Genomic DNA, 57,671 nt, shown 5'->3' with positions numbered 1-57,671 from the left:
GTTTACCCAAACATTGTAATATTTCAGCTTCACTATTAAACAACCTACGAGCAACTTGCAAAAATCGTGTATCTTGACGGGCTGGCATTAACTTTTTAACTACACAAATCGGATTACCTGGGCGTTGAGTATCCTGTGCTAAATAAGTGCGGCCAAATCCACCAGCACCGAGAACTTGAGAGATTTTGTAGCGTCCACCCAAAAGCAAATCACCTGATTTTATCTCTGGTGAATCAACTGGGGGAGGAAAATCAAGATAAGAGTCGGGAAGTGCTGTTTTATCTTCTAAGAGTACATTTAATTGCGCGATCGCTTCTTGTTGTTTTTCAACTTGCAGAATAATCACCTGAGTTTGTCGCTGATTTTGGTAGCTAGTATAAGCAATCACACAGATGCTACTAATCACCAAAGCGAGGGCAGAGGGAACTAATGGTATCCATCCAGCTTGCAAAAACAAAGCAACGCAGATTACTACTAACCCAAGTAGAGTTGTCCCTGCCACCACTAGCAACAGCAACGGATTTTGCCACCGCCATGCTATAATTCCACCTAAGAGCGACCAGCCCCAAATCCAAATAAGTTCCGCCCAGTCTGGCCAATACCAAATTATAGGTTGCCCATCCAACACTGTACTGATGAGTTGACTTGCTATCTGTGCATGAATAACCAGAGCAGGCATTCTGGGTGGTTGATCTGGCAAAGCGCTGTAGGGTGTATAAAAGCTACTTTGAGGTAAATTAGCGGCAGTAGCGCCAATAATTACAAGGCGGTCTTTGACTAAATTGGGTTTGACTTGTCCACTGAGGACTTGTGTGAGGGTTACTTCGTCGGCGAGGCTGTTGGGGTGATGGTAATTTAATAATATTTGATAGCCATCTGCATCTAGATGTTGGTAGCTACCGGAATTTGGTTGTAAACGCGGGAACAAGGTTTTACCTAACTGAAAATCTCCTTTATTAGTAAAGTCATATTCAATGCCTTGTTTTTCCAGATAATTAATTGCTATTAACGCACCAAATGCAAATGATGTTGTACATTTTTTGTATGGAGAGTGAACAAATAACAAACTGCGGCGAAGAATTTGGTCGTTTTCATTGTCAGCAACCACATTGCCAAACCCAACATTATCTATAGGTAAATTTGGCGGTGGTGGGATTTCATCTCTACCCAAGCTGCTGAAAAAACAGGTGCTGACGATGTTATCTTTATTTTGCAAATTAGCTGCCAAATAGTTGTTTTCTGGTTGGAAAAGATATAAACCAACAATTCGCGGTTGATAAGTCTCTATTTTCTTTAAGAGCTGATTTATTGTATGATCTGATGGAGTCCCTTTCTCTCGTTTGAGATCCTCGTCAGTGATTTTTACCAGCAAAATCCGCTTATCAGGTGCTTCTGCTGGACGCGATCGCAACATCTGATCATAAACTCTCAACTCCCAAGGCTGTAACCATTTGAGTTCCCGAACTCCCCAGATAAAGGCGGTGACTCCTACACTGGTAACTAAAATCATTTGCAACCAGCTTTTGCTCTTGGAAGTTTCACGGGAATCCTGAACTTTGACAAAGGGGACACGGAGTTTTTCTAATAGTCCACTAATCACGGCGTTGCGGCGGTAGCCTGAATTGGGTAGATTTTGCAGGCGCAGAAGTTAATTTTCTGACTCTAGGTTAATTAGCTTTTAACCTGAGCTTCTATATTAATGTAACAATTTACTTGCTGCTTAGAGACTAGACAAGCGATTGGGTTATGCAGCTAATCATCCGTTTGAGATGTTTGAGCATCTTTAACAGCACTGGCAATTGGGAAAGAAATAGGATTAGTAGATGGGGTTAGTGAATCTAGCTCGGATTGTTCGAGTGATGCCTCAATGCTTGAATCAGCAAAATAGGAGTCAAATATTTTATCATAGTTAGAAGCAACAGCTAAAAAAGCGCCACCCAAAATATAGATAGGTAATGGCAAATTAAATTCTTGTAACCAGTCAAACAGTTCCGCCAAAGCAAACAGCACAAAAAAGCAGGCAAGCCAAACCCTCATATTTTCATTCCCTAGATTGAAACAACTCTATTAATAGCTTAAATAGGTTGCCTAATAGTTGATGTAGTACATAATCACCAACTTACAACAGACCTCTTGCAAAAGTCCTAGATGTGTGGCACAAGTTGGGTAGCATTGATGACGTTGGAAAAAAGAGAGAGAGAGTACCTTAGGGACTTCCAAGAAATAAATTATCCAAATAAACGAACCACAGAGACGCAGAGAACACAGAGGAATAAGGAGGAGAGAGTTTTTTGAGTATTTTTTTATTTGGAAGTCCCTTACCTACTTCCAAACAAGCAAATGCTGTCGCTCAACAAGCAAATGCTGTCGCTCAACAAGCAAATGCTGTCGCTCAACAAGCAAATGCTGTTGCTCAACAAGCAAATGCTGTCGCTCAACAAGCAAATGCTGTCGCTCAACAAGCAAATGCTGTTGCTCAACAAGTAAATGCTGTCGCTCAACAAGCAAATGCTGTTGCTCAACAAGTAAATGCTGTCGCTCAACAAGTAAATGCTGTTGCTCAACAAGCAAATGCTGTTGCTCAACAAGTAAATGCTGTCGCTCAACAAGCAAATGCTGTCGCTCAACCTGACTTTTGACGGGATGTGGAAAAGGGGATAGACTTTTGCAAGAGGTCTAACCTCTAGCTACCAGGTATCATCACCAATGACCCAGTAATCTTGCATGGATTGCTATCAAAGATTAAATATGTTCGCTTGGTACGTCGTATTCTCAATCAAAAAACCTACTGGTTCGTTCAATTGGTTTGTGAGGGTGATCCGTATCAAAAACCTAAAAACATTATCGGTGATGGTACTGTTGGTATTGATTTGGGCGTTTCAACCGTTGCGATTGTTGGGGATTCCGAAACAATTTGGACTCCATTCACAGTGGAATTAACCTCAAAACAAAAAATTGTTAGAAAACTGCAACGCAAAATGGATAGGCAGCGCCGCGCTAATAATCCTAACAATTTTAATTCTAATGGCACAGTAAATCCGGGTAAAAAGCGTTGGAATAATTCAAATCGCTATAAAAGAACTGCTTCTTTAAAACGTGAGATAGAACGTAAACAAGCGGCTCATCGTAAATCTTTGCATGGTAGATTAGTCAACCAAACTTTAGCCCTCGGTAAGAATATTAAAACTGAGAAAGTATCAGTTAAAGCTTGGCAGAAAAATTATAGTAAATCCATAGGGTTTAAATCACCCGCATCTTTTCAATCTGAACTGAAGCGCAAAGCTGAAAATGCTGGTGGTACAGATAAGAATGTTTTCGACTTCACTTACTGCACTTTCTCAAGGAATAGTTTGTGCGTAAATAAACAGAAAAAGTCATTATCTCAACGAGTGCATAACTGCTCTAAATGCAGTTTGACAATGCAACGTGATATTTTATCTGCTTACTTGAGTCGTTACATTGACCCCAAAACAGAAACTCTGTCAATCCAGTTAGCTAGAAATGGCTGGCGAGGGATGGAACAATCCTTGCTGGACGGTTGGCGAGTCGGGTCAAATCAATCAGCGAGAACCCAGGCGTGTCCAAAGTCTCCTACCAATGGTCTAAGCTACTCCAAACCAAAAAACTTGATGAAAAGACAATCCCTCAAGCGCTGAAGACTATTGAGCGAAATGCTAGGTTACAAGCTCAACTGATTGAAGACTTGCTGGATATCTCCCGGATTTTACAAGGTAAACTCAGCTTAAATATCTACCCAGTTGATCTGGCATCTGTGATTTCGGCAGCAATGGAAACAGTGCGGTTATCGGCAGAAGCTAAGTCAATTGAGATGCACATCAGCCTGGAACCAAATTTGGGGCAAGTTTTGGGTGATTCTGGCCGATTGCAGCAAGTCGTCTGGAACTTGCTCTCAAACGCAGTTAAGTTTACACCTGCGGGAGGACGGGTTGATATTCGATTGGAAAGGGTAAAGGGTATAGGGGACAGGGTACAGGGTACAGAAAACAATCCTGTATTTTATGCTCAGATCACAGTCAGCGATACTGGCAAGGGCATCGATCCCAATTTTCTGCCTTACGTATTTGAATATTTTCGCCAAGAGAACAGCAGCACAACCAGAAAGTTTGGTGGACTGGGATTAGGGTTAGCGATTGTCCGTCACTTAGTCGAACTGCATGGCGGCACAGTGCAGGTAGAAAGCAGAGGCGAAGATCAGGGGGCAACTTTTACCGTGAGACTCCCACTGCTGCAAAATCAATCAGAGATTAAACAGGAGAGTAATGACTCAGAGACATCTCAAATTTAAATGGTGTCAATATTTTAGTAGTGGATGATGATGCAGATACGCGAGAATTTATTGCCTTCTTGCTAGAGCAGTATGGGGCAAATGTGACAGCAGTGGCATCAGCAAATGAAGCACTAGCCGCTTTAAGCCAATCCTTGCCAGATATACTTTTAAGCGACATTGGAATGCCAGAAGTGGATGGATGTATGTTTATGCGACAGTTGAGAACACTACCAGCAGCAGAACAAGGAGGGCAAATTCGAGCGATGCCTACGGCGGTAAACTACGCACTTACTGCCTATGCTGGAGAAATCAACGCCAAACAAGTACTTGCAGCCGGATTTGACAAGCATCTTGCCAAACCAGTAGAGCCAGCCGAATTAGTAGATGCGATCGCTAACTTAATAGCTGAATAAACCTATCTCTAGCTGTTTAAGTTACTTGAGACGAACAGGCGTAATAGCTACATCAAGTTGAGTTGGAAGGATCGCATCTCTAATATCTATTTTACGGGGAATGATTTTTTCTTGGAAATAAAAGTCAGCAACGCGCTGTTGTTCGGCAATAATGGCAGGTGTTAGTCTTCTCAACCTAAAAGTACGTCGGCGTGCCACCTTTTCTAAAACTGATACCTCTAATTTCAGTTCGGGAGCAAAAGCTTTGGCAACTTCAGTTGGGTTTTTTTCAGCCCATTCTCCTACCTTGTCTGCTTCCTCTAAAAATACTCGCACCAATTCGGGATTTTGGGTGACAAATTTACGCCTACCAAGATAAAAGCCGCCGAGAGTGTTAATTCTTGCTGCATTTCTCAGATTCCGAATCGGTATAATTTTTTCCACAAGAGCCAAAAAAGGGTCACTACCTACCCAAACTTCAACTTTGTCTTGAATAAAAGCGTCACGGGCTTCAGATGGAGTCAAACCAACAATTTTAACATCCTTAATTTTTAACCCCACCTCTTGCAAGGCTTTTGCTAATAAATAGTGTGCATTCGATCCCCTCTGAAAAGCAATTTTCTTACCTTTAAGATCCGCTATCTTCTTAATTGGAGAATTAGCTCTGACTACAATACCTTGGTTTGCACCCTTGCTGGGTGTGCGTCCGGCAATATAGATAACTTCTGTGATACCTGCGGCTTGGGAAAATATTGGCGGTGTCTCTCCCACATTGCCGATATCCACCTTACCTGCATTCATCGCTTCTATTAGTTGCGGCCCGGCTGGGAATGGCCCAACCCATTTTACAGTCACACCCAATGCTTTGAAACGTGGCTCAACAACTTTTTTGACTTTGACAATATCTCCAGAAGTTTGATATGCCAAGTTGATGACTTTAGCACTAAAACCAGCTTTTTTTTGTGCTTGAGCGTTATTTATTAAGCTACCTATTAAGGGAGTTGATAGAGTAAACAATCCCAATACAGAAAGTTGGACAATGCGTTTTAAAACTGTGCGGCGTTGTGGAATAAATGGTATTTTCATCACTGGAATATTTTAGTTATAACTAATCATCAGTCCCAAATCACATCTCTAAAGAGGTTTGCGATCGCTTGTTCCTGACTCGGTTTTTGCTAATCCACCTACCATCCATCTCAATTAACCAGACAATAGGCTTAACAAGTTAGTTGAGCAACTTGTTAAGCCCGTTGTTAAAGCTAGGCAAACTTCCGCTACAGTGTACTAGCTGCTTTCATGATGATTTCACAAGCATCTTGCCAAACCAATAGAGCCAGCCGAGTTAATAGCTGAATAAACCTGCCTCTACCTGTTTACTCTTACTTGATATTATCAGGGATGATCGCTTGATATACTAGAGGAGCAAGAATCCCTTCTTTGATATCTATCTTACGCGAGATGATTTTTTCTTGAAAATAAAAATCAGCAACGCCTTGCTGTTCGGCAATGATAGCAGGTGTCAGTCTTCTCAATCTATAAGTACGACGGCGTGCCACCTTTTCTGCAACTGATGGATCTAATTTCTGTTCATCAACTAAAATTTTGGCATAAATGCTTGGGTTTTTTTCAGCCTCTTCTCCTACCTTCTGTGCTTCCTCTAAAAACACTCGCACCAATTGCGGATTTTGGGTGACAAATCCACGCCTGCCAATATAAAACCCGCCGAGAGTGTTAATTCCTGCTGCATTTCTCAGAACCCGAATCGGGGTAGTATTTTCCACTTCAGCTAAAAGGGGATCGCCACCCACCCAGGCATCAGCCTTGTCTTGAATAAAGGCGTCGCGGGCTTGAGATGGAGTCAAACCAACGATTTGAATATCGCTAATTTTTAACCCTACCTCTTGCAAAGCTTTTGCTAGTAACAACTGTGCATTCGACCCTACCTGAAAAGTAATTTTCTTACCTTTAAGATCCGCTACTTTCTTAATGGGAGAATTAGCTTTCACTACAATACCTTGGTTTTGACCAGTGCTGGGCGTGCGTCCAGCAAGATAGACAACTTCAGGGATGAGGCCTGGGCGTGCAGCTTGGTCAAATATTGGAGGTGTCTCTCCAACACTACCGATATCCACCTTACCTTCATTCAGCGCTTCTATCAATTGTGGCCCTGCTGCGAATGGCCCAACCCAATTCACGGTTACACCCAATGCTTGGAAACGTGGCTCAACAACTTTTCTGGCCTTGACAATATCACCAGAACTTTGATATGCCAAGTTAATTACTTTGGCTGTCTGCGCTTGGGTGCTTTGCACAAGGCTACCCACCAAGGAAGATGATAAAGTAAACAGTCCCAGTACTGAATATTGGACAATACGCTTTAAAACTGTACGGCGTTGTGGTTGAAATGGCTTGATCATGAGTTGTGATTTTCCTTGTAAGTTTTAGCTTTTACGTTGTCAGTCTTACTTTCTTTCAGCAAGTAAGATAATAGGAAGTTGCTATTTAAACCTCCTAGAACACCAATTTATGATTACAAATTGAGATTGTGCTAATTCAGCAAATCTTCTTTTGCATTTAGTAAATTGGTATTCTAGTTTGTTTTAAAAAGCAGACTTCATATCTGATTATTCTCTACTTTTCACTAATCAGTGTTGGTGGAGTAATAGCTGCATATTCTTTGGGTGTAAGCAATGCTTCCTGAACATCAATTTTTTTTGGTAAGATTTTTTCGTTATAAAATAAATCTGCAACACTTTGTTGAGCTTTCATCAACTCTGGAGTAATTCCTTTTAGTCGATAATTAGCGCGTCCAGAAATTATTTCTTGAATGGGTAGATCAATCTTAAGTATCGGTGCTATGAGTTTGGCCACTTCTTGACGATTTGCTTCTGCCCATTGACCATTTTTATCAATCTCTTCCAAGATAATCCGAAGTAATTCTGGATTTTCTCTAGCAAACTCGCGTGTTCCTACATAATATCCGCCTGGGGTTCCAATATTTCTCGCATCTCGCAGTACACGCGCACCGTGGAGTTTTTCTACCAAAGCTAAGTGAGGATCACCAGTTACCCAAACTGGAATAGTGCCCTGAATAAATGCACCACGGGCTTCCACATTGGGCATACTCAAAACTTTAATATCACTATATTTTAAACCCACTTATTTTAAGGCTTGGATGATAAAATAGTGAGAAGCAGAACCTTTTTGAAATACTACTTTTTGACCTTTGATATCAGCTAAAGTTTTAATTGGAGAACCTTTAGGAACTGCGATGCCTACGGCGGGCTACGCCTACGCACTCCCTTTACCGGAAGTAGGAGTAATTCTTCTCCCAGCAAGATAGACGATTCTGGCACCAGCCGCTTGGGCAAAAATCGGAGGAGTTTCTCCAACTGAACCAACATCAATTTTACCGACATTCATCGCTTCCATGAGTTGCGGCCCTTGGGCAAATTGCGCCCACTCAACTTTTACACCCAAGGGTTCCAAACGTTTTTCTAAAACTCCTGTCACTCTAACTAAATCACCAGAGCTTTGGTAACCCATTCGCAGCACTTTGGTTTTGAAAGTAATAGTTTTTGTTGCTGCTGTCTCTGCTTTAGCGTCAGTTGCATTATTTGTATTATTACTGGGTGAAGTACAACTTATTAAAGTGGTAGATAAAGCTAAAAAACCAGGCATTACAAATAATGCAATTTTACTGATTAGTGTTGACTTATTTTTTACAGCATTGCTAAACATTTTTTAAACTCCAGGCTTAACCAATTTTTTATGAAAAGGAAAATCATCAAATTTTCAAGTAATTTGATTTCCGCTTTTTAAGCTATTTGCAAATAGTTTTAATTATTAAGTCTCGTCTATATATTATCTAGTTATTTGATCTAAATAGAGTATTTATAAACACTATTTTTAGTAAAAACATATAAAATTTTATAGGTTTTTTTCGGAAACCAATAACAAATATATTTATACTTTTTTAATAAAATAAATATATTATTTACCATAGTTATTTTAAAACAATTCAACCCAATACGCTTGGGCTAAGGATTTTTGGTATTGATTTTAGGTATGTAGAGACTAGCAATTGCAACGTCTCTTGCATTGGATTTGGGGCTTAACCCAAGCGGATTGCAATTCAACTTAGTTATTCAAGCTTTTTGTCTTGTCTTATTTAGAAATTATGGCAGATAAATTTTGCCTATAATTCTAGCTTTTTAGAGACGCAATTTCTTGCATCTCTACTTCAGATATAGAGGTTAAAATGGACGACTACCTGCAAGGCTAACCCGCTTCAAGACCCTTCGCTCATTCGGAGCAAATGCTTGACGGTAGTGCAAAGTAGCTTGATTATCCCAGTAGACAATATCACCTATAGACCATTTATGTTGGTAGTAGAACTCCATCACATTCTCCTGTGTTTTAGTTTATTCTTGGGATAACTACTTATTCGCTAACACCTCTGAGGGAGTAATTTTGGCATACTCTTCAGGCGTTAAAAACCCATCTCTAACATTCACTTTTTTGGGGATAAGTCCTAAGCTGTACCACTTATCTGCAACTTCTTGTTGCTTGGTAATAGTTTGATCAGTGATTGGTAGCAACCCATAGTCATATTTATTATGCATTATTTCTAGAGTTGGTGGATCTAGCTGAGTTACAGGAGCAAGCAGTTGTGCAACTTCTTTGGGATGATCCTTAGTCCAGATTTCTGCCTTTTCTAACTCCTCTAGAAACACTTTGATAACATCAGGATGAGCCTGATAAAACTGGCGTGAGGTTGAGTAAAAGTTGCCAGTATCCCGCAACTTACCACCATCTGCTAAAACACGAGCTATTTTCTTTTGTACATTTCTGGTAGCGAATGGCTCCCAAATATACCAAGCATCCACCTTGCTCTGACTAAATGCCGCATTTGCATCTGGCGGCGCTAAAAAAACTGATTGGACATCGCTCAGTTTCAGTCCGACATCTTCTAACGCTTTAACTAATAAGTAGTGGCCGATAGAAGCTTTCTGAAAAGCCACTTTTTTACCCTTCAAATCAGTAACACTTTTAATCGGAGAGTTTACAGGAACTAAAAGTGAAATTGCTTTACCACTGGGACGTGTAGTAGCTAAATAAACAAGAGGCGCTCCTGCTGCTTGTGAAAATACAGGAGGCGATTCGGCTGTAGATGCGATATCCAGTCCATTGGCATTCAGGGCTTCTAGCTGTTGTGGCCCAGCCGCAAACTCAGGCCACTGTACTTTAAAACCCAGAGGCTCTAATCGCTTTTCTAAGGAACCCTGTTTTTCTAAAACTGCTAAAGCGGTAAGTTGTTTTGAACGTACAATCCGCACTACTTGCTTTTCAGTTGACTTCTCTGTAGTGCTAGATGAAGCAGCCGATTCAGGCGAAGCTACTGACTGCTGAGTGTTATTTTTGGCTTCACCACAACTCGATAAGACCGTCGATAGCATTAAGCAGTAGCCCAGAGTAAACAACAAGGAACGGCGTGTTACTCTCTGGTTTTTCTTGAATTCAAACTTTCCTTTTAAGGCTGGCATGGGTTGTTTTATTTATTCCTCGATCGGTGATTAAAACGATTATGATTAATTACGAATTAAATAATCCAAAGAACTTTTCCTTTCCCCTAAGACCTCTCAGAAGAAGAGAGGGGAGCTTGGTTACTCCTGAATTCTGAATTCTCTTTTAATAAATCAACTTTTAGGTTTCCATACTGCATCTTTGATTTGAAAAGTTTTAGGAATCAGCTTTTGACTGTAGAAAAGTTCAACTACCTGCTGTTGTTCAGCGACAAATTCATCAGTTATATCAAATACCCCTAAGATAGGTCGCCTTTCTAAAGCCCATTTCCAGACTCCTGGTTCTTGTCTAGTTTGCGCTGCCAACAAATTAGCAACTTCATTGGGGTTAGCTTTAGCCCATTCTTCTACTTTCCTTTGTTCTTCCAAAATCACCTTCACTAAGTCGGGGTGATTTTCAGCAAAATTGCGTGTAGCGATATAGTAGGCTCTTTGGGGAGCGACATCAGAACCTTTGGCTAGAACTCGTATTTCATTTGCTCGCTCTTTCCGAGCGTAAAACGGATCGCTAGTAGGTAAAACATCAACCCTGGCACTTTCAAAAGCAACCTGACTTTCTGGAATAGTCAGGTAAGCAGGTTGAATATCATTGAGAGTTAATCCAGCACTTGCTATAGCTTTCAAAAGCAAATATTGCAGAGCAGTTCCTTTTTGGATCGCAACTTTCTTACCCTTGAGTTCCGCAAGAGTTTTGATTGGTGAATCCTTACGGACAATAACTGCTTGAGCGCCTGCGTTGGAACCAGTTGCAGCAACATAAACAATGGGATTATCACCAGCTTGAGCAAAAATTGGTGGTAGATTCCCAACGTTGCCAATATCAACACTGTTTGCGGCCATTGCTTCCATCATTGGTGGGCCGCCCCGAAATTCTATCCACTTGATAGCAATGCCATCAGCAGCAAAGCGCTTTTCCAAATAGCCCTGAGCTTTGAGTAGATTCAAACCTGGTGTACCACTCTGATGACCAATGTTGATAACCTCTAGTTTTTTTGAGCTTGCAGTAGTTGGCTCAACTTGGAGACTCTTGCTTTGAGTGCTTGGAGAGCTACAGCCTGTAACTAACAGAAAAGTCGTAAACGCCAGCAAAAAATAACGAGCTATATTCGCAGGCAACCATGACTTTCTGTAGCTTATGAACATGATTAAATGTAATTTCTTGAGGTAAGTGGATATTTTGAGTTTTTATTTTGTTAGACTGAACTTCTTGGGAATTCAAATTGGAAAACTGGTTATGTATTAATACGCTTCAGTAAGGTTTATTGGTGTAGATGATTGGTTTTTTAAGACGCGATAAATCGCGTCTCTACAAGGGTTTTGGACTTATCTAAACTGTATGATTTATAGATACTTTGACCTCTTTTATAAAACCATTTTTATCATATTTAGGCATCATGGAGAACATTTTTTTAATAAATAAAAATAATTTTTGGGAATGTGTAAAATAGAAAAGAGAGTGGGTATTACCCACCCTATAACGACTCGAGGAACTGAGAATTTAAGAGTTGAGAGGGAAAAATTTAAGAAGTGGAGTGAGAAGGGCCCACTCCAGGGTCGTGCTAGTGGAAGATTGAAATTTGTGGCGTCTTGATTCTGACCAAAGGCGGAGTGTCTCCGGTTCAGCTTCTGTTAGCGGTAGCGGGGCGTTTAGCCCATTCTGACTTCTAAATTCTTCTTCAATCATGTTCAATTTTGCTAGTGCTTCCAAGCGACTAAAATTGTAGCTTTGAGTTCTTCTGTAAAGTGTCCAGACGGCTCAACTGCTAGTAGCGCTTCTCTGAGATCCTTTTCAAATGCTGGAGCGTTATCACCATAGAAAATTTTCAGAGAGAAGGCTGTAGTGTATAAGTAGCCGAGATAGCTATCGACAGTCCAAGATTTTTCAAATGGCACTTCATAGCTTTCTTGACGAGCAAAAGCCGAATTGGCAATTACGACTTCATGGGGAGGATCGACTGGCTTACGAGTGCCTTGTCCTCGGTGTCCAGTCCGCCGCTCTTCACCTAACCATTTTTTGACTACTCCAACAGCAGCTTGTTTCCAAGGTAGATTGCTTTCCCAAGGGTTATCCCCAGTCTGAAGCAGTGCTAATCCACCATCATCAGTTAGCAATTCATAAAGGCGCTCAAGCACTAATTCGCGTTCCATCCAGTGGAAGGCTCTACCAATAGTAGTTAACTTAAATTTCCCTAAACTAGAGTCGATTAACTCTGCTCCTTGTTCTAACCAAGTAATATTATTTGCTCCGACTGCTGCTGCTTGCCGTTTGGCTTCTGCAATCATTTCTGGATCGGGATCGATCGCCACAACTTCCTCAAATCTAGTTCGTAGAGGAATTGAAATCAATCCTGGGCCAGTACCCAAATCAAGGAGTCGTCCTTGACCATTGAGATTAAATATTTCCGCTAGTTTGTCGAATACAATCGGTGGGTATTTGGTTCTATATTGAGCATAGCCCTCTGCGGCTCCCTCAAATAAACTTGGGTCGTATGTAGGAAGTGTTTTTAGTTGAGTCATAAGTAGATAATTCGTAATTCGTAATTCGTAATTCGTAATTAAGAAAGTCAGATTTTTCTAGATTCTAGGTAAGTAAGGTAGATATTATCCAATGTCTATCCTACGGGATAGTGAGTAGACAGCTTGAATATTTTTTGACAGTTGACTATTAACAATTCCTAAGAATATTGAGTGATGGTTGGTAGCTGATTGTTGAGTACCCAATCGCCGATCGCTCGCAATTTGTAGTCCACAGGATCGTGAAGGGTAAAGGTTCGTAAATCTCGCCAGTAACGGTCAAATCCATATTTAGTTGCAGTAGCGCGAGTTCCCGTCACTTCAAAAATGCGGTTGGTAATATCTATACCTACACGGGTAGCTAATGCCTTGGACGCGGAAACTGCGTTAGCGAAGCTCGCCGCAGGCATCGCTACTTCTCCCCTCTCTTGATATTTAGGAGAAATGTAGAGTGGGCAAGGCCCACGCTACAAGTGAACAGAGGAAATGGAACATGGAACGTTGTAAAAAATTGTCCTTTGTCATTAGTCATTTGGACTTTGGTAATGACCAATACTTTGACTACGCTCAGTACAAGTGACTAATGACAGTTATTTCTTAGCCGCTAAATATTCGTTTGCGGCTTTCTCAACACCTGTACCCTTGAAGAAGTCTTGATTGAGACTGGTATACAACTCCAAAGGATGGATTGAGAGGAAGTAGCGGAGGTCTTCTTCGGTAATGATTTCGTGTTCTGCCATTGAGTAAGCGTTGGCAGTAACGGCGGTGATATCAGGCACATCCCAGTGACCGGAATCTGAACCTAAGAAGGCTTTAACGCGATCGCCAAAGGGATTAGCTGCACGATTAAAGGCTTGAGATACACGGGTATCGTCTGATTCTGTACCGAAGTAGAAGTGATTCAAAAAGCGATCGCGCACATCTTCTGGCTTCTCTATTCCCGCTAGTTCAAATTCGTCGAGTTCGCCTGGATTTTCTGGAGCCAATAGTTGATGGTGGAATCCTAAACCATCCCCAATTTGATCTAAGCGTCCATGCACAAGTTCGCCACCGTAGCGGGTGTACAGTTCTACTAGTGCTTCCTTATCGATAATGGCAGGATTGTTATTTGACAACAAATGTTGTTTGTTGCGGGTTTCCCAATGCCAAATAATATCAGCGTATAAACTAGCACCCCAAGCTGAACCACCTTCTAAGAAGGCAAACTTTAATTGCGGGAAGCGGCGGGTAACTCCACCAAAGAACAGCGATTTGCATAATGCCTCCGCCGCAAAGGCAAAGTGATTAATGTGATTATACTGGGCGTTGGTGACAGAACGCTGAGTTGTCCAACCTTGGCTGGAAGCGTGAGTTGTCGGTACAACTTTCAGTTCTACGCACTTAGCCCAGAATGGATCGTAATCATACTCGCTATCTAAGCCAAAGTTATCAATCCAAACCACTTCGTTAGCCACTTCTTTGCCATACTTTTCAAAGGCAGGAATTGGACGACGAACGTAACCGGGGATTTGAATTGCTTTGAGTCCTAGAACATTCACTGCATATTGCAACTCTTCAATCCCTTCTTCGGGAGTGTGCAGGGGAATGGCGGCGATGGGTGTTAAGCGATCGCTATAAGGACGGAAAATGTCAGCATGGTAGGTGTTAACTGCGCGACAAACAGCCCCCCGCATTTCTTCGTTACCGATATTCGGAGCCATAGTCGCCAAGTTGGGGTACACAACGGCAAAGTCTGTACCTGCTTCTTGCAAGCGTTCGTGCAGCAACTTGGGCAAGCTAATAGTAGCTAAATTCAAAGTATTTTTTGTAGGACGACCCCACCAGTTAGGGCGATTGGTGCGATAAGCAAAACGTTCTTCCCAAGTTTGTTTGTACCACTTAAAGCGGGAAGATCCTGGTAAATTCTCTTTGAAACGTTCGACAAGTGCAGTTCCACCAATTTGCTCTAAATAATCCAAGACTGCTGGTTCAAATTCCTGGGTATGTACATCAGTATCAATGATCGGATAACCAAGTTTTTCCCGAATTTGAGCAGACTTGGTTTTTTGTGGGCGGTCTAGAGCGATCGTCATGATAGTTTACCCTAAATTATTCAAAAGATTTGTGTATCTTTAGATCCCCCCTAGCCCCCGTTTTTAAGGCGGGAATTGATCCATTTTTTACCCCCCTTTTTAAGGGGGGTTGGGGGGATCATCAAGATTGAGTGACATAACGAGAAGATGGAATTAACGTCCGGCGCTAGCCAAAAATTCATCTGCGGTTTTCTCGACAGCCGTACCTTTGAAGAAGTCACGATTCAGGCTGGTGTACAACTCCAAGGGATGAATTGACAGGAAATATTGTAAATCTTCTTCGCTGATAATCTTGCGTTCTACCATTGAATAAGTATTAGCAGCGATCGCAGTAATATCAGGTACATCCCAATGACCAGAATCGGAACCTAAAAATGCTTTAACCCGATCGCCATAAGGATTAGCTTTACGGTTAAAAGCTTGAGCTACACGGGTATCATCTGATTCTGTCCCGAAGTAAAAATGATTCAAAAAGCGATCGCGGATATCCTCTGGCTTGGTAACTCCTGCTACGGCGAATTCATCCAAATCGCCTGGTTCTAAGGGAGATACTAAGTCAGCGTGGAAACCTAAACCACTGCCTAGTTGATCCAAACGACCATGTACTAATTCACCACCATAGCGGGTATAGAATTCTAGCAGTTCTTCATAATTAACATTGGCGGGATTGTTATTTTCTACCAAATGGTCTTTATTGCGGGTATCCCAATGCCAAATCAAATCGGTGTACAAACTAGCACCCCAAGCTGAACCTCCTTCTAAAAAGGCAAACTTGAGTGTGGGGAAGCGGTGAGTTACACCACCAAAGAATAAAGATTTACACAGTGCTTCCCCAGCCGAAGCAAAGTGACCAATATGGTTGTATTGGTAATTGCTAATGGAACGCCGATTGATCCAGCCCATACCGGAAGAGTGGGTGGTGGGTACAACTTTCAGTTCTACGCACTTCGCCCAGAAGGGATCGTAATCATACTTACTATCCAAGCCAAAGGTGTCAATCCAGATGGCTTCGTTAGCTACTTCTTCGCCATACTTCTCGAAGGCGGGAATCGGGCGGCGGATATGTCCGGGGATTTGAATGGCTTTGAGTCCCAAAACCTTCACCGCATATTCCAATTCTGCGATCGCCTCTTCGGGCGTATTCATGGGAATAGCAGCAATGGGTGTTAAGCGATCGCTATAAGGACGGAAAATATCAGCGTGGTAGGTGTTAGCTGCACGGCACACAGCCCGCCGCATTTCTTCATTACCAATGTGTGGCGCCATCGTTGCCAAGTTGGGGTACACAACTGCAAAGTCTGTACCAGCTTCTTGCAAGCGTTCATGCAGTAACTTTGGCAAACTAACGGTAGCTAAATTTAGGGGATCGTTAGTAGGACGAGTCCAGAAAGGAGGGCGGGCGGTGCGGTAAGTGCGGCGTTCATCCCAAGATTGCTTAAACCATTTAGAGCGAGATGCACCGGGTAAGTGTTCTTGGAAACGTTCTGCGATCGCAGTTCCACCAACTTGCTCTAAATATTCCAAAAATGCTGGGGGAAACTCTTGGGTATGTACATCAGTATCAATGATCGGATAACCCAATTTTTCCCGAATTTGAGCAGACTTGGTTTTCTTGGGACGGTCTAGTGCAATAGTCATAGCATTTTACCTGAATTTTCAAAAGGATTAGGGACTTCCAAATAAAAAAATACTCAAAAAACTGGCGAAAAAACTCTCTCCTCCTTATTCCTCTGTGTTCTCTGTGCCTCTGTGGTTCGTTTATTTGGATAATTTATTTCTTGGAAGTCCCTTAAACAATTTTAGATTTTAGATTTTCGATTGATTCCACAGATACTTGCTCTGTAGCATCAAGGAATTATTAGTTAGGAGGGAAGTAGGAAGCCTTTGAGCCTGAGAGTTGAGCCTTTGAGCCTGAGAGTTGAGCCTTTGAGCCTGGAAGTTGAGCCTTTGAGCCTGAAAGTTGAGCCTTTGAGCCTGAAAGTTGAGCCTTTAACCCTGAAAGTTGAGCCTTTGAGCCTGGGAGTTGAGCCTTTGAGCTTGGAAGTTGAGCCTTTGAGCTTGAAAGTTGAGCCTTTGAGCCTGGGAGTTGAGCCTTTGAGCCTGGAAGTTGCACCTTTGAGCCTGGAAGTTGCAACTTTGAGCCTGAAGATTGCGCTTTTGAAAGACTTAATTACAAAAATTTGTTTCTCTTGCTCAAAAAAGTTACTGATTTCTGCCTCCTCATCTCCCTCATCTCCCTCATCTCCCCCACTCCCTATTTTTCTTCAGCAACCCAATCGGTTAATTTAAAGTCCGACTTCGCCAAACCCTGCGAAACTAAAAACTTCTTTGTCCCCTCTACAAGTTTCACACCCTCGGCTGGTAATGGTTCTTCTGATACTTGTTTGAGCGGATACGATACTTTGATGATATCGAGGGGATATTTAGTAGTTTGGGCGTGATACTGATAATATTCTTCAGAATTAGCTTTTAAATCTTTGGCTGCTTCTGTGAGAATTGCATTAAATTTCTGGGGAAAATCAGGTTGTTTAGCCAGAAAGTTTTCGGTTGCTACAACTAATGATGTTCCAGATAAACCCTTATGATTCGCAGAAGAATCAATCACTGGAAACCCTTGTGATTTCAGAAAAGGCCCCAGATCACTTGAAGTTGCATAAGCAGCTATATCACCACGTTCTAAAGCAGCTTTTGCCTCAGTAGTCATCAAATGAACAACTTTTACATCCTTGGCAATTTTAGCTTCAGCTAACAGACCCAGCAGGTATCGATGCATATAAGAACCTTTTTGGGTAGCTATTTTTTCACCTTTGAGTTCAGCAAGCGATCGCGCCCCATTCTTTTTCGCTACTAACCAGGCGGTTGTATTAAATTGAGTAATCCGCAATAATCGGGTTTCCTGACCCCTCGCTCTCAAAACTATGGCTGGTGTATCCCCTAAAGAGCCAACATCTAATTGTCCGGCGACAAGCGCCTCATTTAGATCCGGCCCGTTAGGAAACCTTGCAAAAGTAATGTTTTTAAATCCCGCTTTTTGCAACTCACTATCTAATATTCCTTTTTTCTTTGCCCAACCAAGTGGCCCTGTAGGTTCTGAACTACCTACATAACCTATACGTAGGGTAGAAATGTTGTTAGATGCAGCTACAGCACTATTGGCCTTAATAGCCTCAATAGATTGAGCAGATTTTGTTTCCCCTTGGCTACATCCTGTAGTTAGTAGCAGTAGGATACAAGCCATTGAGGTTGATAATCTCGTACTAGACATAAGGTATATAGGGCGTGTTTTCAAACCTCTCGTTAAGCAACCTAGTCTTTGAAGATCCCCCCAACCCCCCTTAAAAAGGGGGGCTTTAAGAATTTCTTTTCCCCCTTCTTTAAGAAGGGGTTTTAGAATTTCTTTTCCCCCCTTTTTAAGGGGGGTTAGGGGATCTTCGAGTTTTAAAACAGTCACTAGACTCAAAATCCCTAACTTTTCTAGGACTACGTTCTGCTTCCTGCTTCTTGCCTCCTGCCTTCTTTAATGCCAGCATGACTCTTTTCTTTGCCGTACTATTTCATCTGCTTCAGAATTTGGAATGTTTGATCGGCTTTTGCTGTTGAGGTGCGTTTATGTCCCCAACCGATGTTTTCACGGTAACTACCCAGTAGCCCAACTTCTACCAATTCTGCCTCATTGACTGAAGTCTTCATATCGCTTTCTGGTGCAACATAAAGAGCGTCAACTGGACAATACAATTCGCACATATAACAGGTTTGGCAGTCACTCTGTCGGGCAATAGTTGGCGGCGCATCGGGTACTCTGTCAAATACGTTGGTTGGACAAATGTTCACGCAGATATTACATTCTATGCACCGCGACTCGCTGACCAACTCAATCACACTAATGCTCCTATTTTGGGTTGTGACTTTTCTGTACTATGTAAAGGTTGAGTTTTCACCCAGACTTGATCTAATCCACCGCTAATCAGGTGATGTTGCTGGTTAACATCAAGTTCTGGATAATCTAGATGTTTGTGCATACCACGAGTTTCTTTACGTTCAATGGCACTGCTGTACATCCACCTCGCTGTGGCTACCATCGCCGCCGCTTCTCGCGCCCGAATTAGCTCTTTATCTGATGTTACCTGGCTACTGCGGAGTTCTTGCCAAAGATGATTTAGCCTACCCAAAGACTCGCTTAAGCCTTGTTCTGTACGGAAATAGTTCTTTTCGTAAGGAAATACTTCAGCTTGGACTGCCTGAATTACTTCATCAGTTGCTAAGGTTTGAGAGCGATCGCTTTGTAATACTACCTCTCCAACACCCAAAACTAGTCGTTGAGTTTTGTGTTCTCCCAAACTGCGGCTATATTCAGCAGCCGATTTCCCCGACCAATAGCCAGAAGATATTGCCCAAGCTGCATTGTGGCTACCACCACCAGTAAATCCACCACAAATCAGTTCGCGTGTGGCGGCATCTCCTGCTGCATAAAGTCCCCGCACAGAACTGGCACAACTCTCATCTACAATCCGAATTCCTCCCGTACCGCGCACTGTTCCTTCTAGGCGCAGAGTCACAGGAAAACGTTGAGTAAATGGATCAATACCTGCACGGTCAAAGGGTAAAAAGAAGTTGGGTTGCGCTAAACGCATAGATGCCCGCATCGATTCAGCCGCTTTGTCTATGATGGCGTAAACTGGCTGTTGCAACAATGTCTGGGCAATTACTGAACGTCTATGAGAACTTGCACCCGGAATCACACTACCATCTTCGTAGGTGAAGGTTGCCCAATTATAAAACAGGGTTTTGGTGACTGAAGAAAAGGCGGGAGAGATGCCATAAGCATTAGAAAATTCCATACCCGACATCTCGGCTCCTGCTTCTGCCGCCATCAGATAACCATCCCCTGTCAGGACGTTGCATCCTAACGCTTTACTGAGAAACGCACAGCCACCTGTTGCGATAATTGTGGACTGCGATCGCACTACCCATTTACTACCAGTTTGACGGTTCACACCTGTTGCACCAGCAACAGCACCATCGTCATCTACCAGTAATTCTAAGGCGGGGCTGTTGTCTAAAATCTTGACTCCTGCCCGTTGAATTTGCCGCCGCATTAAGCGCATATACTCAGGCCCTTGCAGCGATCGCCGATAGGGTTTACCTTCATCGTCGGTAGGAAAGGGATAACCCCACTCTGCTAACTGATTGACGTTTACGTAGGTCTGATTCAATACCCGATCCATCCAGTTGCGATCGGATAAAAACCCACCCAACGATTCCCGACTTGCTTTTGCTGTTTCTCGTGCTTCTGGGTCAGGTGGCACATACCACACACCATTACCAGATGCAGCAGCGCATCCAGTCGTACCACAATATCCTTTGTCTACCAGGACAACTTTAGCTCCACTTGATGCAGCACTCCAAGCCGCCCAAGTGCCAGCCGGCCCACCCCCAATTACCAACACATCTGCTTGGAGGTCAAGTTCAAAATCGGTTGTTAACGTTTTCAGCATTTAAAATATCTTCCCCCACCGATAAAGTCTTAAGCATCAAGTCTTCAACCCATCGATGCTGCACACTATCCGAAATCTGTTTGCTTACCTACTTGATACCTTACTAGTACCGCAAGGCGGAATTCAAAATTCAAACAGGTATACAGCATAAGCGTTTCATTGATTTAGAATGGGTGGTTTATTTACGCCATGCTGTACTAGTAGGCTCATTGCGGCTCCTGAAAGCAGGTTACTAGCAGATTATTATAGCTTAAACTACTTTAATCTGATCGATTAACCGTAGTTTATTGATATAACAAAGCTTTTCACAGTTTCTAACAAAAAGCAAGCACTTTTACAAACAAATTAAAACGTAAAGTTCTGTAAAATAAATTTTCTATCCCTCAAAGGACACTTGCTTTTTACTGTGTTTTGTGCAAATATCCAAAGTTAGTTCGTAAACCACTAAATTTCGATAGACTTACTGTGGTTTACTGAGTTTCTCTAAACAAGTGCAAGGAGTGCGATTCTTGCTTGATGATTGGATTGTTAAAAGGCTTGAAACAATAATAGTTTTACTGAGCAACCTATAGCAATCTTTAGATAATCTGCTCCTGAATTCTGCTGTATATCCGGATGTTCGCTCTTCCACAAGTTCTTGTAGCTAATAAAAAAGATTAACCAACGAAATTAAGTTGATATTGTGTGAGGAACAAACAACCCATGTTTAAAATTTTGTGGAATTATTTGCTAGTGATTCCAGCCTTGTTAGGTGGACTCATAGTTTTATCTTCAGCAGCAAGTGCATCTGAAGTAGAAAAGACGACACAGCAATTAATACCAATTGACAAGAATATTGCTCAAAGAACTCCATCACTCTTGGATAACACAGTAAAAGTGCAAGTTTTAGGTGTTCCTAGCGATCGCTTAAAGCAAGTTACATCTGTATCACAACTGTCGGATGTAAACCCTACAGATTGGGCCTTTCAAGCGTTGCAGTCTCTAGTTGAGCGCTATGGCGTGATTACGGGATATCCAGATGGCACATTTAAAGGTAATCGGGCGCTAACTCGTTATGAATTTGCCGCAGGCTTGAATGCAGCCCTCGATCGCCTCAACGAATTGATTGCGACTAGCACGGGAGAGTTGGTACGAAAGGAAGACTTAGCTACTCTGCAAAAACTGCAAGAACAATTTGCATCTGAACTCGCCACACTGCGCGGACGGGTAGATGCTTTAGAGACGCGTCAAGCTAAGATAGAAGCCAATCAGTTTTCTACAACTACCAAACTGATTGGTGATGCAACATTCCTGGTAGCAGATACATTTGGCGATCGCGCCAATAATACTCCTGCTGATGATACAAATGATGGAACTCAAACCTTTTTTGCTTATCGTGCCAGACTTAACTTTCAAACGAGCTTTACAGGTAGAGATCAACTAACCACTCTTTTAACAGCAGGAAATAACATTCCTAACTTAGGGACGACTACGGGAACCCAGATGACCCGTTTTACCATTGATGGTGACGGGAGAGCTGATACCTATCTGAGTCAGTTAACATATCGTTTCCCGTTAGGCTCAAAAGCTACTGTATGGGTAGGGCCTAGAGCGCTTCAACCAGCTGTGTTTACTCCCACCTTAAATGGTGCGGTTGCTGGGCTAAACGGTGCTGTTTCTCGGTTTGCCACATTCAACCATACCATTTATCGACCAGGTTTTGATGGTGCGGGTTTAGCTTTTGGGTATAAGTTTAGCGATCAATTGCAATTAAGCTTAGGTTACATAGCAGATAATAATCAGGCTCCTAACCCTACCCGTGGACTTTTCAATGGTACTAATTTGGCACTTGCTCAGTTAACCATATCACCCACGCGCCAGTTAGATATTGGTCTGACCTACACCCGCAAATATTATACTGATAACACTAGTGGTGATGACCCTAATTTTAACGTCACTGGTGGTACAGGTAGCGCTTTCGCCAGAAATCCTTTTGAACAAAATTCCACTACAACCGATAACTTCGGATTTCAATTTAACTGGAGAACCAGTCGGAGCTTAATTTTAGGTGGTTGGTTCGGCTATACACGCGCCAATCAAAATAGAGGTGGTGATAGTGATGCGACGATTATTAATACTGCGCTGACAGTTGCTTTACCAGACTTGTTTAAGAAAGGCAACGTGGGTGGCATTATCGTTGGGATACCGCCTAAAGTCACGAGTAGTGATTACAGAAATAGCGCTGGGCTGCTTCGAGAAGATCCAAGTACTTCTTTACACCTAGAGGCTTTCTACACCTACCGGGTGAATGACAACATCACTGTTACTCCAGATTTTTATGTGATTACCAAACCAGAACATAACGATAACAACGACGCGATTTGGGTAGGTGCGCTCCGCACTACTTTTTCTTTCTAGCTCACAGAATTTTTCTTTAGCTATGAATTATTCGGTCAATACTTGTCTAGATTTTGAGTAGCATCCTGAAAATTATCTAGTTTGTCAGAATTGTTCGTTGAGTTGGAATTGTCATAGAAACCACCTACCTCTGCCAAAGTATAGAGGGGCCTGGCTTTAACTTCTTCATAGATGCGCCCTATATATTCGCCTAAGATGCCAACACTGACTAACTGCACAGATCCGAGAAAGAAGATTGCCATCAAAATAATCGTAAACCCAGTTAAAGGCGAATGGGGAACAAAAAGCCGCCAATACAAGATTAATAAAGCCATCAAGATAGCCGCCGCCGCCGCTACTAACCCTAAGTAGGTTGATAACCGCAGTGGTACTATTGAAAAGGACACTAGACCATTGATAGCAAGCGCCAAGGATTTGCTGAAAGTGTATTTAACTTCCCCAGCAAAGCGGGGGTTGCGCTCGAACCGAATTGCTGTTTGCTCAAAGCCAACCCAAGAACGCAGACCACGAATGTAGCGGGTGCGTTCTGGCATAGAATTGAGAATATCTACGATCTGCCGATCCATTAAACAAAAATCACCAGTATCAGTAGGAATCTCTACATCTGCAAGCTTCTTGAGGACGCGATAAAAGGAGTAGGCAGTAAAACGCTTAAACCATCCTTCCTTAAGGCGTTGAGTGCGTTGAGCGTAGACGACTTGATAGCCCTGTCGCCATTTTTCAATCATGTCGGGGATTAGTTCTGGTGGATCTTGTAAGTCAGCATCAAGGATGATGATAACTTGACCCCGGACAAAATTCAGACCAGCCGTAACTGCAATCTGGTGACCAAAGTTACGAGCAAAGCTCAGATAGCAAATACGCGGGTCTTTTTGATGGAGTTCTCGTAGTAGTTGTAGGGAGCGATCGCGGCTACCATCATTGATTAAAATTAATTCGGCAAGACCATCCAGCCGATTCATTACTGCACTCAGTCTGCGGTATAGTTCAGGAATAATTTCTTCTTCGTTATAAATTGGAACAATCAATGAATACTTTGGTAGCATCTAAAAATCTTGTTTAATTTTTGAACACCCAAGTTGACAGACTGCTTGTAATCATCAAGGTTTTGTTCTCAGTATACTTAGCAATAGTCAAGTCAGATTGCTATAGTTTATTTATTCTTCGGGTTGATGTCATCTGAAGGATTTGATTCTTTAAGACTTTCTACAGCTTTTTTGGGAAAACTCCGGCGATGGCGATACCAAGTAGACCCTGCTACCAGGGTTCCAGTTAAGGCCAAGGCGAGTACTAGCGGCAAGAAATCGCCTGTTTTGACTGCCTTAAGACCAGAACTACCCAGTAGTACAAAAGGTAATACACTAGGAACAGTACCAAGTGTTGTACCTAGAACATAATCTTTAAAGCTGATCGAAGTCAGTCCAGCAACAAAGTTGACCAAACCATAGGGCATGATTGGTACTAATCGGATAGCAAACATATAAAAAAGCCCTCCACGGCGCACCTCAGCATCCATCGCTTGCCAGCGTCCTGCTAGTCGTTTTGCAACTGTTTGCCGTCCAATAGTCCGAGTAAAAATAAAGGCAATTATTGCCGCAATGATTGCTCCAACACTAGTCCAGAAAGTACCCAGCCAAGGGCCAAAAATTGCACCTCCAGTCAAATTTAGCACTGTTGAGGGCAAAACTAACATAGTTGCTACAACGTACAAAGCAACATAAATAACAGGTGCCCAGATACCAGAAGATTTTAGCAAAGCTTGAATTTGTGCTGGTTCAATGCCGCCAAGAAGATATACTGCTATACCAGTCGCAATTATACAACTCAGTGTAAGTACTAAAATACCAGCTTTCAAGTTCCACACTAAAATACTCCTGCTTTTTTTGTAAAACAACCCATATTTGGCAAATTTCCCGATTAATTCTTGAAAACCTTGGTTTTGGAAAGTAAAGGAAATAATGACTGAGAGAATCAATGATTAGAGAGTCTAGCCATCAGTAATCATAACCTTTATCCAAGTACTGACTTTACTGAGCAGACTCCAAGGTTAACAATTCAAAATTCAAACATTTTAGACATTTTCAGTCGGGGTTTAAATCCCAATACTGCTCGGTTAAGAGTCGATCCCCCCAACCCCCCTTTTTAAGGGGGGCTAAAAATGCCTTATTTTCCCCCTTTTTAAGGGGGACTAAGGGGGATCTCTAATGACTATGCACCAAAACCCGAGCAGTATTGGTTTAAATCCCCGTCTGAAACTGATCGGAGGCGGAGTGGCTCCGACTCCGCGCTACATGTAATGGTTGGGGTCTTAAACCTTTTTATTTACGGTAAAGCTTGTTCGACAAAATAAGCTTTCGACAAAACTTGTATTCTTCACGACAGCGATCTTTGCTCCAAAAGTGTAATGATTACCAGGATTATCTGCAAAAAAGTAAATTTTGTCGGTAGTTATTCTTTATGAATCTACACTGGTTTTTTAAATAATTTCCTGTAAAATGCTGATCATAAACTACGGTAACTTTGTCAAATTAACGTAGTTTTTTATCCCTCATACCCTGACAAACATGCAAATTCTGTGGTTTATTCCGACTGGATCTCATGACGGACGCTATTTAGGCACAGATATTGGCTCTCGTGTTGCCACACCTGATTATTTGCAGCAAATTGCCCAAGCTGTGGATAATTTAGGCTACACGGGCGCATTGTTACCTACAGGGACTTCTTGTGAAGATGCTTGGATAACTGCCGCCGCTTTCATCTCTGTCACTAAGCAGATGAAATTTCTTGTAGCAATTCGTCCAGGAATTACTTCCCCAGGTGCTGCTGCCCGGATGGCAGCAACATTTGATCGGATTTCTAAAGGAAGATTGTTAATTAATGTGGTGACAGGTGGAGATCCGGTGCAACTTGCTGGGGATGGCTTGCATCTTAGTCATGACGATCGCTATGATTTAACCGATGAATTTCTTACAGTTTGGCGGGGTATCGTCAGTGGGGAAACAGTTGATTTTAAAGGAAACTACCTGGATATCAAAGGTGGTAAACTCCTATTTCCACCAGTTCAAAAACCCTATCCACCCTTGTGGTTTGGTGGTTCATCTGCTGCTGCCAAGCGGGTTGCTGCTAAACATATAGATGTTTACCTAACTTGGGGCGAACCTCCACAACAAGTAGCCCAAAAGATTGCTGAAGTTCGGCGACTGGCGGCTGAACAAGGTAGAACAGTCCGTTTTGGGATTCGCTTGCATGTAATTGTGCGAGAAACCGAATCTGCGGCTTGGGATGCTGCCAATGAGCTAATTAAGTATGTGGATGAAGATGCGATCGCAAAAGCTCAGAAAGACTTGGCTAGTTCTGATTCTGAAGGACAGCGGCGCATGAGTCAACTACATAGTGGTAGTCGAAAAACTTTAGAGATTAGCCCCAACCTCTGGACAGGAATTGGATTGGTGCGAGGTGGTGCTGGTACAGCCCTAGTTGGAGATCCCGACACCGTTGCCGCTAGGATGCTGGAATATCGCAATTTGGGCATAGAAACTTTCGTGTTTTCTGGATATCCCCATTTAGAAGAAGCATATCGCACTGCTGAATTATTATTTCCACGCCTACCTTTGCAGAGTGAACCTGCACCTTTAACGCCACCAGTCTTGAGTACTGTTAGCGAAATCATTACCAATGAAAAATTTGCTAAACAACTAACGAGTGCTTCATGACAATGCCAATTTTAGATTTTGGACTTCGACTTACCTCGGCTTCGGTTCCATAAGTCGCTCAGTCGAACGATTTGGGATTAAGCAAAAACACCAAATGTAAAGTCTAAAATCAAAAGCTTGATGCTTCTAAACTCATCTTTGTGAACAATCTAAAATCTAAAATCCCAAATCCACAATTTCATGACTATTACCTTTAAACACACCAAACGCAACAATAATATATCCCTGAGCGAGGTGTTAAACAACCCGCAAATCGAAAAAATAGTTCCTTGGATTGTACCTGTTCTAGTACTAGTACTTTGGGAACTTTCTTCCAGAACTGGTTTACTCTCAACCAGAATTTTACCAGCCCCTAGTGGCGTAATCGCTACAGCGATTAAACTAGCCTCCACCGGAGAACTTTTTCAACATATAGGAATTAGTGCTGGGCGGGCGATATCTGGTTTTATAGTTGGTGGCAGTATTGGCTTCGGTTTGGGATTACTCAATGGCTTTTCCCGTATAGCAGAAAAGTTATTTGATAGTTCTCTGCAAATGCTCCGCACTATCCCCAATTTGGCATTAATTCCGCTAGTGATTCTCTGGTTTGGGATTGGCGATCAAGCTAGATTATTTCTAGTGTCTATGGGAGTATTTTTCCCGTTATATCTCAATACATTTCATGGTATCCGCAGTGTTGACCCTGGACTGATTGAAATGGGAAAAGTCTATGGGTTAAAAACACCACAACTTCTGTGGCAAATCATTTTTCCAGGAGCTTTGTCTTCGATTCTCATTGGTGTCCGTTTTTCCTTGGGGATTATGTGGCTGACACTAATTGTGGCAGAAACGATCGCAGCAGATTCTGGACTGGGTTATATGGCAATGAATGCCCGTGAGTTTATGCAAACCGATGTTGTAGTCTTGAGTATTGTGATCTATGCATTGCTGGGTAAATTAGCAGATGCTGTTGCCAGAGGATTAGAAACCAAATTCTTGGCTTGGAACCCCAATTATCAAAAGTCATAAATGCCAAATTCACCAGAGTCAAAGTTTTAAAACTATTGATTTTAAATTTTGACTTCTAATTATTTTGAGTGTGATTTACAAATTCAACGTTTCATCAAACAATTAAATTCCGATTTTTCTAAAAAAGGAGATTTTGCAAGTGAGTTCTAATGTACAAGGTACACAGCTAAGTATTTTGGAGTTGACGAAGGCTTTCGGCAAAAAAACTGTTTTAAACTCGCTGAATTTAGAAGTTAAAGCAGGTGAGTTTGTCGCTATTGTTGGACGTAGTGGTTGTGGTAAAAGTACTTTATTGCGTCTTGTGTCAGGATTAGATAAAGCAACTGCCGGCGGAATACTACTGGATGGAGAACCACTGCATAGACTCAGCCGCTCCGTAACGGTAATGTTTCAAGACCCCCGCTTGCTGCCGTGGAAGCACGTTGTTCACAACGTGGGGTTGGGCTTGGAAGGTAATTGGCGTGAAAAAGCTTTGTGGGCACTCGATAAAGTTGGACTCAAAGATAGGGCTGATGAGTGGCCGTATGTCTTATCTGGTGGACAACGGCAACGGGTATCATTAGCAAGAGCGTTAGTCAGTCAGCCCCGTTTGTTGTTGCTAGATGAACCTTTGGGAGCATTGGATGCTCTAACTCGCCAAGAGATGCAGAATTTGATTGAGAACTTGTGGCAAGAGCGCAGATTTACTGCGTTTTTGGTTACTCATGATGTAGAAGAGGCTGTGGCGTTGGCAGACCGAGTGATAGTGATTGAACAAGGACAGATTTCTCTGGATTTACCTGTGAGACTTTCACGCCCGCGAGATAGAAGTAGCGAAGTGTTTGTCAATATCAGAGAAGCAATTCTCAAGCGAGTAATGAGCCATGAAGGTACTCAGCCAAATAACCAATTGTTGCAGTTGAGTAGTTGAGATTTAGCTTTCGTTAGTTGATTAATATAATGCTTGAGGTAGCTGCGGTAAAAGAGGCTACTTCGAGATTAAAACTTCCTCTTAAAAAGCAGCTATAGCAATCGAAAATTTTTTATGAACACTCAAAATACCTCTCAAGTCTTCTCTCTGCGGCTCTGGATGATTTTTTCTATATTCACGACCTAGATAAACTAGAAAATAAGAATTATTAATTTATATCGCTTTATTGAAAATAAACAATAAATATCTATTAATTATATTTAATTTAATGATAATTAGAAAATTAACAAAGTATGATGCAGAAGATTATAGACAGATCAGATTAGAAGCTTTATATAAAAATCCAGATTCATTTGGCACAACGTATCATGAAGAAGCAATTAAGACGATAGAACAATTTCGGGATAGAATACTAGTAGATAACAATAACTTTATTTTGGGCTGCTTTGAGGATAAAGAGTTAATTGGAATAGTCGCATTTCACCAAGAATCAAGAATAAAACTCAGGCATAAAGCATATATTAGTAGTATGTATGTTCAACAAGAATATCGAGGAAAAGGTATAGGTAAATTATTACTAAATGAATTAATTGAAAGAGCAAAAGCTATTAACGAGGTAGAAATATTATTACTTGATATTGTTAAAATTAATTTTTTAGCAAAAAAACTTTATTTATCATTAGGCTTTCAAATATATGGAATAGAGAAAATGGCCTATAAATTTAATAATCAATATTTTGATCTGGAGTTTATGTGTTTACAGATTAAATAAAAATATCTGAGTTCTTATTAAATATATTAATTTATGCCAAGAAAAAATGGCACTTAATTTTTTGATCAAACAGAGACAATTTCCCAAAATAGCCCTGTAAAGAAAGAAGAGGTAATCTACAATGAAGCTGATTTTGCCGCTTGATCTCGTTGCTGACATTGAACCTCATCTACCACCTGATACAGAGGTTGTCAGGGTAGATGTTGAAGGGAATTTAGATGGGGATGCTAGCGATGCTGAAGTTTATTTCAGTTGGTTTTTATCGAGAAGTCCGACGCTGCATAAAATACTAGAAGCAGCACCTGCACTGCGTTGGCATCATGCACCAAATGCAGGGGTGAATCACATCCTGACACCAACTTATTTGGAAAGAGATATTATCCTCACAAATGGGGCCGGAGTGCATGGGATTCCGATCGCAGAATTTGTAATCACTTATATACTGGCTCATGCCAAGCATCTACAGGAATTATATGCTTTACAAGCAGAACGTCACTGGAAAAGAGGCTTTGCCATCCAAGAGTTGACAGATGCGACCTTGCTAATTATTGGCGCTGGTGGTATAGGTCAAGAAATCGCCGCCCGTGCTAAACCCTTTGGCTTGAAAATTATTGGCAGTCGCCGTCATCCCCAAGAGCTACCAAATTTTGATAAAGTAGTCGGTGCTGATGAATGGCGATCGCTCCTACCAGGAGTTGATTATGTAGTTATTGCGACACCACTAACTCTAGAAACCAAAGAATTTATTGATGAATCTGTATTGCGATCGCTCCCAAAACATGCATACCTAATTAATATTGCTCGCGGTGGCGTAGTCGATGAATCGGCATTAATAAAAGCGCTCACAGAAGGTTGGATTGCAGGTGCAGCATTAGACACAGTTAACTCAGAACCACTACCACCAGAAAGTCCTTTGTGGTTACTCCCTAACATCTTTATCACACCTCATACTTCCGATCATTCCCCAAAAAGTAAACAGCGTTCAATAGCGCTATTTATCGACAATCTGAAGCGTTACCAAGCTGGTCAGCCGTTACGAAATATAGTAGACAAAGAAGCAGGATACTAAGTAATTCGTAATTCGTAATTCATAATTAACAGGTGCTGCGGCTTAGGTTGCACAATCCAAAATCCAAGTTGCGCTGGAAGCGCACCTTTGGTGCGATCCAAAATCCAAAATGAAATGAGGGAGTAGCAAATGGTGAAACTAATTTTACCCGATCATCTCATTGCTGATATTGAGCCACACCTACCATCTGATATAGATGTTGTGGAGGTGGATAGTGAAGGTAATCTTGATGGTGATGCTAGTGATGCAGAAATTTATGTTAACGGATTTTACCTAAAGACTTCTACCCTTAACAAAGTACTGACAGCAGCACCCGCGCTGCGTTGGCAACAGTCACCGAGTGCTGGGGTGAATCACATCCTCACACCAACTTTTTTGCAAAAGGATATTATCCTCACTAATGGCGCAGGAGTTCATGCGATTCCAATTTCGGAATTTGTACTAGCATTCATGCTCCATCACGCCAAGAATCTGCGGAAATTGCAAACTTTGCAGGATGAACACACTTGGGTAAGAGGAGTATTTCTCGAAGAGTTGGCAGACGCGACTTTATTAATTCTCGGCACTGGTAATATTGGTCAAGCGATCGCATCTCGTGCCAAAGCCTTTGGAGTCACAGTTTGGGGTAGTCGCCGCCATCCCGAACCCCTACCAAATTTTGACAAGATTGTGGATGCCAATCAGTGGCGATCGCTCCTGCCAGCAGCAGACTATGTAGTTATTGCTACACCATTAACTCCAGACACTAAAGGCTTGATCGATGAAGCTGCATTGCGCTCTATGCGTCAGTCTGCTTACTTAATTAACATTGCTCGTGGTGCGATCGTAGATGAAGCCGCATTACTCACCGCACTACGTGAGGGATGGATTGCCGGTGCTGGATTAGATACAGTAGCTACAGAACCTCTGCCGCCGGAAAGTCCCTTGTGGTCGTTGCCAAACGCCTTTATCACACCCCATTGTTCAGCCCTTTCGCCACGCCTCAGAGAGCGAATAGCACAACTATTTATTGACAATCTCAAACGCTATCAAACTGGTCAGCCCTTGCGGAATGTGGTAGACAAGCAAGCAGGATACTAAAATATAGGCAGAGGGGCAGGGGGCAGGGAGCAGGGGGAATGGAAAAAGAACCAATTAAAAGTCATGAAGACTTGGAAGTATACAAAATGGCATTTAATTAAGAGGCAGGGGGCAGGGGGAAAGGTACAAACCTCGCCCGACGTTAAGCGAAAGCACCCCTGCTCCAAATCTGCCGAGGGTTGAAGCCCCACCCCTTGTGGGTGGTTTTTCTCCCCAGCTAAGAGCTCCCTGCTCCCTGCTCCCCTGCTTTTTCACACAGCCATGAAAATATTTGAAACATCCAAGAAGTTTCCTGTAGAAGAGAGATATTCGTTAACTGACCAAATTCGTAGATCGTCACGTTCTGTATGTGCAAATCTGGCGGAAGCATGGAGAAAACGTCGATATGAAGCTGCTTTTGTAGCTAAGTTAAATGATTCGGATTCAGTTGCAGCAGAGACTCAGACTTGGTTGAAATTTGCTGTCAAGTGCAGTTATTTAGATGTTGATACAGGTCGAGAACTTTATGGAAATTATAACCGAGTATTAGGCATTCTAGTAACCATAATCAACAATCCATCCCCTTGGCTCATAAAACGCTAATTATCCCCCTGCCCCCTGCCCCCTGCCCCCTGCCCCCTGCCTCCCACTCCCCACGTTTGTATAAATAAGACTAATCCCTCTAAAGAAGTAAGCAATTTTGGTGATGGAAAAGTTGCCAAGCTGAAACAAAATAATATTAGGAATTTAACGTCATCCTCAAAGAGAAGGACTACAATCAAAACGGACAAATGTTTCATGCTCCAACAAGAGAGGATTACAAAGCTATGTCCGACTTAAATCGCGGAATTATGAAATTTGAGGGTGCAGATTCCCCAAAAGTAGTCACTATCTCTACCGTGTTGCTTCTGGGATCGATCGCTGCTCTCATAATCTGGGCGCTGCAAGCTGCCTATGCGCTAAACTAAAACCATTAGTAGCTTAGAAGGACACTGGCAAAAACGGTTGCCGTCGTAGCCAAGTGTCCATTCAGCAACTAGTAATTGAATAAGAATCTAGAATCCAGAATCCAGAATCCAGAATGCTTTTCCTTTAGGGATTCAAACCAACACCTAATTGTAGACCTCTAAATCTATAATTTGGAGCGCTGGAAACCCCTGTGTTCATCCCCTACTGATACTCCAATCCATTCTGAATTCTGACGACTGGCGTCTGAATTCTTTTTGATAAAAACGCCCTAATTACTACTATCAAAAATTTTAGAAAAACTTTAGATTTTAGATTTAAGGTTTTAGATGGAAAATTTAAATCTAAAGTCCAAAATTCAGAATGTTTGAACCTTGGGGTGTCTTAGTTATTTTAATTGTCTGCCCCCTCTTGGGCGGATTACCCCTGATTGCATGGATTACTTACGCGCTAACGCGCAAGCAATTATCACAAGTTGGTACAAAAAACATTAGTGTATCAGCTGCCTTTTATCACGGCGGTAACTTTGTCGGAATTCTGGCAGTCTTGTCAGAAGCTTTGAAAGGAGTTGCAGCAGTCTTACTCACCCGCGTTTTCTTCCCGGAGGGATCGTCTTGGGAATTGATCGCCCTGATTGCTCTGGTAATAGGTAGATACTGGATAGGCAGGGGGGCAGGTACAACAAATGTCGTCTGGGGATTTGTCGTACATGATCCACTGGTGGCAATATTTGTATCGTTCTTTGCAGGAATTAGCTTTACAATTCTGCAATCAAGAAAGGTAGTCAAATTTGGGGTTTTGCTTCTCTTTCCTCTGTTTGTGATCATTCTCCACATTAGCGATTTCCCCAGAATGCTTGCTGCTATCGCCTTAGCTGGTTTAATGGGCTGGATTTATACTAAAATTCCTGATGATATGAATCTGCCAGCCCAAGAGGCACAAACAGAATCTCTTGCGATGTTGGAATTTTTACGCGGTGATCGCGCTATGGTTTCTCTAGAGGAAGAGTTGGATGCTGCTATTGTCGGAGAAAAGGCGGCTACGTTATCTCAAATTAAGCGCTGGGGTTATCCAGTCCCTAAGGGATGGGTACTCGCCCCAATTGATGATCCCGAACTGTTGACAGAATTTCTCCAGCCATCAGAGTTATCTCCCTTGGTGGTACGTTCTTCTGCCATTGGAGAAGACTCAGAACACTCTTCTGCTGCTGGGCAGTATGAAACAGTTTTAAATGTTACCACCTCAGAGGCATTACAAGAAGCGATCGCTCAAGTTCAAGCTTCCTACAATCATCCATCTGCCGTCCAATATCGGCGCGATCGCGGCTTAAATGATACAGCAATGGCTGTGTTGATTCAACAACAAGTCCAAAGTGTATATTCTGGTGTAGCTTTCAGCCGCGATCCCATTACTGGGCAAGGTGATGCAATCATCATTGAAGCCCTTCCAGGCAGCCCGACGCAAGTCGTTTCGGGAAAAGTCACACCAGAACAATATCGCGCTTTTGTCATTGAAACAGAAAGTTCTTCCTCTGTGCAATTAGAGGGTCAAGGACGAATCCCCCAAGCATTAATTAAGCAAGTTGCATACTTAGCCTATCGACTAGAAAAACGTTATCATGGCACTCCTCAAGATATCGAATGGAGTTACGACGGTCAAACACTTTGGGTGTTGCAATCTCGACCGATCACCACTCTACTACCAATCTGGACACGCAAAATCGCCGCCGAAGTGATTCCCGGAGTAATTCACCCCTTAACATGGTCGATTAATCGTCCCTTAACTTGTGGAGTTTGGGGAGAATTTTTTACTCTAGTTTTGGGCAATCGCGCTTTAGGGTTAGATTTCACTGAAACAGCAACTCTGCATTATTCTAGAGCCTACTTTAATGCATCCCTCTTAGGAGATATTTTTATCCGCATGGGATTGCCGCCGGAAAGTTTGGAATTTTTAACTAGAGGAGCTAAATTAAGTAAACCGTCCTTGCAGTCAACCTGGGAGAATTTACCAGGACTAGGAAAGTTGCTGAGGCGGGAATTAAGTTTAGAAAAAGACTTCAAGGAAGATTATCACAAACGGTTCATTCCTGGTTTGTCGCAGTTGGCACAAGAAGATATAGATAACTTGGAACCAGCCAAGCTGCTAATCAGAATCGACTTTATTTTAGAGTTGCTACGTCATGGGACATATTACAGTATTTTAGCTCCCTTAAGTGCTGCTGTGCGGCAAGCGATTTTTCGGGTGAAGGATGGGCAAATTGATAATAGCGTTACTCCAGAGGTAGCGGCATTGCGATCGCTGAGTGCAATAGCAACAGATGCCAAACAAGTATTGCTTGAGTTTGAGCCACAGCGAGTATTTGAGCAATTAAAGCAAACCCCAGAGGGAGAAAAGATCCTGCGAGAATTTGACGAATTACTTCAGGATTACGGCTATTTAAGTGAAGTGGGAACTGATATTTCCGTTCCGACTTGGCGGGAAAATCCCCAGATGATTAAGCAGATGTTTGTGCAGTTAATGCAGGGTAACGAACCACAATCAGGCGCAAAAGACGCAATTAATAGCATCTTTGCTGGTAAGCGCAAACGTGGATTTGTGCAACGGCGTGTGGATATCAAGGGACGAGTTACCGAAGTTTATTCACGGCTTTTGGCTGAATTGCGTTGGAGTTTTGTAGCTTTAGAGAAGATTTGGTTAAAGTCCGGCTTACTCCAGAAAACAGGAGATATCTTTTTTCTAGAGTTTGATGAAGTGCGGCGTTTAATTGTGGATGACGATTCTAGGTTAATTGAGGAGTTAGATGAGTTAGTGGAATCGAGGCGATCGCAATTCGTCCAAGATAGCGAGATCATTCAAGTACCCCTTTTAGTGTACGGCAATACACCCCCTCACCCCTTAGCTCCCTCTGAACTTTACTCCGATCAAATCTTACAAGGGATTGGGGCCAGTCAGGGACAAGCTGAAGGCAGGGTGAAGGTGTTACGAAATTTACAAGACGTGCCAGACATTGATCGAGATACGATTCTGGTAGTACCTTACACAGATTCCGGCTGGGCACCTTTGTTATTAAGGGCTGGAGGATTGATTGCCGAAGTTGGTGGACGGCTTTCTCACGGTGCGATCGTTGCTCGTGAGTATGGGATTCCCGCAGTTATGGATGTTCAAGGCGCTACATGGCTACTGCAAGATGGTCAACGGGTAAGAATTGATGGCTCTACGGGTATTGTGGAATTATCTAACGATTTAAGACCCCAATGATTACCACTTCTCTCAAAGACCTACCAGAAGAATCTGTTTCTCACAATGCCGAAATCAAGAAAAAGGTGATGCTACGCTTCGGCGATTTGCCTCACCTAACTAACTTTTCTCAAGCCCGTTTTGCTCCCGGACAAACCGCACCAGCACACGCGCATCAAGATATGTGCGAAGTCTTCTTTGTGGAAGCTGGTTCGGGAGTAATTCACATTGATGGTACAGAATACCCCTGCTCCTCTTAACTGCGTGGCGATAGAACCGGGAGAAGTACATGAAGTTGTCAATAGTGGCTCAACTGAGCTTGTTTTGACGTACTTTGGTTTGCGAGTCGAGAAATCAGCGTAATTAATTTGAATACAAGATACTAGGACTAGCCCTTTCAAGGTGGGTAAAAATTTTGGTCAGAAAATTTCTCTTTAATCTCTTTACTCTGTGTTCTCTGCGACTCTGTGGTTAAATAAATTACTTTTAAACCGCAGAGGCACAGAGAACACAGAGAGAAAAAAACAGATTTTAGGAGTCACCTTGAAAGGGCTAGATACTAGGACTTACGCACTGTACAAATGCATCGTGATGTGAATTAACGATGCATAGGTTCTTTCAGGCTTTTCTTAATTAACGTGCGATCAGAAATAGACCGTGCTGTAGGGGCACAGCAATGCTCATAGGTGTCAACTTAACGTAAAAGCTATGTCCCGCAAGGAACTGAACTTCCTTGGCTTTTAGCGGAAGTCTTCTGTTGATGACTAAATATAGCCAAAAATCTTTAGTCTACTTCAGTAGACTTTAGCTATCAGCCTTGAACTTTAGTTCGAGGCGGGTGAGGAAGCTTTCAGTTAAGCTACTTTTAGCTTAAGTTGACACCAATGAGCAATGCTGTGCCCTTACGAAAGATGTGGTTTTTAAACTTATCCATATTTGGCATTTCTTGTCAATGCGTAAGTCCTAAATTGGTGAAATTTTGAATAATAATGTAGATTTGATTGAGCATTGCTAACCGAATTGCAAAAAGACAGTCTACGTCTTGAGATAGATTGTCTATTTGCCAAAACTAACCAAAATTTATAGAATTTATAGAAATAAAGGACTTTATAAAGTTTGAGTCGTATGCCTTTCCATCAGGATTACCTTGGTGTTGAACAACCAGCCGTGGGTCAATTGATTCGGGAACTCCGGCAAACCCTGAAGCTGACACAGGAGAAGTTTGCGACTCAACTCGGTGTGACGTTTCCAACGATCAATCGCTGGGAAAACGGACATGCGACTCCTTCTCCTTTGGCACTTAAGCAAATTGACACTCTGCTTAACCAATTGTCTGAGTCACCCAATGCCGCCTTACAAAAACACAGTCAGACAATTCGAGAAAAATACTTTCCGACAAAGGATCTCAAAGCATGAAGGCAGGGGAACACAAGGCTTGGGCTGAAAACCTCTTTGTTGGTGGCGGCGAGATAGGTGCATTGTTGAGATCGCACAATTGGTCGCAAACGCCGCTAGGGGCTGTCGAAACCTGGTCGGACAGCCTAAAAACGGCTGTGCAGATCCTGTTGACAGAACTCGATCAAGCCCAGCAGCCAGAAAAAACGCAGCTAGAATCTGATCTGTCGCCCGTTAGCACATCAACAGATGCCTTGCGTCATGCCCAAGCCCATGCGTTTCGAGTCAAGCTCACCAATGCGCTACGCCCCCTGACTGACGCTAATGAGATTCAGGCGATCGCTGCCCTCATTCTGGGTGAGTCTCTAGACGCAAGCCGCGTTATTTACATTGAAGTGTTACCGGGCGGCAAGGAAGTCATCGTTCATAAAAACTACACTAACGGTGTTGCCGAACTGAGCGGACTGTACCATCTGGAAGACTTCGGACGCAACCTGACAGATGACCATCGAGCGGGGCAAACGGCGATCGTTCCCGATGTGGCAAACTACCCCAAATACACAGCCAGCCATTCGGCAATGTATCAAACGATTGATATTGCCGCGCATATTGATGTGCCCCTGATCAAGAACGATCAATTTGTCGCGTTGCTAGCGGTGCATCAGGCAAACCCTCGTCCGTGGACGGAAGACGAGGTGAAACGAGTCGAGGAAACAGCAGAGCAGACGTGGGCAGCCGTCGAGCGTGCCCGTGCTGAAGCAGCATTACGCGAGAGCCGCACCGAACTCGAACGGCAACTGCGGAAGTTCGACGCGCTTGTCGCTGCAATTCCCGATTTTATTTACACCTTTGATTTAGCGGGACGGTTCACCTATGTCAGCCCGGCGTTGCTCAATCTTTGGCAGAAAACTTCGGATGAAGCTTTGGGAAAGAATTTTTTTGATCTGGATTATCCAACCGATTTAGCAACCCGACTTCAGCAACAGATTCAACAAGTGATCGCCACGCGCCAGCCGCTCAAGGATGAAACGCCCTACACTAGCGCAATCGGCACGCGTGCCTATGAATACATTTTCGTGCCACTTTTGGGCATAAACGGCGCAGTAGATGCAGTTGCAGGTGTGACGCGAGACATCACCGATGTCTCCGACGAGCTTCGCTTACGCAAGCGGGTAGAGCAAGCTTTGCACCAAAGCGAGAAGCAGGCTCGAAATATTCTGGAGAGCATCGCTGAAGCCTTCTTTGCACTGGATGAGAACTGGCAGTTTACCTATATGAATCCATCTGCCGAAACACTACTAGATCGTACTCCAGGCGATTTAGTTGGCAAGAATTTGTGGTCAGAGTATCCAGGACTGATTGGCAATGAGTTGGCGCAGGTCTACTGGAGCGCCATGCGCGATCGCGTGGCTGCGTCAATGACCGCGTTTTACCCGGATCACGATCGCTGGTACGAAGTTCGCAGCTACCCCGCCCCAAACGGCATCACCGTTTATTTCAAGAATGTTACCGAGCAGATTCAAACTGCCGCAACCCTGCGTCAATCCGAGGAACGCTACCGGACGCTGTTTGAGTCGATCGACGAAGGCTTCTGCATTATTGAAGTGCTATTTGACGAAAATGATCCGCCGAGTGCCTCCGGCAGTACGCTTCGCGCCAGCGACTACCGCTTCTTAGAGATCAATCCCACCTTTGAGGAACAAACGGGACTTCAACAAGCAGTCGGGAAAACGGTGCGTCAGTTAGTTCCAGATATAGAAGACCATTGGATTCAGATTTACGGTCAAGTTGCTCTAACGGGTGAACCTGCTCGCTTTGAAAATGGCTCTCTTGCAATGAACCGATGGTTCGATGTGTATGCCTGTCGCATGGGTGAGCCGGAGGGGCGAAAAGTTGCCATTGTCTTCAAAGATATTAGCGAACAGCAAGCTGCGCTACGCGAACGCAAACTCTCAGAAGAATTTTCGCGGCGAACCGCCGAATTTAATGCGTTCCGCGTCTCTCTCACCGACGCGCTCCGCCCCCTTGCCGACCCAGTGGAGATTCAAGCTACCGCCAGCCGTGTGCTGGGCAAATATCTCGGCGCGAACCGCGTAGCTTACTTCGAGGTTCGCGGCGCTGATTATGTCATTGAGCGTGATTATGTTAACAAAGCCGCAGCACTCGCTGGCAACTACCCGATTGATTCCTTCGGCCCGAAACTGGTCGCAGCGTTCCGTAATGGTCGCACCGTGTCCTCGTCTGATGTGGAAGCCGATCCCAACCTGTCCCCAGATCAGCGAGCAGCCTATGCCGCGATCCAGATCGGTGCTTACATCGGTATACCCTTGGTCAAGAGGGGCGAGTTCGTAGCGGGGCTGGCAGTTCACACATCCGAACCGCGAGCTTGGACGCCGGACGAGGTGTCCTTGGCGGAAGAAGTAGCCGAGCGCACTTGGGCGGCAGTCGAACGCGTCCGCGCCGAAGCAGCCTTGCGCGAATCGGAGGAGAAATACCGCACGCTGTTCGATTCGATTGACGAAGGTTTTTGTCTGGTCGAAGTTTTATTCGACGATGCCAAAAAGGCAGTTGACTACCGCTTTCTTGAAACCAATCCGGCGTTCTTGAACATCACCGCGCTCGAAAACGCAATTGGCAAAACCGGCCGCGAGTTGGTGCCGGACATTGAGCCGCACTGGGCGGAAACTTTCGGTAAAGTCGTCAAAACAAGACAGCCCGAACGGTGGGTCAACAGATCCGAAGCGATGGGGTTCTGGTTCGATTTGTATGCTTTCCCGGTGGACGAGCCGGAAGAGCATAAAGTCGCCATTATTTTCAGCAACATCACGGAGCGCAAACAAGCCGAACGACAAGTGGAGTTTTTGACCGAGTTAAGCCGAAGACTCGGCACGGTGACGGATGCAGTGGAAATCAACCGCATCGTCACGCGCGAAGTCGGAACGTTTTTGAACGGGCATCGCTGCTATTATCTCGATGTCACGCCGGACGGCAGCCAGGTAACGGTTCTACCCGATTGGCGGCTCGACGGATCAGATCTTGCCGGAACTTATGACCTTTCCCTTTTCGGCGCGAAGGAATGGTGGGAAACAGCGGCACGTTTACCGTTCGGGATTGACGACGTGAACGTGCATCCGTGGACAAAGGATTTCGCCGACAATTACACGCTCATCAATATGCAATCCTACGTCATCGCACCGTTTGTCCGTGAAGGGCGTTGGGTGGCTTCGATCGGAGTCAGTTCCAACAAGCCGCGCCATTGGACGGCGAATGAGATGTTGTTGCTGGAAAACGTTGCAGCGCGTGTCGCTCCGCTGATCGAACGCGCCCGCACCGAAGCAGCCTTGCGCGACAGTGAAAACCGCTTCCGCATGGCGATCGAAGCTGCCCAATTAGGCACCTGGGACTGGAATCTGATCACCAACCAATTGATTTGGGATGAGGGTTGCAAAGCCATGTTTGGCTTACCACCAGAAGCTCTTTGCAGCATTGAGGTCTTTTTTGCCGGACTGCACCCCGACGATCGCGACCGCCTAGAACAGGTGCTGCAATGGACTTTGAATCCAGCCAGCAGCGGCAAATATGACGCAGAATATCGCACGATCGGGATTCAGGATGGGGTTGAACGGTGGATTGCGGCCAGAGGACAGGTTTACTTTGATGCTGCCGACAATCCACGACGCTTTCTCGGCACTGTACTCAATATCACTGAGCAAAAACGCATTGAGGCAGAACGAGAACAACTCCTTGCCCGTGAGCAAGCCGCAAGAGAGGCAGCCGATCGCGCCAACCGGATCAAAGATGAGTTTTTGGCGGTGCTGTCTCATGAATTGCGATCGCCTCTCAACCCGATCTTGGGCTGGACGCACTTACTACAAAACGGCAAACTGAGCGAAGCCCAAAGAGCCGAAGCCTTGAAAATTATCGAGCGCAATGCCAATCTACAGACGCAACTAATCGAAGACTTGCTCGACATCTCCCGCATCATGCAGGGCAAACTAAGTTTAACAGTGGCTCCGGTCAGTTTGAACTTTGTGATTTGTGCCGCCCTTGAAACGGTGCATTTGGCAGCAGAAGCAAAAAATATTGCGATCGCTCTCGATCTTGACTCTGAGATCGCTCCGATTTCTGGCGATGCAGCCCGCTTGCAACAAGTGATGTGGAATTTGCTTACTAATGCGGTTAAGTTTACACCCAACGGTAGACAAGTGACCGTTGAACTGCGGCAACTCGACGCGCTAGCTCAGATTCGGGTAATCGATACTGGCAAGGGCATCAATCCACAGTTTTTGCCCCATGTATTTGAATATTTTCGGCAAGAAGACGGCTCAACGACACGCAAATTTGGCGGGTTGGGATTGGGGCTAGCGATCGTGCGGCAAATTGTAGAAATGCACGGGGGTACGGTTACAGCAGAAAGTCAGGGTGAGAATCAAGGCGCAACCTTCATCATCCAATTGCCTGTGATGCAGCAGGCAACATCGATCGCATCCGAGCTAATCTACACCCAGACAAAAGCAGAAGTGCCTTTAGACGGCGTTCAAATTTTGCTGGTGGATGATGAACCAGATACCCGCGAGTTTCAGGCATTTGTGCTGTCACAAAGCGGTGCAAATGTGACAGCCGTCGCTTCTGGCTTAGAAGCTTTGCAAGCTCTAGAGCAGTTCACTCCTGACGTGCTAGTGAGTGACATAGGTATGCCTGAGATGGACGGCTATATGCTGATGCAGCAGATTCGATCTCGCCCACCGAATCAAGGAGGAAGCATTCGGGCGATCGCACTGACTGCTTATGCCGCAGAAATTGACCAACAAAGAGCACTTCAGGTAGGATTTCAAACTCACATTACAAAACCTGTAGAGCCAGAGGAGTTAGTGAGGGCGATTGCAAACTTGCTAGAGGGCAACTAACTTTCCGCAGAGTAAGAAGAAAACAGAACAATGAAAAACGCCATTGAGCAAGGCATTAAGGGTCATCAATAAATTTGTAAAATCCTAATATACCAAGGGTGTGGCGCCGCGCATCTGACGTAAAGAATTTATACAAGCAGGACAATCGCAGCCAAATAAGTTAATTGCCACATTGCTTTCTTCGTCATTGAACTCCAGCATGGGAGCATCTTCTTGAGAAAACTCTATTTCACGCTGATAGTTAGGAATTTGAGCCAATACGGAAGCCCTTGCACATACTAAACCCACTTTATGTTTATTGCGTATACAAGATAGACGGTCTGTGGTTTTGGCTGCTGGTTCTGGCTCCATAGCTTGTGCGTGATTGAGCATTACTCCTATAGAGAGAATAGAGCTAATCAGCACAGGAGAAGAAAGCAAACTCAGTAGGAATTTGTTCATTAGTTTTTTTAGAAAACAATTGCGATCGCTCAGATTATCCGATTAAATCTTACAGTGCAAGTAAACGTCTATCAGGAATATATAGCGGTTCCCACTTAGATCCTATACAACATTATATCGCAAGGTGTAGGGGCACGGCATGCCGTGCCCCTAGGGGTGTACCTCACGTAAACGAGAACCGCTATAACAACTTGTATCAATTGTTCTGCCTCTTGGCCAATCCCATATAAAGCAAGTCTGTTTCTAATAACGTCAAAGCGGAAGTTGCTACAGACTGCGCGAAACACGGAAACGTCAAAGCAGAAGTTATTACAGGGAAGATGGAAGTTGCTACAGACTGCGCGAAACACGGAAACGTCAAAGCAGAAGTTATTACAGGGAAGACGGAAGTTGCTACAGACTGCGCGAAACACGGAAACGTCAAAGCAGAAGTTATTACAGGGAAGACGGAAGTTGCTACAGACTGCACGAAACACGGAAACGTCAAAGCAGAAGTTGCTAAAGGGAAGACAAAACAGAGAAATTTATAGCTAAAAATCCTGTCTCATGTCGCGTTTTGGAGAAAAATGCTGGTCATATTACTAATTATGCCTACTGTTCGGTATATCGACGCGGCGTATAAACCCAGATATTACCATCGCTGCGCTTGATAGTTCGGGTTTTTGTGGAACCAACGAGAATAATTGTCCGCATATCAGCGCTTGCTGGTGCTAACTGGTCAAGTGCGATCGCTTTTACCGTCTGTCCTGGCCTACCGAGATTCCGGGCCAACACTACTGGGGTATCCGGTGTTCTATGTCGCAGCAAAATATTTCTCGCTTCTGCCAGTTGCCAGGTACGCTCTTTGGAAACAGGATTGTAGAAAGCAATTACGAAATCAGCCTCAGCAGCAGCAGCAATTCGTTGTTTGATCGCAGACCAAGGTTTCAAGATGTCAGACAGGGAAATAGCACAGAAGTCATGTCCAAGGGGCGCACCAATGGCTGCTGCTGCTGCCTGCATAGCTGAGATGCCTGGTGCTACATGAATGTCAATAGTGTTCCATTCGGGTTTAGCATAGCGATCGCATACTTCAAAAACTGCTGTTGCCATTGCATAGATACCAGGGTCACCAGATGAAACTACAGCTACATATCGCCCAGATGCGGCCAAATCAAGGGCCATTTTTGCCCGTGCTTCTTCTTCGCGGTTGTCAGACTCATGCCGTTGCTTGCCATCAGCCAGAGAACCAACTAAATCTAAATAAGTTTTATAACCCACTAAATCAGTTGCCGACTTAAGTATCTCCTTGACTTCTGGAGACATCCATTGCGATCCACCAGGGCCTGTGCCAATAATCGCTAACCGTCCGCGTGGTTGACCGATGGTATTGGGGTCAATTGGTTGGGGGGCAATGGCGATCGCTATGTGGGGAGATGAGGAAGTTATGGGGGATGTGCCTGTGGCGGCGATCGCAGCTGCTTGGGCGGGGCTATAACCTTGTGATAACAGACTTTCTAGCTGATTTGGGGTAAAAAAGCGGGCAGGCACTCCCAAGGCGCTAGCTACGGCGTGGATTGCGGGATCGGCGGCGGCGGTGATGGGTGCAAATATCCCGGCGACTGATGCTTTTTCTATTGCAGCATCAGCTAGTAGCTGCTGTACAAAAGTGACTGCATCATCAATGATGCCACTAATTGCGATCGCGATCGTTGCTGGGTGGTAGACAAGGCAGTTGGCTGTAGGAGTCACCAAACGTTCCGTAACTTGAATGGTCAAATCTCCCTGTGGATCTATGGGCAGTTTGCGATCGCTTAACCAAGGCGCTATTCCTTCTAACTTAACTTGTGCCCCGGCTAGCAAATCTGAGATAAATTTCTTCCCATCCTGTGGGTTTGCTAAATGGTATCCGGGGGGAGGAGATAACAGGGTTGTGCCCAAACGTAAATCGCCTGTGGTCGTAATTGCAGGCTTGACATCAAGGGCTTCGGCAATGCGACGGGCCAAATCGTTTACCCCACCAAGTCCGCCCAAGAGGGGGACAACAGCACTACCATCTTCAGCTACAGCTAGCACTGGTGGTTCCTGTTGTTTATCTGAGAGTATGGGAGCTAGCGTCCTAATTAAAATGCCGGCGGCACAAATACCAATTAGCGGCGTTCCTTGGGCAAATAACTCGCGCAATGTCTCGCCAAAATTAGTAAAGCTGACATCAACTCCCGATGTGCGACCCGCTAGACCGTATAGTGTTGCCCCTGGTAGGACAGTGATTATTTTGCGTGCTACTGTCACGCTATTTTGACCTAGTACTACAATGGCGGGTGCAACGTTCATCATAAGTAGATATCTTGCAAAATCTGATATCCTTCAAATGAAACCACAAATTTAGACACACAGCTACTTCCCGTTTACGAGTTTGAGGGATTTCAGAGTGCGATGTCTACGACGGACTATGCATGTCCTGTCTTCGTAGTAGCTTTCAAAAACCTATTTTGGGTTTATCCTATATTAGGTTTTACAATTTAACTGAGTTCAGCAATATGTACTAACTCTCATCGAGATCGAATAAACCATCGCCAGAAAAAAGGCAAGCTAAAGTGCCTAAATCAGTTTTCAGCGAAGAGTACAATCGGTTTCGCCAGCTACTTATCGAAGCCCGCAAAGCTGCCAAGCTCACTCAAGCAGAGTTGTCAGCAAAGCTAGAGCTTCCGCAATCCTATGTATCAAAGTATGAACGTGGAGAGCGTCGTCTTGACGTAATTGAATTTTTACAAGTTGCTCAAGTTCTTGAAATAGATCCGCTTGCTTTTATCGAAGAACTGTTGAAATACCAAAAGGAGGCATAATAATCATTATTCAATATGTTGACTTTAACGCAGCAGATACAATCATTAATACCCAATACCAGAACGAATGGCATGAGATTATTACTACTCTCACTAGAATGCCTTTGCACATCAAAGCTTCAGATCAAGCTGGAATTCAGGGTAATGCAATATTCGATCCAGTAGGTACGAACGAATACATTAAAGCTGCCTTTATTCATGATGATTGGAAATCAAATATACCTATTCCAGTACCTTACAGATTTTTGGGTACAGAGGTTGATTTTGTCAAAGCTGGCATCATCATTGAAATTCAGTTTTCTAATTATCCTTTCCTACTCAATAACACCTTGCGCTCAGAATTGTTCTTCAAAGCTAAAACTGAATTTGTTGGATACCCGACTAATCTGGTAATTCTGGTGACAAAGGCTCTGATGTTTCCTGCTTCTAATAGCACTCTTTATTACGAGCAAGCTGTTAATCAGTTAACAGCTTTGACTAAATACCAAGTTTTTGATGTACCAATCAGACTGGTTGGATTATTTGAACAACAGAATACAATAGTGCCTATCATCTGGACTGAGTATTCATCTAAAAGATATTCTAGAACCGTGAATATTAGAGTTAGTCGCCAATGTCAAATCATTGCTGGACGTTCAGCCCGTAGTCGTTGTTTACTTAACTTATTGTAATAATTACAGCAGATTTCAAGTTAGTGAAGTACACAAGCTAAGTCTCAAAGCCAGATATAAAGCCTGTTTAACTTCTGTTAGCGCAGCGGGGCGTAGCCCATTCTGACTCCTGAATTCTGAATTATCCTGTAATTTATTAACTCCATAATCTCAATTCAATTTGTTCTATTTTTTCTACTTCTTTTACTATTTTATTTTGCAAAGAGGTCTTTTTCCCATTACCATTAAGCTTCGGATCTACTGGAATCTCTTCACCTCTTAGATTAGCTGCAAAAGCAGATTCTTCATAGATTAGTCTATCTTCCATTTCTTGTAAGTGATACTCTTCTGGATAAATTTTTGCTTTGCTGTGTTCTGAGGCTTTATTTCCTACTTGCACATCAAACTTAAATTTATCAATAGATTGACCAGTTTTTTCAACATAATCGCGCAAGGTTTTTAAATTTGGAAAACAACCATCTTTATCTGGATTGCCGCTAAGACGATGCAACGCAACTTGATGATATTTTGGTTCAATTTCTGATCCGATAAAATGGCGTTCATGATCTCTCGCAACCACTGCCGCAGTACCAGAACCCATAAATGGATCTAAAACAATATCATTTTTGTTAGTTGTAGCTAATATAATTCTAGCTACCAAGTCTTCTGGAAATTGGCAGGGATGTATAGTTTGTTCTTCATGGTTGTGTTTAACATTCCGAAATAGCCAAATATCACCAGGATTTTTACCTTCTGGATTGCATGAAAGTTCCCCCTTCCTATTTCCTCGATAATGCTTCTTATTTTGATACTTTTGCGGAACTCTAATAGTATCTAGATTAAATTTATAATTATCAGATTTAGTAAACCAAAGAATAGTTTCATGTCTACAAGAAAACTTTTTCTGGGCATGAAGACCATGTTGCCTAGCCCATATAATTCGGTTGCGAGGAATTAATCTGCATGACTCTAAAATCGGAAAAAAGCGAATATCCAGAGGAATCAGCATTCCTCGGTCAGAAAAAGCACCAACTTGCCAAAATAGCGAACCTGTATTTTTTAGAATCCGGCTACATTCAAGTAGAACGGCTGTTTGTTCTGCCAAATAGATATCAAGAGCCTGCCTTGATTCGTATTCTTTGCCTAGATTATAAGGTGGAGAGGATACAACTAAGTCAACACATTCATCTGGCAGATTACTAAGCAGTTGTAAGCTATCCTCTAAGAGAATCTGATCTAAGGGTAGATTCTCTTTATTAGTCTTCATTACGATACCTACCTTGCAAGTAATACTAGACCTTCGTCATCATAACCTATTTTAGGTTATTAGCCAATTATTGAGAAAAATATCAATAGTAAGTAGAGTATAATACCCTCCCTACTTAACTTTAATGATCTACTTTGCTGCCGTAGACATACCTAAAGGCGATCGCCTCTTTAAAAAAAATGCGATCGCTTGCTTCTTATTTCAATTAGCTTTACGCTCTTTCAGAACTTGATCTAGCAAATTTCTAGCCGATTGTGCTTTAGCCAACGCTATTTGATGGTCATTATAAGCACGAACAAGGCGAGAAAGACTGCTCACACCTGTCTTGAGTTGCTCAAGTTCTTCACCAGCAACCAATTCTCCATCAAGCATCCGCCCGATTAACGGTTTGATGTCGCCCACTTCCTGCCGGACTTTTTGGAGTTTTTCTAGACTACTCAGTAAGCTTTTGAGTGAGTTCAAGATGTCGTCAATATCCTGGACATCCTCCACAGCTTCCGGTAAATCTTCAATTGTCACTGTATCTTCATCTGATATTGTAGGCAATTCCTGTGCAGACATTTCAGTTTTAACCCCGTTTGCTCGTGCCATCAAAGCTTCCTCAAGGAATTTTCCTTAGTGTATCGCTGATTCAGCCTATGTTAAGCAATTTCGCCATAGCCAACCGTTGCAGTTTCCCGGTAGCACCACGAGGTAGTTGATCCAAAATGTGAATTTGCTTAGGAACTTTGAAGTCTGCCAGCATGGTTGAACAGTGAGCTAAAAGTTCTTTTTCGCTGACTTCTCCTTTGAGGACAACAGCAGCATGGATATCTTCTCCTAAAGATTTGTGGGGGACGGCAAAGGCTAAAGCTTCGGCGACGGCGGGATGGCGCAGCAAAACATCATCCACTTCTAAAGGAGAAATTTTTTCCCCACCCCGGTTAATCAATTCTTTAATGCGTCCAGTCAAGCGGAGGTAGCCGTCTGCGTCCAGTGTACCCTGATCCCCTGTGCGGAACCAACCGTTTACAAAAGCTGTGGCGTTAGCTTCCGGGTTGTTTTCGTAGCCATCTATGACATTGGGTGCTTTTACCACCACCTCGCCCAAGCTTAAGAGAGATAATAGGTTGCCTTCGGAGTCCATAATGCCGACTTCCACACCGAAGCCATAACCTACAGTACCCGGTTTCCGCACTTTTGGCGGTAGGGGGTTGGTGGTCATTAAGTGAGATGCTTCAGTCATGCTGTAAGATTCCACCACCGGAGCATTGAGAGTTGCCTCTAGTTGTTCAATAATAATTGGGGGCAAGGGAGCGCTACTAGAGCGAATGAAACGAAAGCGATTAGCTTTGACAATTTCTGTGTTGCGGCTAGCGCGTGCCAAAATTGTCTGGTGCATGGTTGGCGCTGCGGAGTACCAGGTAGGTTTGTAGGTATCTACCAGTTTCCAAAACTCCAGGGCATTAAAACCATTGGGACAAATTAATGTGCCGCCCGATGCGAGAGTTGCCAGCAAACAGCCTACCAATCCGTGAATGTGGAACAGGGGCATTAGGCAAAGTGTAGTGTCAGCTGCTGTGAGTGAGTAAGCACCAATGATGTTGCCAGCTGAGGCGATTAAGTTGCGATGACGAATCGGCACACGCTTGGGACGGCTGGTGGTGCCGCTAGTGTGGAGAATCATCGCCAGATCATCGGCGTTGGGGGCTGCGGGATTCGAGGATTCTGCTGGTTCTGAGCCTGTTTTGACTAATTCAAAGCTCAGTGTACCGTCAGTGTTTACCTTGGCATTAATCAGCATCATGTCGGGTGTGACGGCGGCAATGGCTGCTTTTGGCGACTCAGACAACGTAATCAGTGCTTTTGCTTGGATATCTTCGTAGTAGAAGGCAAATTCTTCTTGTTTGTATTTGGGATTTAAGGGTGCAGCAGTACCACACAAGGCGGCAGCCAAAAAGGTAATAGCCATTGGTGAACCGTTAGTCATGACTATGGCAATGCGTTCGCCCTGTTTCAATCCAAAGCTGTTGAGTTGGGATACCAGTCCAACAATATTCTCGCGCAATTGCTTATAGGTTAGCGATCGCTCCTCAGGCGTAACTAGGGCTAGATGATCGTCTTCCCCTGCTAAAAGCTCAAATAAGTTCATTAGTTTTTCCGGCCTGTAAACAGTAGTTTCTCGTAGATTGTCTTGGATCTTGACGTGATACATGATATGGTTTACAGAGTTAAAAGGTTAAAATTGTTTTAGTAAATAAGTCGGTACGATAAAATTCATGTATGTTTAGTTTTGTAAAAACTGTGGAATGACCAATTTATAAGGTATTCGCTGATTTTATATTTCCTCACATAGCTTGATTTTTTAATGCTGACTTACTTAAATGTTTAAAAAGTTCTAATAAATCTACTATAAATCCTCTATTCAAAACTCTCCCCTACTCCTGAGAGGCTTTGAAACTCCCATACCCCCATAGGAAATGAGGGTTATGTTTCTGATATTTTGCTATTACCAATAATACTTTTTAAATATCCTTTATCTAAATAGCAGTATACTAAGTTTCAAAAATAGATTAATAGCAATTATGATTTCTATAAAGATCACTATGTTAGGCAAAAGCTTGGAGCGCCAAGGTAGAATACTGTGGAAAAGCTGATTCTGGAAGAAACTACCTTTGATATTTATTTTCTCAAACAAACGCAGAGGTAAATGCCAATGAAGCGACTACAGGTATTAATGCTGGGGGCTAGTTTAGAACAAAATGGAGGAATAGCAACAGTTGAAAAATTGATAATTAAGTATAGTTCTCCCCAGATCGAAATCCAGCACATAAACACCCATGATGAAGGTTCAATTGCCCACAGAGTAATTGTTTTCGGAAAAGCTTTAGCTACATTTTTTTGGAAATTATTAAGTCAGAAAATAGATATTGTACACATTCAGATTTCCGAGGGTGGCAGCATTATCCGAAAAGCAATTTGTTGTGTTATTGCCTTTATCTTTGATAAGCCCGTCTTAATGCACACTCATGGCGCCGAATTTCCTCTAACTTACGCTAAACTTCCTCAAGGAGTACAGCAAGTTTTAAGTAAACTATTTCAGCGCTGCCAAGGGTTTATTGCTCTTTCAGAAAGTTGGCAAGATTACTATGTGTTGAATCTAGGTTTAAATCCCAAACAAGTTATTGTCTTGCCTAACCCCTGTGAATTACCTACAGAAATTCCTGACCGCAAAAATCAGACTCAAATCAGTTTGGTCTTTTGTGGGCGAGTCGGTCAACGCAAAGGGACATTTGATTTGATTAAGGCATTTGCTAACCTGCCGGATCATCAAAGAAAATGTACTCGGCTAATTATAGCAGGAGATGGTGAAATAGAAAAAGCGCAGCAGTTGGCTGCTAATCTCAACCTTGCAGACCAGGTAACTTTTCTGGGTTGGATTAATTCCGAAAAACGGGATGAAATTTTGTCACAAGCAAATGTGTTCATTTTGCCTTCTTACAACGAGGGTTTGCCTCTGGCGATTTTGGAAGCTATGGGTTGGAGTTTGCCTATCATTGCAACCCCTGTTGGAGGTATTCCTGAATTAGTGATTTCAAATCAAAATGGTCTGCTAGTTACCCCAGGAAACATTCAACAGTTATCATCAGCGATGGAATTGTTGATTGGAAATGAGGATTTACGACTTTCTCTAGGCATTACTGCTAGGAAAAATGTCGAACCTTTGGATATTAGAAATTACTCCATTCGTTTAGAGGATATCTATTATTCATTATCACAATTTAATTAACTTGAGGTGCTTATGAGAATTAATCTTTGTGGAGTCGAAATCGACAAATACAGTTTTGATGAGGTTGTACAACAAATTGTTGAACATGCGTCCTGCCAGAAGAAGCCAGAATATGTCGTTACTCCTAATGCTATGCATATTCTGAGCTTACAGAAGGATAGCAATTTTCAAGATATTTATCGCAAGGCTTTTTTAGTGGTACCAGATGGGGTGTCACTGCTGTGGGCGGCTAAGTTTTTACAAACTCCACTGAAAGGTAGAGTTAATGGTACAGATTTGTTCGAGAAACTTTGCGCCATTGCTGCTGAAAAAGGATTGAAGGTCTTTTTATTAGGAGGTCGCCCTGGTTCTGCCGAAAAAGCTCAAGAAACTCTTGTTGCTAGATATCCAAGTTTGCAGATTGTTGGTACTTACTGTCCTCCCTACGGGTTTGAGTCTCAGCCAAGAGAATTAAATTTAATCAATTCAACAATTACAGCGGCGGCTCCCGATATTCTATTCGTAGGTTTGGGAGCACCTAAACAAGAAAAATGGATAGCTGCCAATTATTTGTCTTTAGGTGTGCCGATTTCTGTAGGTATTGGAGTCAGTTTTGAGTTAGTTAGCAACATGGTGAAAAGATCCCCAGTTTTGATGCAAAAAACAGGTTTTGAATGGTTATTTCGGCTTTTGGTTGAGCCTAAGCGCTTATGGAAGCGTTATATCCTCGGTAATCCTATTTTTATTTGGTTGGTAGTCAAACAGTATATAGGACTTCCAAATAAAAGGATATCCCGTCGCTTTTAAGGCCAAGGAGCAGGGAGCAAGGCAAATGTATCCAAATTGTCTCTAAACATCAGGTATACTATAGCAATCCGAATTAATAAGTAAGAAAAGACGTAGATAGAAAGTACATATATAGGTATTTCAGCGATTTTCTTTCTCACGAATGATTTAGGATTGCTATAGAACATTATAGTTTTGTCAGCACTTGTGGTAATCGCATTGCAAGATGTACAAGTTATCATTGAGAACTTCGACGATACAATACTCAAATACTCTTATGAGATGGCAAACCTCTTAATTTATCCATTCTACAAGGTTTATCTTGAATCTTTTAGATAGAGATAAAACTGTGGATGCAAGAATTATAATTAAACGATATTGAGCAGGTTGAGATCATAACTATCTACTTCAAGACTATCTACTTCAAGTTGTCACTGCGATCTAAATCTTCCCTCCTTTTAAAAGTATAATTATCAATCGGAGTTTTAGGTTGACTAAAATCATTTTTTCATGAAAAAATTACATTAACTACACAATAAAAATCTGGCTTTACAGAAGTTTTTAGGTATTTATACCACAATTTAGACAATTACTTCAAAAGCGCTGTAAATATAGCAGTTTGCAGTTGAGTCTAATACAGACCTAACCTCAACCCCTTCCCTACTAGCGTTAGAGAGTAAGACTCAAAGCCTCTCTCATTTTAAGAGAGAGGAATGGAATTGAGGTCAAAACTGTACTGTACTCAAGTGGGAACCGCTATATAAGTATAAGTTTTGTGAAAAAATTGTGATTTTGTATAAGTAAGTATTATTGGGTTTCTTTCTCAAGTAAGTTGACGACAGAAATAAAAAGTTAAAATTAAGCAAATAGCTAAATATAAGCCGTATCTGCTATTAGCAGTAATCATAAAAATCATTTTACCAGGTCAACCTATTAATAAAATATGGATCGTCGGAATTTCCTAAAGTATGTCACTTTAGCAGGATCTAGCTTTACCTTAAGTAGTTGTGTTCAAGGCAAAAATTCCAAACCGCAGGGGGAGTTGTCTCCCTTTGCGTCGCCTGTGGCTATAAATGAACCTCTCAAGGTGGGATTTGTGTATGCCGAATCTGTGGGTGATTTTGGCTGGACTTATGCCCATGATTTAGGCCGCAGGGACATGGAAGCCAATCTTCAAGATAAGGTAAAAACTACCTTTGTGGAAAATGTTAACGAAGGTGCTGATGCCCAAAGGGTGATTCGCCAACTCGCATTAGATGGTAACAAGTTGATTTTTACAACTTCCTTCGAGTACATGAATCCAACAATTAAAGTTGCTAAGGACTTTAGTGATGTTGTCTTTGAACACTGTAGAGGATACAAACGTGCTGTCAATGTCGGCACTTATCTGGGACGCTTTGAAGAACCGCGTTACTTAACCGGCATGATTGCTGGCAAGATGACAAAATCAAATGTAGTTGGTTTTATTGGCGCATACCCAATTCCAGAAGTAATTCGGGGAATCAGTGCATTCACTCAGGGAGTAAGGCTAACAAATCCCCAAGCAAAAGTTAAGGTACTTTGGGTAGAAAGTTGGTACGATCCAGCTAAAGAAAGAGAAGCGGCTCAAGCTTTGGTCAATTTAGGTGTGGATGTACTGACGCAGCATACCGGCTCTGGTGCCGTTGTCCAATTGGCACAGGAGAAAGGCATTTATGCTTTTGGCTACAACACTGATATGAGTAAGTTTGGTCAAAAAGCCCACCTGACATCAGCTATTAACAAATGGGGCAAATTCTATACAGATAAAGCCTTGGCTGTAATGAGTAATACTTGGAAATCTCAAGAGGTTTGGGATGGCATTGCTCAAGGAATGGTAGATATTTCCCCGATGAATCAGGTAATTCCGGCGGATGTACAACAACTGGTGAATGCGAAGCGCGATGAGTTTATTCAGGGTACTGCACATCCTTTTGATGGCCCGGTGAAAGACCAAAAAGGGGTGGTGCGAGTGCCAAAAGGTAAGGTTTTGGATGATCAGAGACAACTGGCGATGGATTGGTATGTTGAGGGAATTGAAGGGTCAATTCCAAAGAGTAAATCTTAGCACTCGACCAACCCAATTTTGCCGAGTAAAACCTAGTTTTAGAATTTTCTCTCTTTCTCTCTGTGTCGCGCCAGTTGCTACAAGTCTCTTAACCGCAAGGGCGCACTGGCTTCTCTGTGCCTCTGCGGTAGCCTGCGGCAAGCCCTCCGGGTGACGCTCGTACCTCTCTACGAGACGCACTCGCGAACGCTTTCGCTGCGCTAACAGCAGTCGCTCATGGGGGAAACCCCCAGACGCTCGCGGACTCGCTAACGCTGCGCTATGCGCGGCATCGTCTCCCCTTGGGAGACGTTATTTGATTGACACAATAGTAGAATTTCTTTTTTGAATTTTGGATGCTGGATAGGGGGAATTGGCTTTGATTCTGATCGGCGGCTTTTTCCTTGTTGCACGACTAGTGCAACTTGTCAAATAGCCATGCCAAAGCACCATCAACATCAGCAACCTGCTTCCCTGGCGGTATGGCTGGACGATTTACCATAACAACCTTCACGCCCAGTTCTCGCGCTGCAATAATCTTGGACTTTGTTGCATCGCCACCGCTATTTTTACTGACGATGGTATCAATCTTGTTATGAATCAGGATTTGCTTTTCATTATTGAGGGTAAAGGGGCCGCGATCGCACAATATCATTCCTGCTGGCACTAAAGCATCATCACTAGGAGGGTCAATCATCCGCATCAGAAACCAAATTTTCTCTAGGTGAGCAAAAGCGGCGAGTTCTTGTCTGCCAACTGTCAAAAATACTCGCTGTGCCTGGTTTGCTACAGATGCGGCGGCCTCAACGCTGTCAACTTCAATCCAGCGATCGCCACTTACCTTTTCCCAAGGGGGGCGTATTAACATCAAACGGGGTACTCCGACTTCGGTTGCAGCAGCTGCGGCATTGAAAGAAATCTGAGTAGCAAAAGGATGGGTTGCATCAATTAATAAGTCGATTTGCATGACTCGCAAATAGCTAGCCAATCCAGCCACACCACCGAAGCCTCCAACCCGTAAATCGCCTAAGGGTACTGATGGTTCACGGGTGCGCCCAGCTAGAGATGTGATTGTTTCTAACCCTTGGATAGTTGACACTCTAGCAGCTAATTCTGCCGCATCTCCTGTACCACCCAGAATCAAAACGCGCATCATTAAATAATTCGTAATTCGTAATTCGTAATTCGTAATTCGTAAATTTTGTTTTGTAATAGGGATTTAACCCCAACACAAAACAAAATTTTTATTGAACCGGGGGACTTAAACCCACGGACAGGAGTTAAGATAAAGGTGGAATTTTTGCCAAAATGCCTTTTTTCAGGGCTTCTGGACGCTCTGACCAAGGCAGTAAACCATCTGCTTTGACATAGTATTGACTAGCACATTCTAGTATCGCAGATGCACTACCATCAACGGCTAAATCACCAAATAAATATGTTAATTTGCCCTTGGCAGCAAAGGCAACTACACAGGAACGATTACAAGCACTCATGCATTCAACTTCCTGAATTGGGAATTCATCTCGTAAGTCCCAATCTTGTGCAAGCTGCTGAAGTTGAGATAGAAGTTTTTGACCGCCACTTTCACCTAAGCGTTTTCCATCTTGCCAAACGCTAGCACAAGTTTTGCAAATAAATAAAGTATGGTCAGCAACACCCAAGGAACTAGTCGGGGTAATATTTACAGTAGTAGTCATCTGTACCTCGCAGATATGTGGAACTAATAAATCTATTTCGGCGGGCATCCTGACTCACTCAATTTTTGATTTTAGATTACTTAGTTCGCTAATCTCAAATCTCAAATTAGTTCACAGTTGCGGGACAGCGCCGGATTTGCACCGAACTTTCCCCGTTACCTCTGGTAGCTGCTCCCCACCAGAACCGAATAACCTTATCGATCATACACTAGGGTATCTAGGAAAAGGATATTACCAAAAATTGCTCAGGAGCGATCGCTCATCAACTATCGCAGACAGATATCAATTTAGGACTTACGCACTGTACAAATGCATTCTGATGTGCATTAACGAGCTTGAGGAAGTTTTCAGGCTTTTCTTAATTATCCTGCGATCGTAAATAGACCATGCTGTAAGGGCACAGCATTGCTCATAGGTGTCAACTTAACGTGAAACCCAAGTCATAACGTGATATTGAGTTCATTCACTTACCATCACGATCCGCATTACCCCACCCCGGCTTTGCTGACGCAAAACCTCCCCTCCCCGATGCTTTGGGGAGGGGATTGAGGGGTGGGGTAGAACGGTTGTGGGACATAGGTTTGAGCTTAAGTTGACACCAATGAGCATTGCTGTGCCCTTACGAAAGATATGGTTTTTAACCTTAAATCATATTTGGTATTTTTTGTCAATGCGTAAGTTCTACAATTGTTGATTTAATTTTGTCGTAAACTACCCCAAGAAAGCTTAATGGCCGAGGCTGGGGACTCTTAAGAATATATTGATTCTGGCTCAAATTACAGAGTTTTCTTAATTTGCGCCTTTTATTTTGGCATATTAAGCAAATGTATGCTATGGTTATAAATCGTGTGGTAAGGACGTATAGCTCAGTTGGTTAGAGCGCTACGTTGACATCGTAGAGGTCACTGGTTCGAATCCAGTTACGTCCATTTGTGTTAACAGTGACAGATTCTTTGTCACTGTTAACACAATTAATTTCAATTTTAACTGATATCTTGCAGCATTATCGATTAGCACTATTGTCCGCCCAGAAATAAATTTCACAGGCTTTTAGCTTAACATTTTTGAGGGGTCTAAGTCCCTCGCTTCTAAATCGCGACAAGTTTTGCGGTGGGGTTAAAATCCCCAGACGCTCTCGAAGAGACGCTAAAAGCGAACGCGGACTCGCTAACGCAACTCTTGGAGACGCACTCGCGTTCGCTAATGCAAAACAAAATTTACGTTAGCGCAGCGGGGCGTTCGCGTTTAGCGTCTCGAAGAGAAGCCCATTACGAATTACGAATTACGAATTACGAATTACGAAGTGGACTCAAACCCTGTTCAGTCTTCAATAGATAGACTTTAACTATTAGCCTCAGAATTCATTCTGAGGCGGTTGTTGGGACTGGTGCAAGATATCAATTTAAACAAATTAGAACAAGCGATGCCTAATATCATGTCCGCTTGATTGCTTATTAAATCCGAAGAACCCCACCCCGCCAAAGCTACGCTTTGTCTCCCCTCCCCGCTTGCGGGGAGGGGTTGGGGGTGGGGTGTAATGAATGTGGTTAGCATAACTATTTATGCGGACATGATATAACGCCAAGCCGCCTAGCGTCTACGCCCAAATAAAAGCAGGCCAATCTGTAATTCCAGTATGGTTGGATACCATACACGAGCGTATAGCCAGCAAGTTGAAAGATTAGACTTCAGCAATTTGGAAGTGTGTTGGAGTGTCTCTCAACAAGAGATATACTGGCAAAGCATTAGTGTCGCAATCTCAGCATCTACTATGGGCAAACTCACGCTGCCGCAACTAGAACGTCATCTTTTTTCTGCTGCGGATATTCTGCGGGGAAAGATGGACGCTTCGGACTTCAAAGAATACATCTTCGGGATGCTTTTTTTAAAACGCGCCTCGGATGTATTTGAGCCGCAGTATGAGCAGATTTTGCAGCAGAATTTGCAAAGGGGACGCACACAAGAAGAAGCAAACATGAGGGCAGAAAGCCCCATCAGTTACCAAGAAACTTTTTTTGTACCAGAGAAGGCGCGGTGGGCATATATTCGTGATGAGCTACATAAAAACGTCGGACAAGGGCTAAATGATGCTTTGACGGCATTTGAGGAAAGTAACGAAGCCCTGACAGGTGTATTAAAACATATTGATTTTAATCGTCAAGCCGGTAAAAATCGGATTCCTGATGTCAAATTGCGCGAACTGATTAAACACTTCAATAAATATCGCTTGCGAAATGAGGATTTTGTATTTCCTGATTTGCTGGGTGCTGCTTACGAGTACCTGATTAACGCTCTTTTATGTCTCTGGTGAGAGAAAAATGCTCTGATTTGCTGAGATTTTTGAAATTCCTTGAAGACTGTGAACAATACAGGCGCTGCTATGTCGGAAATATTGAGAAGTAATCAAATATAT

General features: G+C 43.2%; 46 protein-coding genes, 1 tRNA gene, 2 pseudogenes and 1 riboswitch (1 of these 50 running past the window's edge). Of the genes and pseudogenes, 24 read left to right on the top strand and 25 right to left on the bottom strand.

Going from position 1 to position 57,671, the window contains the following annotated elements; genetic code table 11:
• Positions 1–1,600, bottom strand: the 5' portion of a protein-coding gene (locus tag LC653_RS20305; protein ID WP_229496553.1) for a CHASE2 domain-containing protein. It extends 599 nt beyond the left edge of the window; 1,600 of the gene's 2,199 nt are visible here — the first part of the coding sequence; the start codon lies at positions 1,598–1,600; its stop codon lies off the left edge, out of view.
• A 152-nt stretch (positions 1,601–1,752) separates the two neighbouring features.
• Positions 1,753–2,037 (bottom strand): hypothetical protein, encoded by a 285-nt coding sequence (locus tag LC653_RS20300; protein ID WP_229486270.1) that lies wholly within the window; start codon positions 2,035–2,037, stop codon positions 1,753–1,755.
• A gap of 254 nt (positions 2,038–2,291) precedes the next feature.
• Here LC653_RS20300 and LC653_RS20295 point away from each other — a divergent pair, with 254 nt between their 5' ends.
• The 3 genes and pseudogenes from LC653_RS20295 to LC653_RS20285 all read left to right on the top strand — a co-directional run.
• Entirely contained in the window at positions 2,292–2,639 is a 348-nt protein-coding gene (locus LC653_RS20295; protein ID WP_229496551.1) for a hypothetical protein, read from the top strand.
• 90 nt (positions 2,640–2,729) lie between these two features.
• A complete protein-coding gene (locus LC653_RS20290; protein WP_229496550.1) occupies positions 2,730–3,656 on the top strand; it encodes a hypothetical protein in 927 nt (308 codons plus the stop codon).
• A pseudogene (locus LC653_RS20285) lies at positions 3,599–4,701 on the top strand (hybrid sensor histidine kinase/response regulator); the annotation flags it as partial. The gene LC653_RS20290 and the pseudogene LC653_RS20285, both read left to right, overlap by 58 nt.
• 21 nt (positions 4,702–4,722) lie before the next feature.
• Here the strand turns inward: LC653_RS20285 and LC653_RS20280 are convergent.
• From LC653_RS20280 to LC653_RS20235, 11 genes are all read right to left on the bottom strand, one after another.
• A complete protein-coding gene (locus LC653_RS20280) occupies positions 4,723–5,766 on the bottom strand; it encodes an aliphatic sulfonate ABC transporter substrate-binding protein (protein WP_229496549.1) in 1,044 nt (347 codons plus the stop codon).
• 293 nt (positions 5,767–6,059) lie between these two features.
• On the bottom strand, positions 6,060–7,097 hold the full coding sequence (locus tag LC653_RS20275) for an aliphatic sulfonate ABC transporter substrate-binding protein (RefSeq protein ID WP_229496547.1): 1,038 nt from the start codon (positions 7,095–7,097) through the stop codon (positions 6,060–6,062).
• Positions 7,098–7,311: 214 nt separating this feature from the next.
• Positions 7,312–7,803: a type 2 periplasmic-binding domain-containing protein gene (locus tag LC653_RS47400; RefSeq protein ID WP_372478200.1), complete on the bottom strand. Its 492-nt coding sequence runs from the start codon at positions 7,801–7,803 to the stop codon at positions 7,312–7,314.
• A 168-nt stretch (positions 7,804–7,971) separates the two neighbouring features.
• On the bottom strand, positions 7,972–8,421 hold the full coding sequence (locus tag LC653_RS47395) for a type 2 periplasmic-binding domain-containing protein (protein WP_372478199.1): 450 nt from the start codon (positions 8,419–8,421) through the stop codon (positions 7,972–7,974).
• 515 nt (positions 8,422–8,936) lie between these two features.
• Positions 8,937–9,083, bottom strand: coding sequence for a TauD/TfdA dioxygenase family protein (locus LC653_RS20265; RefSeq protein WP_229496545.1), 147 nt, complete (start codon positions 9,081–9,083; stop codon positions 8,937–8,939).
• Between the two features lie 36 nt (positions 9,084–9,119).
• Positions 9,120–10,226, bottom strand: a complete 1,107-nt coding sequence (locus LC653_RS20260) for an aliphatic sulfonate ABC transporter substrate-binding protein (protein WP_229496543.1) — start codon at positions 10,224–10,226, stop codon at positions 9,120–9,122.
• Positions 10,227–10,379: 153 nt separating this feature from the next.
• The gene (locus LC653_RS20255) at positions 10,380–11,381 is read right to left on the bottom strand and encodes an aliphatic sulfonate ABC transporter substrate-binding protein (RefSeq protein WP_229496541.1); all 1,002 of its coding nucleotides are present in this window, start codon (positions 11,379–11,381) and stop codon (positions 10,380–10,382) included.
• A 579-nt stretch (positions 11,382–11,960) separates the two neighbouring features.
• Positions 11,961–12,782, bottom strand: coding sequence for a class I SAM-dependent methyltransferase (locus LC653_RS20250; protein WP_229496539.1), 822 nt, complete (start codon positions 12,780–12,782; stop codon positions 11,961–11,963).
• Positions 12,783–12,940: 158 nt separating this feature from the next.
• Positions 12,941–13,189 (bottom strand): acyl-CoA dehydrogenase family protein, encoded by a 249-nt coding sequence (locus tag LC653_RS20245; protein WP_229496537.1) that lies wholly within the window; start codon positions 13,187–13,189, stop codon positions 12,941–12,943.
• Between the two features lie 180 nt (positions 13,190–13,369).
• Positions 13,370–14,851 carry an amidohydrolase family protein gene (locus tag LC653_RS20240; protein WP_229496535.1) on the bottom strand — a complete coding sequence of 494 codons (1,482 nt, stop codon included), beginning with the start codon at positions 14,849–14,851 and terminating at the stop codon, positions 13,370–13,372.
• Between the two features lie 153 nt (positions 14,852–15,004).
• Positions 15,005–16,489 carry an amidohydrolase family protein gene (locus LC653_RS20235; protein ID WP_229496533.1) on the bottom strand — a complete coding sequence of 495 codons (1,485 nt, stop codon included), beginning with the start codon at positions 16,487–16,489 and terminating at the stop codon, positions 15,005–15,007.
• Positions 16,490–16,735: 246 nt separating this feature from the next.
• Here LC653_RS20235 and LC653_RS20230 point away from each other — a divergent pair, with 246 nt between their 5' ends.
• The gene (locus tag LC653_RS20230) at positions 16,736–17,140 is read left to right on the top strand and encodes a hypothetical protein (protein ID WP_229496531.1); all 405 of its coding nucleotides are present in this window, start codon (positions 16,736–16,738) and stop codon (positions 17,138–17,140) included.
• On the opposite strand, the gene LC653_RS20225 is transcribed toward LC653_RS20230, so the two are convergent.
• The 3 genes from LC653_RS20225 to LC653_RS20215 all read right to left on the bottom strand — a co-directional run bounded on the left by LC653_RS20225 (position 17,106) and on the right by LC653_RS20215 (position 20,346).
• A complete protein-coding gene (locus LC653_RS20225; RefSeq protein ID WP_229496529.1) occupies positions 17,106–18,089 on the bottom strand; it encodes an ABC transporter substrate-binding protein in 984 nt (327 codons plus the stop codon). The genes LC653_RS20230 and LC653_RS20225 overlap by 35 nt on opposite strands.
• Positions 18,090–18,400: 311 nt before the next feature.
• Positions 18,401–18,730, bottom strand: coding sequence for a 4Fe-4S binding protein (locus tag LC653_RS20220; protein WP_229496527.1), 330 nt, complete (start codon positions 18,728–18,730; stop codon positions 18,401–18,403).
• On the bottom strand, positions 18,727–20,346 hold the full coding sequence (locus LC653_RS20215) for an FAD-dependent oxidoreductase (RefSeq protein ID WP_229496525.1): 1,620 nt from the start codon (positions 20,344–20,346) through the stop codon (positions 18,727–18,729). The genes LC653_RS20220 and LC653_RS20215 overlap by 4 nt, the downstream gene beginning before the upstream one ends.
• Before the next feature lie 702 nt (positions 20,347–21,048).
• Here LC653_RS20215 and LC653_RS20210 point away from each other — a divergent pair.
• Positions 21,049–22,743: an iron uptake porin gene (locus LC653_RS20210; RefSeq protein WP_229496523.1), complete on the top strand. Its 1,695-nt coding sequence runs from the start codon at positions 21,049–21,051 to the stop codon at positions 22,741–22,743.
• Between the two features lie 35 nt (positions 22,744–22,778).
• Here LC653_RS20210 and LC653_RS20205 read toward each other — a convergent pair whose 3' ends face one another.
• Together LC653_RS20205 and LC653_RS20200 are read right to left on the bottom strand one after the other, a co-directional pair.
• Entirely contained in the window at positions 22,779–23,789 is a 1,011-nt protein-coding gene (locus tag LC653_RS20205; RefSeq protein WP_229496521.1) for a glycosyltransferase family 2 protein, read from the bottom strand.
• A 107-nt stretch (positions 23,790–23,896) separates the two neighbouring features.
• Positions 23,897–24,607 (bottom strand): TVP38/TMEM64 family protein, encoded by a 711-nt coding sequence (locus tag LC653_RS20200; protein WP_229496520.1) that lies wholly within the window; start codon positions 24,605–24,607, stop codon positions 23,897–23,899.
• Between the two features lie 700 nt (positions 24,608–25,307).
• Here LC653_RS20200 and ssuD point away from each other — a divergent pair.
• From ssuD to LC653_RS20145, 11 genes and pseudogenes are all read left to right on the top strand, one after another.
• Entirely contained in the window at positions 25,308–26,456 is a 1,149-nt protein-coding gene (gene ssuD, locus LC653_RS20195) for an FMNH2-dependent alkanesulfonate monooxygenase (protein ID WP_229496519.1), read from the top strand.
• Positions 26,457–26,636: 180 nt separating this feature from the next.
• A complete protein-coding gene (locus LC653_RS20190) occupies positions 26,637–27,464 on the top strand; it encodes an ABC transporter permease subunit (RefSeq protein WP_229496518.1) in 828 nt (275 codons plus the stop codon).
• Between the two features lie 139 nt (positions 27,465–27,603).
• Positions 27,604–28,374 carry an ATP-binding cassette domain-containing protein gene (locus LC653_RS20185; RefSeq protein WP_229496516.1) on the top strand — a complete coding sequence of 257 codons (771 nt, stop codon included), beginning with the start codon at positions 27,604–27,606 and terminating at the stop codon, positions 28,372–28,374.
• 268 nt (positions 28,375–28,642) lie between these two features.
• Positions 28,643–29,146, top strand: a complete 504-nt coding sequence (locus tag LC653_RS20180) for a GNAT family N-acetyltransferase (RefSeq protein WP_229496515.1) — start codon at positions 28,643–28,645, stop codon at positions 29,144–29,146.
• 121 nt (positions 29,147–29,267) lie between these two features.
• The gene (locus LC653_RS20175) at positions 29,268–30,215 is read left to right on the top strand and encodes a D-2-hydroxyacid dehydrogenase (RefSeq protein WP_229496514.1); all 948 of its coding nucleotides are present in this window, start codon (positions 29,268–29,270) and stop codon (positions 30,213–30,215) included.
• 129 nt (positions 30,216–30,344) lie between these two features.
• On the top strand, positions 30,345–31,295 hold the full coding sequence (locus LC653_RS20170; RefSeq protein ID WP_229496513.1) for a D-2-hydroxyacid dehydrogenase: 951 nt from the start codon (positions 30,345–30,347) through the stop codon (positions 31,293–31,295).
• A 261-nt stretch (positions 31,296–31,556) separates the two neighbouring features.
• The gene (locus tag LC653_RS20165; protein ID WP_372478198.1) at positions 31,557–31,877 is read left to right on the top strand and encodes a four helix bundle protein; all 321 of its coding nucleotides are present in this window, start codon (positions 31,557–31,559) and stop codon (positions 31,875–31,877) included.
• 726 nt (positions 31,878–32,603) lie between these two features.
• Complete coding sequence (locus LC653_RS20160) at positions 32,604–35,498, top strand: glycerol-3-phosphate acyltransferase (protein WP_229496512.1); 2,895 nt, start codon at positions 32,604–32,606, stop codon at positions 35,496–35,498.
• A pseudogene (locus LC653_RS20155) lies at positions 35,495–35,840 on the top strand (cupin domain-containing protein). The gene LC653_RS20160 and the pseudogene LC653_RS20155 overlap by 4 nt, the downstream one beginning before the upstream one ends.
• Positions 35,841–36,602: 762 nt before the next feature.
• Complete coding sequence (locus LC653_RS20150; protein ID WP_229496511.1) at positions 36,603–36,893, top strand: helix-turn-helix domain-containing protein; 291 nt, start codon at positions 36,603–36,605, stop codon at positions 36,891–36,893.
• Positions 36,890–41,779 (top strand): PAS domain S-box protein, encoded by a 4,890-nt coding sequence (locus LC653_RS20145; protein WP_229496510.1) that lies wholly within the window; start codon positions 36,890–36,892, stop codon positions 41,777–41,779. The genes LC653_RS20150 and LC653_RS20145 overlap by 4 nt, the downstream gene beginning before the upstream one ends.
• A gap of 84 nt (positions 41,780–41,863) precedes the next feature.
• On the opposite strand, the gene LC653_RS20140 is transcribed toward LC653_RS20145, so the two are convergent.
• A complete protein-coding gene (locus LC653_RS20140) occupies positions 41,864–42,220 on the bottom strand; it encodes a hypothetical protein (RefSeq protein ID WP_229496509.1) in 357 nt (118 codons plus the stop codon).
• Between the two features lie 320 nt (positions 42,221–42,540).
• Here LC653_RS20140 and LC653_RS20135 point away from each other — a divergent pair, with 320 nt between their 5' ends.
• Entirely contained in the window at positions 42,541–42,750 is a 210-nt protein-coding gene (locus LC653_RS20135; RefSeq protein WP_229496507.1) for a hypothetical protein, read from the top strand.
• 61 nt (positions 42,751–42,811) lie between these two features.
• On the opposite strand, the gene cobJ is transcribed toward LC653_RS20135, so the two are convergent.
• Positions 42,812–44,536, bottom strand: coding sequence for a precorrin-3B C(17)-methyltransferase (gene cobJ / locus LC653_RS20130; protein WP_229496505.1), 1,725 nt, complete (start codon positions 44,534–44,536; stop codon positions 42,812–42,814).
• A 260-nt stretch (positions 44,537–44,796) separates the two neighbouring features.
• On the opposite strand from cobJ, the gene LC653_RS45940 reads away from it, so the two are divergent.
• The gene (locus LC653_RS45940) at positions 44,797–45,045 is read left to right on the top strand and encodes a helix-turn-helix domain-containing protein (RefSeq protein WP_229465739.1); all 249 of its coding nucleotides are present in this window, start codon (positions 44,797–44,799) and stop codon (positions 45,043–45,045) included.
• Positions 45,027–45,716 (top strand): BglII/BstYI family type II restriction endonuclease, encoded by a 690-nt coding sequence (locus LC653_RS20120; protein ID WP_372478201.1) that lies wholly within the window; start codon positions 45,027–45,029, stop codon positions 45,714–45,716. Before LC653_RS45940 ends, LC653_RS20120 begins: the two co-directional genes overlap by 19 nt.
• A 136-nt stretch (positions 45,717–45,852) precedes the next feature.
• On the opposite strand, the gene LC653_RS20115 is transcribed toward LC653_RS20120, so the two are convergent.
• From LC653_RS20115 to LC653_RS20105, 3 genes are all read right to left on the bottom strand, one after another.
• The gene (locus LC653_RS20115) at positions 45,853–46,962 is read right to left on the bottom strand and encodes a DNA-methyltransferase (protein ID WP_229496501.1); all 1,110 of its coding nucleotides are present in this window, start codon (positions 46,960–46,962) and stop codon (positions 45,853–45,855) included.
• 201 nt (positions 46,963–47,163) lie between these two features.
• The gene (locus tag LC653_RS20110; protein ID WP_229496499.1) at positions 47,164–47,553 is read right to left on the bottom strand and encodes a hypothetical protein; all 390 of its coding nucleotides are present in this window, start codon (positions 47,551–47,553) and stop codon (positions 47,164–47,166) included.
• Positions 47,554–47,593: 40 nt separating this feature from the next.
• Complete coding sequence (locus LC653_RS20105) at positions 47,594–49,093, bottom strand: acyl--CoA ligase (RefSeq protein WP_229496497.1); 1,500 nt, start codon at positions 49,091–49,093, stop codon at positions 47,594–47,596.
• 564 nt (positions 49,094–49,657) lie between these two features.
• Between LC653_RS20105 and LC653_RS20100 the strand changes: the two genes are divergently transcribed.
• From LC653_RS20100 to LC653_RS20090, 3 genes are all read left to right on the top strand, one after another.
• A complete protein-coding gene (locus LC653_RS20100) occupies positions 49,658–50,731 on the top strand; it encodes a glycosyltransferase family 4 protein (RefSeq protein WP_229496495.1) in 1,074 nt (357 codons plus the stop codon).
• 12 nt (positions 50,732–50,743) lie between these two features.
• On the top strand, positions 50,744–51,517 hold the full coding sequence (locus LC653_RS20095) for a WecB/TagA/CpsF family glycosyltransferase (RefSeq protein ID WP_229496493.1): 774 nt from the start codon (positions 50,744–50,746) through the stop codon (positions 51,515–51,517).
• A 922-nt stretch (positions 51,518–52,439) separates the two neighbouring features.
• The gene (locus tag LC653_RS20090) at positions 52,440–53,582 is read left to right on the top strand and encodes a BMP family ABC transporter substrate-binding protein (protein WP_229496491.1); all 1,143 of its coding nucleotides are present in this window, start codon (positions 52,440–52,442) and stop codon (positions 53,580–53,582) included.
• A 394-nt stretch (positions 53,583–53,976) separates the two neighbouring features.
• Here LC653_RS20090 and LC653_RS20085 read toward each other — a convergent pair whose 3' ends face one another.
• Together LC653_RS20085 and LC653_RS20080 are read right to left on the bottom strand one after the other, a co-directional pair.
• Entirely contained in the window at positions 53,977–54,714 is a 738-nt protein-coding gene (locus tag LC653_RS20085) for a cobalt-precorrin-6A reductase (protein ID WP_229496593.1), read from the bottom strand.
• Positions 54,715–54,841: 127 nt separating this feature from the next.
• Entirely contained in the window at positions 54,842–55,258 is a 417-nt protein-coding gene (locus tag LC653_RS20080; RefSeq protein ID WP_229496591.1) for a DUF1636 family protein, read from the bottom strand.
• Between the two features lie 22 nt (positions 55,259–55,280).
• A riboswitch (cobalamin riboswitch) is annotated at positions 55,281–55,462 on the bottom strand.
• A gap of 651 nt (positions 55,463–56,113) precedes the next feature.
• Between LC653_RS20080 and LC653_RS20075 the strand changes: the two genes are divergently transcribed.
• Positions 56,114–56,187, top strand: a tRNA-Val gene (locus LC653_RS20075).
• Between the two features lie 707 nt (positions 56,188–56,894).
• Positions 56,895–57,569, top strand: a complete 675-nt coding sequence (locus LC653_RS20070; protein ID WP_229496489.1) for a type I restriction-modification system subunit M N-terminal domain-containing protein — start codon at positions 56,895–56,897, stop codon at positions 57,567–57,569.
• Positions 57,570–57,671 lie beyond the last annotated feature (102 nt).

The sequence above is a fragment of the Nostoc mirabile CHAB5784 genome (assembly GCF_020829645.1).
In the GTDB taxonomy this organism is placed as follows: Bacteria; Cyanobacteriota; Cyanobacteriia; order Cyanobacteriales; family Nostocaceae; genus Nostoc; species Nostoc mirabile.
This window is presented reverse-complemented; position numbering and strand designations above follow the sequence as displayed.

What these genes read in the sequence shown, in the direction of transcription:
- LC653_RS20300 (WP_229486270.1), bottom strand. Translation starts at nt 2,037, where the DNA reads ATGAGGGTTTGGCTTGCCTGCTTTTTTGTGCTGTTTGCTTTGGCGGAA.
- LC653_RS20280 (WP_229496549.1), bottom strand. Translation starts at nt 5,766, where the DNA reads ATGAAAATACCATTTATTCCACAACGCCGCACAGTTTTAAAACGCATT.
- LC653_RS20275 (WP_229496547.1), bottom strand. Translation starts at nt 7,097, where the DNA reads ATGATCAAGCCATTTCAACCACAACGCCGTACAGTTTTAAAGCGTATT.
- LC653_RS47400 (WP_372478200.1), bottom strand. Translation starts at nt 7,803, where the DNA reads ATGCCCAATGTGGAAGCCCGTGGTGCATTTATTCAGGGCACTATTCCA.
- LC653_RS47395 (WP_372478199.1), bottom strand. Translation starts at nt 8,421, where the DNA reads ATGTTTAGCAATGCTGTAAAAAATAAGTCAACACTAATCAGTAAAATT.
- LC653_RS20265 (WP_229496545.1), bottom strand. Translation starts at nt 9,083, where the DNA reads ATGGAGTTCTACTACCAACATAAATGGTCTATAGGTGATATTGTCTAC.
- LC653_RS20260 (WP_229496543.1), bottom strand. Translation starts at nt 10,226, where the DNA reads ATGCCAGCCTTAAAAGGAAAGTTTGAATTCAAGAAAAACCAGAGAGTA.
- LC653_RS20250 (WP_229496539.1), bottom strand. Translation starts at nt 12,782, where the DNA reads ATGACTCAACTAAAAACACTTCCTACATACGACCCAAGTTTATTTGAG.
- LC653_RS20245 (WP_229496537.1), bottom strand. Translation starts at nt 13,189, where the DNA reads ATGCCTGCGGCGAGCTTCGCTAACGCAGTTTCCGCGTCCAAGGCATTA.
- LC653_RS20240 (WP_229496535.1), bottom strand. Translation starts at nt 14,851, where the DNA reads ATGACGATCGCTCTAGACCGCCCACAAAAAACCAAGTCTGCTCAAATT.
- LC653_RS20235 (WP_229496533.1), bottom strand. Translation starts at nt 16,489, where the DNA reads ATGACTATTGCACTAGACCGTCCCAAGAAAACCAAGTCTGCTCAAATT.
- LC653_RS20225 (WP_229496529.1), bottom strand. Translation starts at nt 18,089, where the DNA reads ATGGCTTGTATCCTACTGCTACTAACTACAGGATGTAGCCAAGGGGAA.
- LC653_RS20215 (WP_229496525.1), bottom strand. Translation starts at nt 20,346, where the DNA reads ATGCTGAAAACGTTAACAACCGATTTTGAACTTGACCTCCAAGCAGAT.
- LC653_RS20210 (WP_229496523.1), top strand. Translation starts at nt 21,049, where the DNA reads ATGTTTAAAATTTTGTGGAATTATTTGCTAGTGATTCCAGCCTTGTTA.
- LC653_RS20205 (WP_229496521.1), bottom strand. Translation starts at nt 23,789, where the DNA reads ATGCTACCAAAGTATTCATTGATTGTTCCAATTTATAACGAAGAAGAA.
- ssuD (WP_229496519.1), top strand. Translation starts at nt 25,308, where the DNA reads ATGCAAATTCTGTGGTTTATTCCGACTGGATCTCATGACGGACGCTAT.
- LC653_RS20190 (WP_229496518.1), top strand. Translation starts at nt 26,637, where the DNA reads ATGACTATTACCTTTAAACACACCAAACGCAACAATAATATATCCCTG.
- LC653_RS20180 (WP_229496515.1), top strand. Translation starts at nt 28,643, where the DNA reads ATGATAATTAGAAAATTAACAAAGTATGATGCAGAAGATTATAGACAG.
- LC653_RS20175 (WP_229496514.1), top strand. Translation starts at nt 29,268, where the DNA reads ATGAAGCTGATTTTGCCGCTTGATCTCGTTGCTGACATTGAACCTCAT.
- LC653_RS20170 (WP_229496513.1), top strand. Translation starts at nt 30,345, where the DNA reads ATGGTGAAACTAATTTTACCCGATCATCTCATTGCTGATATTGAGCCA.
- LC653_RS20165 (WP_372478198.1), top strand. Translation starts at nt 31,557, where the DNA reads ATGAAAATATTTGAAACATCCAAGAAGTTTCCTGTAGAAGAGAGATAT.
- LC653_RS20160 (WP_229496512.1), top strand. Translation starts at nt 32,604, where the DNA reads ATGTTTGAACCTTGGGGTGTCTTAGTTATTTTAATTGTCTGCCCCCTC.
- LC653_RS20150 (WP_229496511.1), top strand. Translation starts at nt 36,603, where the DNA reads ATGCCTTTCCATCAGGATTACCTTGGTGTTGAACAACCAGCCGTGGGT.
- LC653_RS20145 (WP_229496510.1), top strand. Translation starts at nt 36,890, where the DNA reads ATGAAGGCAGGGGAACACAAGGCTTGGGCTGAAAACCTCTTTGTTGGT.
- LC653_RS20140 (WP_229496509.1), bottom strand. Translation starts at nt 42,220, where the DNA reads ATGAACAAATTCCTACTGAGTTTGCTTTCTTCTCCTGTGCTGATTAGC.
- LC653_RS20135 (WP_229496507.1), top strand. Translation starts at nt 42,541, where the DNA reads ATGGAAGTTGCTACAGACTGCGCGAAACACGGAAACGTCAAAGCAGAA.
- cobJ (WP_229496505.1), bottom strand. Translation starts at nt 44,536, where the DNA reads ATGATGAACGTTGCACCCGCCATTGTAGTACTAGGTCAAAATAGCGTG.
- LC653_RS20115 (WP_229496501.1), bottom strand. Translation starts at nt 46,962, where the DNA reads ATGAAGACTAATAAAGAGAATCTACCCTTAGATCAGATTCTCTTAGAG.
- LC653_RS20110 (WP_229496499.1), bottom strand. Translation starts at nt 47,553, where the DNA reads ATGGCACGAGCAAACGGGGTTAAAACTGAAATGTCTGCACAGGAATTG.
- LC653_RS20105 (WP_229496497.1), bottom strand. Translation starts at nt 49,093, where the DNA reads ATGAACTTATTTGAGCTTTTAGCAGGGGAAGACGATCATCTAGCCCTA.
- LC653_RS20100 (WP_229496495.1), top strand. Translation starts at nt 49,658, where the DNA reads ATGAAGCGACTACAGGTATTAATGCTGGGGGCTAGTTTAGAACAAAAT.
- LC653_RS20095 (WP_229496493.1), top strand. Translation starts at nt 50,744, where the DNA reads ATGAGAATTAATCTTTGTGGAGTCGAAATCGACAAATACAGTTTTGAT.
- LC653_RS20090 (WP_229496491.1), top strand. Translation starts at nt 52,440, where the DNA reads ATGGATCGTCGGAATTTCCTAAAGTATGTCACTTTAGCAGGATCTAGC.
- LC653_RS20085 (WP_229496593.1), bottom strand. Translation starts at nt 54,714, where the DNA reads ATGCGCGTTTTGATTCTGGGTGGTACAGGAGATGCGGCAGAATTAGCT.
- LC653_RS20080 (WP_229496591.1), bottom strand. Translation starts at nt 55,258, where the DNA reads ATGACTACTACTGTAAATATTACCCCGACTAGTTCCTTGGGTGTTGCT.
- LC653_RS20070 (WP_229496489.1), top strand. Translation starts at nt 56,895, where the DNA reads ATGGTTGGATACCATACACGAGCGTATAGCCAGCAAGTTGAAAGATTA.